Genomic DNA, 54,862 nt, shown 5'->3' on the forward strand with positions numbered 1-54,862 from the left:
CGTTGGCATGGGTGCAGGTCAGGCCCGAGAGATACCACAGCACCGGCACCGGACCGTCCTTGGCCTGCGGCGGCACATACACGGCAAAGGTCATGTCGCAGGCACACGTCTCCGATGCATGCGCATAGACACCCTGGACGCCGCCATGCGACTTCGACGTGGAAACGGTCTTCATCGGTTCTGCCTTCTCGACTTGCAAACGCGGTTCGGCATAGCGGTGCAGCCGCGCGCCCGCAACCTTGCGGCTCGGGAAAATGCCGCCGCGCCAGCTTGCAACCGGCGTGGCGTCGGGCATCATCGCGCCGAATCGTCGGATGGCCGCCTTCGCGGCGCGCCGGCACTGTCGTTCCACCCGAAGTGAGCCCGAAATGATCGCAGCCGAAAATCCCTTTGCCGGAGACGCCGACCGCGCCCAGATCTGGGAGATGCTGGTGCGCCGCGACATCGCGGCCTTCGTCGCCCAGGACTGGTCGATGGTCGCGGGCGATTTCGACGAGAGCCGCTTCCTCGGCATCCATGCCCACAACTCGGCCAACCCCGACGACTGGAATGCCGCCTTCCCGGCTCTTTCGGTCTATCGCGACGAATGGCTGCGCCAAGCCGCCGAGACGGCCGCGACCGAATTCGCCGAGCCGCTGGCCGACGGCATCCACCGCGCGACGCGCCTGACCGAGATCGACATCACTGGCGACGTCGCCATCGCCCGCAAGAAGTTCGACGGCACCATCCGCCGCGCCGACGGCAGCGACGACGTGCTCAACTGGCAGACGCTCTACTTCTGCCGCAAGGTGGGCGACCGCTGGAAGATCACCGGCTTCGTCGGCTACATGAAATACAGATAGCCGATCGACCTCACGCATCGGTCTTTCGAAGGCGCCCTTCCGGGGCGCCTTTTCCGTTTTTCACGATCCTTTCTGTGCAAGGCAGAAAGTTTGATCTTGCAACCTTTGCGCTTGACTGCAAGATATCTTGCATCTTAAGAGTCACATGCAAAGTGGATGCAAGATCATGACACTGCTGGATCGCATCAAGAGCAAATCGAGCCGCCTCACCGAGGCCGACCAGCGGCTGGTCTCGGCCCTGCTCGAAAACGCCGCCGAGGCCGCTTTCCTGTCGAGCGCCCGGCTCGCCGAGCGCGCCAGCGTGCACGAGGCGGCCACCACCCGCCTTGCCCAGAAGCTCGGCTACAAGGGTTATCCCGAGCTGCGCGGGCAGCTGCAGCGCGAGCTGGTGGCGAGCCAGGACGCGGCCGAGCGCATGCGCCGCTCCGTCGCCAAGGTCGAGCACGGCGACTTCCTGCTCGACCTGATCGGCAGCGAGATCGCCGCGCTCGAGAACCTCAGGCTCGCGGTCAACCAGGAGGCCATCGACCGCGCCGCCGACATGATCGTCGACGCCAGGCGCATCTTCCTGTTCGGCCAGGGTCACGCCCAGTCGATCACCCAGTTCCTGCGCCGCCGCCTCGATCGCTTCGGCATGACCACCATCGTGCTGGAAGGCCGCGGCCGCGACATCGCCGAGCGCATCGTCGGCATGCAGAAGGACGACCTCGTGCTGGCGCTGGCCTTCCGCAAGCAGCCGACGAGCTATGCCCCGCTGGTCGAGCACTGCCATGCCCAGGGCGCCAGGGCGATGCTGGTCACCGACCTTGCCGGGTCGATGATGCAGCCAGACGCCGACCTCGTGCTGGCCGCCCCGCGCGGCCGCTCGGGAAGCGAGTTCCAGACGCCGACGGTGCCCTTCGCCATCGTCAACGCGATCCTGCTCACCATTGCCGGCAGGCACCAGAGCCGCGTCATGGGCGCGCTCGAGCGCCTGTCCGGCCTGTTCGAAGAATTCGATTGAGAAAACCTGGGAGGGAAAGATGCTCAAGTCGATGAAATGGGCGCTCGTCGCCGCCGTGGCAGCGCTGCCGCTTGCCGCACACGCCGCAGAACTCGACAAGATGACGGCGGCCGAGCTGCTGCCGCTGGCGCAGAAGGAGGGCAAGGTCACCGTCTTCTCGCTGTCGAGCCGCATCGCCAAGGTCGAGAAGGCCTTCGAGGAAGCCTATCCCGGCATCGACTTCGTCGGCATCGACATGAGCTCGGTCAAGCAGATCGCCCGCGTCGTCGCCGAGCAGGACGCCGGCGTCAACGCCGTCGACGTGCTCTACATCGCCGACACGCCGGTCGTGTACGAGGACCTGGTCAAGACCAACCGCGTCAAGGCCTACATCCCGCCGCGCGTCGCCGGCGAACTGGCCGACGAGCACAAGGCGCCGCTCTTGACCCAGCGCCTGTCGACCAAGGTGCTGATGTACAACGAGGCCGCCAATCCGAACGGCTCCCCGATCAAGAACCTCTGGCAGCTGACCACGCCCGAATGGAAGGGCCGCGTGCTGATGGTCGACCCGATGCAGCGCGGCGAGCTGCTCGACCTCCTGGTCGAGTTCTCGCTCCGCCCCGACGAGATGGCCAAGGCCTACGAGGCCCAGTTCGGCAAGCCCATCGCGGTCGACAGCGACCTGCAAGGCGCCGGCGAACAGTACATCCGCGACCTGTTCGACAACGACCTGGTGCTGGTTCCCAATTCCGACGCCATCAACAAGGCGATCGGCGACAAGGCCGGCAAGAACCCGCCGGTCGGCTTCGCCACCTACTCCGACCGCCGCGACAACAAGAAGGAAGGCTGGGCCCTGCAGGTCGCCAACGATGTGGAACCGACCAACGGCATTCTCTTCCCGGCCGTCCTGGCTCTGGTCGAGAAGGCACCGAGCCCGGCTGCGGCGCGGCTGCTGATCGACTTCATGATGGGCGACGATTCCGCCACCGGCGGCCCGGCCTTCGAGCCGTTCAACGTCGCCGGCGACTATGCCGTGCGCCCCTCGATCAAGGACAATGCCGACTCCGTTCCGCTCAAGGACCTGAAGGCCTGGCGCATCGACCCGGTAAAGACCGCCGCCGCCCGCAAGCGTATCGCCGACCTGGTGCTGACGCTGCAGTGACCGCGGCCGGACCGGCGCCTCGGGGAAGGCGCCGGTCCGCTCTGCCGGTCCCTTTCCGCGCCGCATCGCCCCGCCAGATCCGCCAAGAAAGTTCGTCATGTCCGCCGTCGCAACATCCATGTTGTCCCGGAGAGGCCTTCTGCGCTCCGAAACACTCGTCCCGATCATCCTCATCCTGATCGTTTCCGTCCTGGTCGTGGCTCCGCTGGCCAAGATCATCCTGTCGACGCTCACCGCCGACGGCCGCGAGGCCTGGCAGGCGGTGCTTGCCTCCAAGATGTCCGGGAACCTGTGGTGGCGCCCGCTCTGGAACACCGTCCTGCTCGGCATCGGCGTCGCCGGCGGCTGCATCCTGATGGGCGGCTTCCTCGCCTGGCTGGTGGTGCTGACCGACGTGCCGGCGCCCAAGGCGCTCGGCCTGCTCGCCACCCTGCCCTTCATGATCCCAAGCTTCGCCGCCGCCCTCGCCTGGGGCGCGCTGTTCCGCAACAGCCGCCTTGGCGGCTCGGTCGGCTTCTTCGAGGCCAATGGCTGGCTGGTGCCCGACTGGCTGGCCTGGGGCCTGGTGCCGACGCTGATCGTGCTCATCGCCCACTATTATTCGCTCGCCTTCACCGTGATTTCCGCCGCCCTCAGCTCGGTCGGCGCCGATCTCGTCGAGGCTGCCCAGGTCGCCGGCGCAAAGCGCTCGCGCATCTTCTTCGGCATCATCCTGCCGGTCGTCACTCCGGCGCTCATTGCCGCCGCCTCGCTCACCTTCGCCGGCGCCGTCTCCAACTTCGCCGCCCCGGCCTTGCTCGGCCTGCCGGTGCGCATGCAGACGCTGTCGACCCGCCTGTTCGGCATGATCGAGACCGGCCAGACCGAACGCGGCTTCGTCATCGCGCTGCTCTTGATCGTCGTCTCCGCCTCCTTCCTCTGGCTCGGCGAGCGGCTGGTCGCCGGCCGTAAGAACTACGTCACCGTCACCGGCAAGGGCGGCCGCACCAAGCGCTTCCCGCTCGGCAAGTGGCGCTGGCCGCTATTTGCGGTTGCCGTCGCGCTCTGTGCGATGACCACCTTCGTGCCGGCAATCGTGCTGACAGCCTCGAGCTTTGCGCTCCAGAACGGCTCGCTCTTCTCCAACTGGACACTGCATTTCTGGATCGGCGAAGGCGGCACCGACATGGCCCAGGGCCAGGCCGGCATCTTCCGCAACCCGGTGCTGATCGAGGCGCTGTGGATGACGCTGAAGCTCGCCGTCACCGTGGCGATCACCACCATGGCGCTGGGGCTGGCGCTTGCCCACACCATCGCCCGCAACAAGGGCTCGGTTCTGGCAACGGTGCTCGGCCAGGTGTCGTTCACGCCGATCCTGATCCCCAGCATCGCCTTTGCCGCGGCCTACATCGCGCTGTTCGGCGCCCCCATCGGTCCGCTGCCGTCGCTCTACGGCACCTTCCTGCTGTTGGTGCTCGCGGCTTCGGCCCACCTGTTGCCCTATGCGGTGCAGGCGGGCCGGTCGGTGCTCGGCCAGATCTCGGCCGACATCGAGGAGAGCGCCCGGCTTACCGGTGCCGGCTTCTTCCGCCGCATGGGCGCCATCGTCATGCCGCTCGCCATCCGCGGCCTGCTCGCCGGCGGGCTGCTGGTCTTCGTCAAGATCATCCGCGACCTGTCGCTGGTGGTGCTGCTCTTCACCTCGACCTCGCCGGTGCTGAGCATGCTCGCCTACCGCTACGCGGCCGAAGGCTTCATGCAGTTCGCCAACGCCATCACCATGGTCATCCTCGTCCTCTGCGTCGTCGCCACGCTCCTGGCGCACCGCCTGCAGAACCGCGTCCAGAAGTGGAAATCCGCATGAGTCCCGCCAACGGCAATCCCGCGGCAATCGCGATCCGCAAGGTCAGCAAGCGTTTCGGCAGCTTCACCGCCGTCGATCACGTCGACATCTCGGTGCCGCAGGGCGCCTTCCTCGTGCTGGTCGGTCCCTCCGGCTGCGGCAAGTCCACGCTGCTCAGAATGCTTGCGGGGCTCGAAACGCCGAGCGAAGGCGAACTCGCCTTCATGGGCCGCACCGTTTCCGACGGCACGCGCGGCCTCGTCGCCGATGCCGGCGCCCGCGATGCCGGCCTCGTCTTCCAGAGCTATGCACTGTGGCCGCACATGACGGTCGCCGGCAACATCGAATGGCCGCTCAAGGTGGCCAAGTGGAGCAAGGCCGACCGCGCCGCGCGCGTCGACGAGGTGCTCGGCCTGCTCGGCATCTCCGCCCTCAAGGAGCGCTACCCGGCCGAGATCTCCGGCGGCCAGCAGCAGCGCGTGGCGATCGCCCGCACCATCGGCCCCAAGCCCAGCATCCTCCTGTTCGACGAGCCCCTGTCCAACCTCGACGCCAAACTGCGCATCGAGATGCGTAGCGAGCTGATGCGCATCCACCGCGCGACGGGCGCGACATCGGTCTACGTCACCCACGACCAGGTCGAGGCGATGACCATGGCAAGCCATGTCGCGGTGCTCAACAACGGCCGCGTCGAACAGTTCGGCGCCCCGCTGGACCTTTTGCAGGATCCGCGCACGACCTTCGTTGCGACGTTCCTCGGCACCCCGCCGGCCAACCTCATCGAGGTCAGGAGCGAGGGCGACGGGCTGGTCTATGAGGGGCTGAAGCTTGCAGGCGCCGCACGCGCCCAGGCCCGCAGGGACGTGCAGCTGCTCTACCGCGCCCACGACATCGGCGTCGGCGACGTGCCCGGCCGGCCGGCCATCACCGCGCGCTTCGAAGAGGCGGCGCCCATCGCCGGGCGCACCATGGTGACCGCCTTTGCCGGCGGCCGCCGCCTGACGGCGATGGCCGAAGGCTATTTCAGCGCCGAAAGCGGCGACCCCATCCGCCTCAGCTTCCTCGGCGAGCCGAGCGCGGTCTTTGCGATGACTGGTGAAAGGATCGACTGATGAGACTGATCATGGTGCGCCACGGCGAGACCACATGGAACGCCGAGCACCGGCTTCAGGGCCACGACAACGCGCCCCTTTCCGAGCGCGGCATCAGGCAGGTCCAGCGCTTTGCCGCCTTCGCCAGGACGATGGCGCCCGACAATGTCGTGGTGTCCGATCTCGGCCGCACCCGCCAGACGGCGCACCTGCTCGGCTATGGCGACGCGCCGCTCGACCCGCGCCTGCGCGAGATCGACATGGGCGCCTGGACCGGCCGCGTCAAGCACGAACTCGAGGCGGAAAGGCCGCAGGAATACCTCGCCTGGCGCGCCGGCACATTCACCCCCGACAGGGGCGAGCCGTGGTCTGATTTCTGCACCCGCATCGTCGAGGGCCTGCGTGACTGCCTGAGGAAATGCAGCGGCGACACGCTCGCCATCGTCCATGGCGGCGTCATCCGCGCCGCCTGCCACTCGTTCCTGGGCCTGCCGCCGTCGCGGGTCGTGCCGGTGACACCGGGCACCGCGACGATCCTGAGCTTCGACGCGGCCGACGCGCCGGCTGCCAAGCTGGAAGCCTACAACATCGCGGCCGTCACGCCAGACTTCGACGCGCCGGATTGAACGGGCAACAGCAAAGGAAATAATGCGGCTTCCAAGGGTCCCCCATGTCGGCCGCAGTTTCCCCTCAATGAGGCAAAAATAGTTAGCTGAATTAAAACTGTCGTCGGTATTTGAAACTGCGATCAGTATTCTCGGTGTTGCCTCTGGCAATATTTCCATCCGGCTTCGCAAAGCTGAACCGGGATGCGAGGCAACACCACAATACCAACCACACCATTTTCAATCGCCGCGCATCCCCCGTTTGAGGTAGAAGCAGCTATAACCGCGACAAAAAAGAATACTCTTGCCGCCGCACCTGGCGGCAGCAGCAAGAACGCCTGGCCGACGAAGTCTCTCTTCGTCGCTACTTCGACGATTCCTCGATATAGGCGATCACATTCTGGATATCGGCGTCTTCCTTCAGGCCAGGGAAGGCCATCTTGTTGCCCGGAACCTTTTCCTTGGGTGCCTTGAGATAGGCCGTGATGTTGGCTTCATCCCAGACCAGGCCACCCGCGCCCGCCTGCTTCATGGCGTCCGAATACTTGGCCTCGAAGCTTGGCAGGCTGCCCGCCTTGCGCCCGATGACGCCGTTCAGCGAAGGCCCCACCCTGTTCTTGTCGACGGCCAGGTCATGACAGGCCTGGCACTTGGCGAAGACTTTCTTGCCCGCCGCCGCGTCGCCGGCGGCATGGACAGGACTTGTGGCTAGAACCGAAGCTGCAACGAGGGCCGATGCGCCCCATGCGGTCAGTCTCATGGCTGTCTCCCAGATCAGGTCGACGCCTCGCGCCGACGCGCCGGATACTACCCCCGCTCCGCGAAACGCACCATGCGCCAACACGTTGCACCCTGGCGGCCACCGCTGCGCGGGGGCGACAACGGCAAAGAGCATTGCTATGATCCGCCGTGGTGCAGGTCGCGGTTTCGCGTGACCAGTCACGCTGGACGGCAGCACCGCGAGCCGCGACCTAACCGGACCCGATCTCGGAGGAATGGTGATGGCAAATTTCCATGTCTATGCAGCAGGAACCGGCAGCGACGTCGCGCATCCCGTCATACGCCGGATACGGATAGCGGATGTGTTCGACGCGCTTCGCCTTGGATTCGAGGATTTCTGGGAGAAGCCCTCGCACTACGTCTTTCTGAGCTTGATCTATCCGATCGTTGGCGTGTTCCTGATCACGTGGACCTCTGGCGGCAACGCGTTGCAGCTCGTCTATCCGCTGCTGACCGGTTTCGCCCTGCTCGGGCCGTTCGCGGCACTTGGCCTCTACGAGATCAGCCGCAGGCGCGAGCTCAAGCTCGACACGTCCTGGAAGCACGCCTTGGAGGTGCGGAATTCGCCCGCCATGCCGGCAATCGCCGTCCTCGGCGTGATGCTGGTGGCGCTGTTCGTCGCCTGGCTGCTCACCGCGCACGCGCTCTATGGCTGGCTCTATGGCGACGACGTGCCGGCATCCTTCTCCGGCTTCGTCAACGACGTGCTCACCACCCAGCGCGGCTGGACCCTGATCGTGCTCGGCAACCTCATCGGCTTCGTATTCGCCCTGGTGACCTTGAGCACGACCGTCATCGCCTTCCCCCTGCTGCTCGATCGCGATGTCGGCGCCTACGCGGCCGTCGAGACCTCGGCACGCGCGATCATCGCCAATCCGGTGCCGATGCTGCTCTGGGGACTGGTCGTGGCCCTGACCCTGCTGGCCGGTTCGCTGCCGCTGCTGGTCGGCTTGGCGCTCGTCCTGCCCGTGCTCGGCCACTCGACCTGGCATCTCTATCGCAAGGTCGTGGAACCGGCTCCCGTCCCGGCCGCGCCCAAGGCACGCAGGCAGCGCAGCATGTAGCCAGCGCTCCGGCGGCGCCGGGCCGGCGCCGCCTCCCTTTTCGAATCACCTCACGTTCGCCCGTCTCGGGACGTGCAGGTTTGGCCGGTTCATGCTGGATGGCTGAACCGAGCGACGCGCGCGCCCTGCATCAGGTCGCGGAAGTCGCCGCCGGTGACATGCACCAGCGTCTTGTGGTCGCCGCCTTCGAAATAGACATCCCCCTCCCCGCCGAGGCTTTCGTCGAGGATGACGGGCACGTCATAGGCAGCGCCGATCGGCGGCACGGCGCCGATGTCGCAATCGTTGAACAGCTGGCCGACCTCGTCTTCCGAGGCGAGGCCGAGCCGCTTGTCGATCACGTCCTGCAGCGTGTTCAGCTCGACCCGGTGGCTGCTCGGCACGACCGCCAGCGCATAACCCATCTCGTGGTGAAGGAGCACCGATTTGGCGAGCCTTCGACCCGGGATATGCGCCGCCTGCGCCGACTGGCTGCTGGTCGAGGTGCGGTGATGGGCAACGGTATCGTAGTGGATGCCCTTGCCGTCGATGTAGTCTTGAAGTTTCCTTGCGATCGTCATCGTAGGCGTCCTTCTGTTGGAGGGTGCTGACGCGTAGGAGAACGAGAGAAACCATTCTCCTCCCATCGTTTTCCCTGTCAACGAGGAAGCAGCCGCGATGCCTGGAGCATTTTTGCAGCCAGACGGAATCGTCTGGCGGCACGAATGCGGCCAGGAAAACAGCCAGGGCGGCGGAACTACATTGATCGGGATGCCCGCCGTTCTAGCGACCCACGCCGAAGGACAAGACCCGGGTGACCTCGGTGTAGTCGGACTCGATCACCATGATCGCCACGAACACCAGGATCACCAGCGGCGGCACGATGATGGCGTAGACGAGCGCCAGCCTCTCCCAGGCCATGTGCATGAAGACGGCCACGATCAGCCCCGCCTTGAGCATCATGAAGGTGAGGATCAGCCCCCACCGCAAGAGGCCCTGCACGCCGAAATAGTCGACCGCGTAGGAGCAGGCGCTGAGGATGAACAGCCAGCCCCACACCACCAGATAGAGCTTGATCGGATGCTGCTGGCCCACCTCGTGGGCGACGGCGCGGGCGTGGCCGCCATGGCCGTGCAGGCCCTGATCCCCGACTTCTGTCTGTGCCATGGCTTGACCTCACCAGAGATAGAAGAATGCGAAGATGAACACCCAGACCAGGTCGACGAAGTGCCAGTAGAGCCCCATGATCTCGACGCTCTCGTACTGGCCGCGGCGGCTGGTGAAGAAGCCGGGGGCGCCGGTGTCGTAGTCGCCCCGCCACACCTTGCGGGCGACGATCAGCAGGAAGATCACGCCGATCGTCACGTGCGTGCCGTGGAAGCCTGTGATCATGAAGAACGAGGAGCCGAACTGCGCAGCACCCCAGGGGTTCTCCCACGGGCGGACGCCTTCGGTGATGAGCTTGGTCCATTCGAAGGCCTGCATGCCGACGAAGGTCGCGCCGAGGGCCGCGGTCAGGAGCATCAGCGCCGCGGTCTTCTTGCGGTCGCGCCGGTAGCCCCAGTTGACGGCCATCGCCATGGTGCCGCTCGACGAGATCAGCACGAAGGTCATGATCGCGATCAGGATGAGCGGAACCTCGGAGCCGCCGATGTTCAGCGCGAACACCTCGCTCGGGTTCGGCCACGGTATCGTGGTCGACATGCGCGCGGTCATGTAGGCGAGCAGGAAGCAGCCGAACACGAAGGTGTCGCTGAGCAGGAAGATCCACATCATGGCCTTCCCCCAGGATACGTTCTTGAATGCCCGCTGGTCCGAGGCCCAGTCGGCGGCGACGCCGCTGAGGCCGGCAGGACGTTGCGCTTCGTGGTCGGCGTGTCCCAGCGTGGTGTCGGCCATCCCGCTTCCTCCCTAGCTCAGCAGCCTGCGGCAGATGTCGATGAATTCGGCAGCCCAGCCCATCAGCACCGAAAACAGCACGAACCAGACGACGAGCAGCACGTGCCAGTACATGGCGCAGAGTTCGGTCGATAGCGTGAGCCCCTCGGTGCGGACCGTCCGCCACGCCCGCAGGTTGGTACGCCCGAGCGCCACCAGCCCGCCAACGATGTGCAGGCCGTGCATAGCGGTCAAAAGGTAGAAGAAGCTCACCGCCGGATTGTCCGTGGCGTAGTAGCCCTGCGCGGCAAGATCCCGCCAGGCCAGGAGCTGCCCGCCCAGGAAAGCGAGCGATGCGAGCCCGCCGGCGAGCAGGGCGAGGCGAAGGTTGGTCAGCTGCCCTTTATGGGCGGCATGAACCCCGCATTGCAGCGCGGCACTCGCCAGAACCAGCATGCCGGTATTGAGCCAAAGCAGCCGTGGCACCGGCGCCGGCTGCCAGTCGGCATAGGCCATGCGCATGAAATAGGCGCTGATGAACAGCGCGAACAGCGCGCCGACGACCACCAGGAACACGCCGAGTCCGATCTTGGCCGGATGCGTGAGCGGTGCCTCCGTCTCGGGATGCGCCGTGACCGGTCCGACCTCGAGCCACGGCCTGGACATGAGCCGCTGCCGCGCCAGCCACCAGCCGGCAACCGCCATGACCGCAAGCACGAAGACGAGGACGACGGTCATGCCCTGTCGCCTTGCGTGACCGGGCCCGGGTCGTTCTGGGGGATGAAGTCCTCCGGCGCGCCCGGCACGCTGTAGTCATAGGCCCAGCGATAAACGACCGGAAGCTCCTTGGCGAAATTGCCGTGCGGCGGCGGCGTGCCCGCCGTCTGCCATTCGAGCGTCGTCGCCCGCCACGGATTGTCGCCCGCCTGCCTGCCGTTGCGCAGGCTCCAGAACAGGTTGAACAGGAACACCAGCTGTGCGAAGCCGACCGTCAGCGCCGCGATCGTGATGAACTCGTTCAGCGTCTGCACCGAGGCCGGCACGAAGGCGGTGTCGCCGAGTTCGGGATAGCGCCGCGGCACGCCCACCAGCCCGATATAGTGCATCGGGAAGAAGATCAGGTAGGCGCCGACGAAGGTGACCCAGAAATGGAAGCGACCCATCGCCTCGTTGAGCATGCGGCCGGTGATCTTGGGGTACCAGTGGTAGATCGCCCCGAACACCACCAGGATCGGCGCGACGCCCATGACCATGTGGAAATGCGCGACCACGAACATGGTGTCGGACAAGGGCACGTCGACGACCACGTTGCCGAGAAACAGTCCGGTCAGCCCGCCATTGACGAAGGTGACGATGAAGGCCAGCGCGAACAGCATCGGGATGGTCAGGTGGATGTCGCCGCGCCACAGCGTCAGGATCCAGTTGTAGACCTTGAGCGCGGTCGGCACCGCGATGATCAGCGTCGTGGTGGCGAAGAAGAAGCCGAAATACGGGTGCATGCCCGAAACGTACATGTGGTGCGCCCAGACGACGAAGGAAAGCGCGCCGATGCCGACGATCGCCCACACCATCATGCGGTAGCCGAAGATGTTCTTGCGCGCATGCGTGCTGATGAGGTCGGAGACGATGCCGAAGGCCGGCAGCGCCACGATGTAGACCTCCGGGTGTCCGAAGAACCAGAACAGGTGCTGGAACAGGATCGGGCTGCCGCCGCTTGTGGTGGACAATTGCCCCATCTCGACGATCGCCGGCATGAAGAAGCTCGTGCCGACGATGCGGTCGAAGAGCATCATGACGCAGGCGACGAAGAGCGCGGGGAAGGCAAGCAGCGCCATCACGGTTGCCGTGAAGATGCCCCAGACCGTCAGCGGCAGGCGCATCAGCGTCATGCCGCGGGTGCGCCCCTGCAGCACGGTCACCACATAGTTGAGGCCACCCATCGTGAAGCCGATGATGAACAGGATGAGCGACACGAGCATCAGTATGATGCCCCAGTCCTGGCCGCCCGGGGTGCCCGAGGTGATCGCCTGCGGCGGATAGAGCGTCCAGCCGGCGCCCGTCGGCCCGCCCGGCGCGAAGAAGCTGGCCACCAGCACCAGCACGGCGAACAGGTAAATCCAGTAGCTCAGCATGTTGACATAGGGGAACACCATGTCGCGCGCGCCGACCATCAGCGGGATCAGGTAGTTGCCGAAGCCGCCGAGGAACACCGCGGTGAGCAGGTAGATGACCATGATCATGCCGTGGATGGTCATGAACTGGTAGTAGGCTTCCGGCGTGATGAAGGCGAAGGCCTCCGGGAAGGCGAGCTTGAGCCGCATCAGCCAGGAAAGCACCAGGGCGACGAAGCCGATGGCCAGCGCCGTGCCGGCATACTGGATGGCGATGACCTTGGCGTCCTGCGAGAAGACGTATTTCGTCCACCAGCTGTGGGGATGATAGAGCTCGACCTCCGCCACTTCCGCAGGCGGGATCAGGTCTGCTCCATGAGGCGTGACATCGACCATCCAAACACCTCTTGCTGCCTGTCGTGCTCTTCGCGGCGGCACCGGCCCCGTGCCGGCGGCGCCGAATGCGTCTCCTATTCAGCCTTCGCCGCGGTCCCGGCCGGTTCGGCGAGCGCGCCCACCTTGGCGGGCGCGGACAATTGGGCGAAGGTCGACTGCTGCTGCAGCCACGTCGTGTAGTCCTGCTCCGTGTCGACGAGGACCGCGCCGCGCATGAAGGCATGGCCCACGCCGCAAAGCTCCGCGCACAGCACCTCAAAGGTCCCGGTCCGCGTCGGCGTGAACCAGAAATATGTGACCGTGCCCGGCACCATGTCCATCTTGGCGCGGAACTCCGGCACGTAGAAATCGTGCAGCACGTCGAGCGAGCGCAGCAGCACCTTGACCGGCTTGTCCACCGGCAGGTGCAGGTCGGCCGCCTCCACGACCACGTCGTCCTGGCCGTTCGGATCTTCGGGGTTCACGCCCAGCGGGTTATCCGGGCTGACCAGGCGCGCATTCGACGTGCCCAGCTTGCCGTCGGCTCCCGGCAGGCGGTAGCTCCACTGCCATTGCTGGGCGACGACCTCGACCTCGGTCGCGTCCTTGGGAACGCTGATGAACTGGCTCCAGACGAAAAGCCCCGGCGCCAGCATGGCGGCGACGCCGACTGCGGTGATCGCGGTGAGCCAGGATTCGAGCTTGCGGCTTTCGGGCTCGTAATGCGCCCTCGCCCCTTCCTTGTGGCGGAAGCGATAGACGCAATAGGCCATGAACAGCACCACGGCGGTGAAGACCGCGCCGGTGATCCAGAATGTGATGACGAGGGTGCTGTCGATGTAGCCCCAGTTGGAGGCTATCGGCGTCCACCACCAGGGGCTCAGCACGTGGAACAGCACCGAGCCGACGACTATGAGAACGAGCACGAGCGCAATGGCCATCCTCAGTTCCTCCGGGCATCTCCCAGGGACTCTTTCCCTTCAGGAAGGCCGCGCGCCATCATAGCTTGATTTGCAAACGAAATACTAGGGGAACGCGAGCCGCCGCCCCGCGTCACATAAGCGGGGCCCCCGGGCCGCCGGAAACTCTTCCCCGTGCGAGTAAATCTTCTTGGAAAGACCAGCAAACACAAAGGGCGGCGCGCCGTCTGCCGGTCTGCGCCGCCCTTGGTCGTGTAGCGATGGCGCTCAGGCCGACCGCGCGGGATAGCCGGCGACGTCGAGTGCCTGGGCGATCCTGGCAGCTTCGGCCGAGGTGGCGATGGAAACGATCTGCGACTTGAGATCGACGTCCACGCGCGCGCCGGCATCGACGCTCTGCACCGCCTTGGTGACCACGCTCACGCAATGGCCGCAGGTCATGTCCGGAACATTCAACTTCAGCATGTCTCTATCCTTGTTTCTGGCCGGCACTGGCGCCGTGTCCCGCAAGTGGTGATTCCAGCAACTGGAAGGTCAAAGGCAGCGTCAGTAACGATTTCGTGATCGCCTGTCGGACGTGAATTTTTTCTCCATCTGGATCAGAATGCCCGATAAACATTCATTTTTTCAAATATTTATCCAATTTTCAGGTGGCCAGAAAAACCCTGTTGACCTTCCTGACACTGGAACCATTAGACCTCGATGCGAAAGTGACGAAATGAGGTCTCGCACCATGAATGCACCCCTGAATCCACCAAATCTGTCCGCAGGCGCCGCACGTCAGAGCTTCCCCATCGAAGGCATGACCTGCGCTTCATGCGTGCGCCGCGTCGAGCTGGCCATCGCCAAGGTCCCGGGCGTGAACTCGGCTTCGGTCAACCTGGCGACCGAAAGCGCCGACGTCACCTTCGACCGCAACGTTGATTCGGGCGCCGTCATCACCGCGATCCAGAGCGCCGGCTACGCCGTGCCGGTCGAAAAGTCGGAGGTCGAGATCGAGGGCATGACCTGCGCGTCCTGCGTCCGCCGCGTCGAGCTGGCGATCGCAGCCGTGCCGGGCGTGCTCAAGGCGTCGGTCAACCTCGCCACCGAACGCGCCACCATCGAATCCTTCGTCGGCAGCGCGCCGCGCGCGGCGATCGACGCGGCCATCCGCAAGGCGGGCTACGAACCGCGCCGCGGCGAGGCCGTGAGCGCCGGGTCTGCCGCCGACAGCCGCGAGGAGGCCCGCAACCGCGAGCTTTCCCATCTCAAGCGCGACTTCGCGATCGCCGCCATCCTGACGCTGCCGATCTTCGTGCTCGAAATGGGCTCGCACCTGTTTCCGTCAATGCACCACTGGCTGCTGACGAACATCGGCCAGCAGCAGCTCTACCTCAGCTATTTCCTGCTCGCCACCATCGTGCAGTTCGGACCCGGCATGCGCTTCTACAAGAAGGGCGTGCCGTCGCTGCTGCGCATGGCGCCCGACATGAACTCGCTGGTCATGCTCGGCTCGACCGCGGCCTGGGCCTATTCGGTGGTCACCACCTTCACCCCAAGCCTGCTGCCGGAAGGCACGGTCAACGTCTACTATGAGGCCTCCTCGGTGATCATCACCCTGATCATCCTCGGCCGCTTCCTCGAGGCAAAGGCCAAGGGCCGCACCAGCGAGGCGATCAAGCGGCTGATGGGCCTGCAGGCCAAGTCGGCGCGCGTCGAGCGCAACGGCGAGTTCGTCGACGTGCCGCTCGAGGAGGTCGTCGCCGGCGACGTCGTCCAGGTACGTCCGGGCGACAAGGTTCCGGTCGACGGCATCGTCGTGTCCGGTTCGTCCTTCGTCGACGAATCCATGATCTCCGGCGAGCCGATCCCGGTGAGCAAGGGCGAAGGCGCCGAAGTCGTGGGCGGCACGATCAACAAGACCGGCAGCTTCACCTACCGCGCCACCAAGGTCGGCGCCGATACGCTGCTGGCCCAGATCATCCGCATGGTCGAGACCGCGCAGGGCTCGAAGCTGCCGATCCAGGCCCTGGTCGACAAGGTCACGTCCTGGTTCGTGCCGGCGGTGATGGTCGCTGCCGCGCTCACCTTCGCCGTCTGGCTGTTCTTCGGCCCCGAGCCTGCCGTCACCTTCGCACTCGTCAACGCGGTCGCCGTGCTCATCATCGCCTGCCCGTGCGCCATGGGCCTGGCCACGCCGACCTCGATCATGGTCGGCACCGGCCGCGCCGCCGAACTCGGTGTCCTGTTCCGCAACGGCGAGGCGCTCCAGTCGCTGAAGACGACGCAGGTCGTGGCACTCGACAAGACCGGCACGCTGACCGCCGGCAAGCCGGTCATGACCGACCTCGAGGTGGCGAAGGGCTTCGACCGCGCCAAGGTCCTGTCGCTGGTGGCGAGCGTCGAGGCGCAGTCCGAGCACCCCGTGGCTGCCGCCATCGTCGCCGCCGCCAAGGAAGAAGGCCTTGCCGCGGCCAACGTGGGCGAGTTCGAGGCTGTGCCCGGCTTCGGCGTCAGCGCCACCGTCGGCAAGCACCGCATCGCCGTCGGCGCCGACCGCTACATGACCAAGCTCGGCATCGGCGTGCAGGAGTTCGCCGAGACCGCCATCAGCATGGGCCACAAGGCCAAGACCCCGCTCTACGCGGCCATCGACGGCAAGCTCGCTGCGGTGATCGCCGTGTCCGACCCGATCAAGGCAACGACGCCGCAGGCGATCCGCGCCCTGCACGACATGGGTCTGAAGGTCGCGATGATCACCGGCGACAACCGTCGCACGGCCGAAGCCATCGCCGCCCAGCTCGGCATCGACGAGGTGGTGGCCGAGGTCCTGCCCGACGGCAAGGTCGACGCCGTCAAGCGGCTGCGCGCCGGTGGCCGCGAGGTGACCTTCGTCGGCGACGGCATCAACGACGCGCCGGCGCTCGCCGAGGCCGATGTCGGCGTGGCGATCGGCACCGGCACCGACGTGGCGATCGAAAGCGCCGACGTGGTGCTGATGTCGGGCGACCTGCTCGGCGTGACCAACGCGATCGCCCTGTCCAAGGCCACGATCGCCAACATCAGGCAGAACCTGTTCTGGGCCTTCGCCTACAACGTCAGCCTGATCCCGGTCGCCGCCGGCGTGCTCTACCCGGTCAGCGGCACGCTGCTGTCGCCGATGCTGGCGGCCGGTGCCATGGCGCTGTCGAGCGTGTTCGTGCTGGGCAACGCCATGCGGCTGAAGCGCTTCCAGGCGCCGGTCCGTTCCACGGCTGGCTCCCCCATCGGCGTCAGCCCAGCCCTGGCGAGCAGCCACTGACGCCTCTCCGGCCCGCCACCGCGGCGGGCCGGCCCCCTCCCAGGATTTCCGAGGCCACGCACATGTCCAGCCAAACCGCTCCCCGGATCGAGATCTATACGACGCCGACCTGCCCCGACTGCCTCGCGCTCAAGCGCTGGCTGGCCACGCAGAACCTCGCCTATGTCGAACACGACCTGCGCGAGCCGGCCATCGCCGAGGAGGCCAAGCGCCGCACCGGCGTCCGCGTCGCCCCGATCACCATCATCGACGACATCCATGTCTTTTACGGCACCTTCGCCGACCAGCTCCGCGGGATCGAAGCGGCGCTCGGCGAGAGCCGCGCAGCCTGAGCATTTTTCATGACCTATCTTACCCTTCCGCAGGTCGGCCGCCGCGTCCCGGTCGCCGAGGCCCAGAGCATCCTCCTTGCCGCCCTCGAGGCCGGCGTGAACTATCCGCATGGCTGCCGCTCGGGCCGCTGCGGTTCGTGCAAGTCGCGCCTGGTGAGCGGCGATGTCGAACTCGGCAAGCACTCGCCCTTCGCACTCACCGAGGAGGAGCGTGCCGAAGGGCTGATCCTCGCCTGCCGCTCGGTGCCAACCGGCGACGTGACGGTCGAATGGCTGGACGATGCCTATATCGCGAAGCCGTCCGTCGCCCAGGACGCCGAGGTCGTGGCCGTCGAAGCCATGACCCACGACATCCTCGCCCTGCGCCTGCGGCTCGCCAACCGTCCCGCCTTCCGCTTCGCCGCGGGCCAATACCTGACGCTGACCGTTCCCGGCGCGCCGCCTCGGCATTATTCGATGGCCAATCGCCCCGAGGAGGAACTGATCGAGCTGCATGTCCGCGCCGTGCCAGGCGGGCAGACGAGCAGCCGTATCCATGCCGGGCTGAAGGCGGGCGACGTCGTCCGCATCGAGGGCCCGACCGGTGCCGCCTATCTGCGCGAGGCGCATGCCGGTCCGATCATAGCTGTTGCCGGGGGCAGCGGTCTCGCCCCGGTGAAGTCGATCGTCGAGACGGCGCTTTACGGCGGCACCGAAGTGCCGATCCATCTCTATTTCGGCGTGCGCGCCATGCGCGACCTCTATCTCGTCGACCATTTCCGCAAACTGGTCGAGGCGTTCCCGAACCTGACCTTCGTGCCGGTTCCGGCGCAGGACGGGGCCCCAGGCATGCGCCAAGGCCTGGTGACGGATGCGCTCGCCGCCGACCACGCCTGGCTCGCCGGGGCCAAGGCCTATGTCGCCGGTCCGCCAGCCATGGTCGACGGGGCCTGGGCCGTACTGGCCGAGCGCGGGGTCCTTTCGGCCGACATTCACGCCGATGTGTTCTTTACGCCGCAGGCGGAAAGCGACAAAGAGGCTTGACCTTGGACCCGATCAAAGCGTCATAATGCGACATGCACATGAAGCATCGGCATCACACCCAACGACGCACCGGCGCCGCGCAGCCGACTGGCGCGTCGTCGGTCGTGGCGGAGATGCTTGGGTGACGGCAGCCTCTTTCCACATGCTGGCACGGTCCGCGTTGCGCCTGTTCGTTCCGGCGCTGCTGCTCTTGCTGCTCGCCTTCGGGCAGGCGGCTTTCGCGCACCCGACCGGCAACCAGCACCAGGCGCATGCCGCCCAGACGACAGCCCACCACGCCGTTCCCAACACGCTCTGCTGCGATGGTGCCGCCGGCGAACTCGGCAAGCAGACCGACGTCAAGGGCTGCGTGACCCAGTGCGCGATCAGTTGCAGCTATTGCGCGCCCGTGCCGATGCCCGCGGCCTTCCCGCAGACCGCAGAGAAGAACTTCCTGCCACGCACAGCCGAGCCGATGCACGGCGCGACGTCGGCGCCGCATCCACGGCCACCCTCCTATTCCTGAGCTGACAGACGCCGTCGGGCGTCCGATCCGGCCGGTCAAGGCCGGAACACTTTCAGTTTTGGAGACTATTGGAAATGAAAACGCTTTCACGCCGTCGCTTCCTGACGGCATCGGCCGCCACGCTGTCGGTCGCCGCAGTTCCCTCGCTGCTCCTTCCGGCACGTCCGGCCCGGGCCGAAGGCCACAGGGTCATCACCGCCGGCAAGCGGGTCATCGAGGTCAAGGGGCGTGCGGCCAACGTATTCGGCCTGACGCAGAATGACGGCACGCAAGGGCTCGTCATGAATGCCGGCGAACGCTTCCGCGTGCGCCTGGAAAACCGCATCGGCGAACCGACCGTGATCCACTGGCACGGGCTCACCCCGCCCTGGAAGCAGGACGGTGTTTCGGGCATCTCGCAGGAGCCGATCGCCGACGGCGCCGGCTTCGACTACGACTTCCCCGTCGCCACGCCAGGCACCTTCTGGATGCACTCGCATTTCGGCCTGCAGGAGCAGCACATGCTCGCCGCGCCGCTGATCGTCCGCGATCCGGCCGAGGCTGGTGCCGACATGCAGGAGGTCGTCGTGCTGTTCCACGACTTCACCTTCCGCGACCCGAACGAGATCCTCGCCGAGCTCAAGGCTGGCGCTCATGACATGTCCGGCATGGAGATGCCCGCGTCCGATTCGGGCGGCAACTCCATGGCCGGCATGGACATGGGTGGCGGCTCCATGGGCGGCATGAGCGGGATGAGTGGCATGGGCGGCATGGGCAACATGGGCGGCATGCAGATGGGTGGCATGCAGATGGGCGGCGCCGCCCACCTGCAGGACGTCCAGTACGATGCCCTGCTCGCCAACGACCGCACCCTCGACGACCCCGAGGTCTTCGCGGTGGAACCGGGCGGACGGGTGAGGCTGCGGCTGATCAACGGTGCCGCCAGCACCAACATGTGGATCGACCTCGGCAAGCTGTCCGGCCGCCTGATCGCAGTCGACGGCATGCCGGTCGAGCCGATCGAGGCTTCGCGCTTCGAGTTCGCCGTCGCCCAGCGTCTCGATGTCGTCGTCGAGCTTCCGAAGGAAGCCTCGGCCTGGCCGGTCTTCGCCGTCCAGGAAGGCGGCCGCATGCGCACTGGCGTCGTGCTTGCCGCCAAGGGCGCGACCGTGGCCAAGCTGGCCGAAATGGCCGAAGCCGACTTCCCGGCCGTGGCGGGCGACCTCGAATCGCGCCTGCGGGCGGTGAAGCCGCTCGCCGAACGGGCCGCCACCCGCCAGCAGACCATGATGATGACCGAGGCGCCGGGCTATGTCTGGATGCTCGACGGGGCCGTCCACGGCAAGGACAAGCCCATCCCGCTCAAGAGTGGCGACCGGTTCGAACTGACCTTCATGAACCACACCACCATGTCGCATCCGATGCATCTGCACGGACACAGCTTCCAGGTGGTCGCCGTCAACGGCAAGCGCATCGCCGGCGCGATGCGCGACACCGTGCTGGTGCCGTCCAACATGGGAATGGTGACCATCGCCTTCGACGCCGACAATGCCGGCAACTGGGCGCTGCACTGCCACCATCTCTACCACATGGCGGCAGGCATGATGACTTCGCTGGCTTACGAAGCCTGATGAGCATCGGCGGGCCGGCGGCCAGGCCGGCTGGCCCGCCATATTCACAATTTCGAATGTGCCCTTGCACTTCCAGTAACTGGAAGCCTTATATCAACGGAAAAGTTCGCTCGAGGAGTGACCTATGAACATTGGTGCCGCATCAGAAAAATCCGGCCTGCCGGCCAAGACCATCCGCTATTACGAAGACATTGGGCTCTTGCGCCCGGACCGGGCCGGCAACGGTTACCGCGACTATTCCATGTCGGACGTGCATCGCCTGCGCTTCCTGCAGCGCTCGCGCAGCCTCGGCTTTTCGGTCGAGGAATGTCGCCAGCTCCTGTCGCTCTATGGCGACAAGCAGCGCGAAAGCGCCGACGTAAAGGCCATCGCGGAAATCAAGCTGGTCGAGATCGACCGCAAGCTCTCCGAACTGACCGAGCTGCGCGACACACTGCGCCATCTCGTGCACAACTGCCATGGCGACAACCGCCCGGACTGCCCGATCATCGACGGCCTTTCGGGCCGGGCCCAGGCCGCCCAGTAGTCCGCCCGGCGCATGACCAGTCTCGCCGCCTATGGCGGCCTCTTCGTCGCGGCCTTCCTGGCCGCGACGCTGCTTCCCGCGCAGTCCGAAGCGCTGCTGGCGGGGCTCATCATCAAGGACCAGTTCTCGCTCGGCCTTTTGATCGCCGTCGCCACCTTCGGCAACGTGCTCGGCTCCTGGATCAACTGGCTGCTCGGCCGGCAGGTCGAGCACTTCAAGGATAGGCGTTGGTTCCCCGCCGGCCCGGCGGCGCTGGAGCGCGCCGAGCGCTGGTACGGGCGCTATGGCCGTTGGTCGCTGCTGCTCGCCTGGGTTCCGATCATCGGCGACCCCCTCACGCTGGTCGCCGGCATGCTGAAGGAGCCGTTGTGGAGTTTCCTGGCGCTCGTCGGCACGTCCAAGCTGACGCGATACCTCGCCGTCGCAGCGGCCGCCCAGAGCTTTATCTGACCCTTTCGTTTGGACCGGCTTGCCACTGGCAGAAACGGCTTGGTCACGGCATGGATCCTCGGGTCAAGCCCGAGGATGACGAAGCACGAATGTTTGCCGCTGGTCGCAAACGTCGAAGATGGGCGACGACGTCAGACGGAATTCGTCATCCAGGTGGAGCAGGAGCGAAGCGATCTGCGCAGACCCGAGGATCCATGCCGTGACCAAACCGCCGCCGCGAGGGTCCAGAAAAGACCGACGTGTGTGGAAAGTCCTAACCCCTGATCAGCACCGGCCCGCGCGCGGCAAAGCCGACGCCGACCTCCTGCCCTGGGCGGAACGGCGCGTCGACGTCGGGAGAAACCGCAAAGACCTCGCCGAAATCGGTGCCGACCATGAATTCCAGGTCGGAGCCGACATAGGTCACCTTGTCGAGCCGCCCCGGCAATGTGCGCGGGCTCCCCGCGGGATGGATCTCGACGCGGTTCGGCCGCACAGCGAGCTTGGCCGGCCCCGGTGCCATGCCGCGCGCGTCGAGCCTGGTTTCCAGTCCGCCCAACCGCACCTGCGCCACACCGTCCGCCACCGACGCGATCTCGCAGTCGAAGATGTTGGCCTCGCCGATGAAGTCGGCGACGAAGGCGTCCGCCGGCGCGTCATAGAGCTCGCGCGGTGTGCCATCCTGGGCAATCACCGCATTGTTCATGACGATGATGCGGTCGGAGACGGCGAGCGCCTCCTCCTGGTCGTGGGTGACATAGACGACGGTCAGCCCGAGCTTGGTCTGGATGTCGCGGATCTCCTCGCGCACCCGCCGCCTGAGCTTGGCGTCGAGATTGGACAGCGGCTCGTCGAACAGCAGCACCTGCGGTTCGAGCACCAGCGCGCGCGCCACCGCCACGCGCTGCTGCTGGCCACCGGAGAGTTCGCTCGGCAGCCGGTTGCCGTAGCCGCCGAGGCCGACCAGCTCGAGCCCGGCACGCGCCCGCTCGCCAATTTCCTTCTTGGCGAAGCCGGAGAATGTCAGCCCGTACTCGACGTTCTCGTTGACCGTCATGTGCGGGAACAGCGCGTAGGACTGGAACACCATCGAGACGTCGCGATCCGTCGCCGGCAGATGCGTGACGTCGGCCCCGCCGATCAGGATTTTTCCACGCGTCGCCATCTCCAGCCCGGCGATCATCCTGAGCGTCGTCGTCTTGCCGCAGCCCGACGGACCGAGCAGCGTCACCAGCTTGCCCGCCTCGACCGACAACGAGACGTCGTTGACCGCCGGCACCGGGCTCCTGCCGTAGACCTTGGTGACCCCCCGGAACTCCACCGAAGCGGCGTTGCTCTTGATCTCGGCCATCAGCGCCTCCTCGATGTCTGTCTGCCTCCGGCAGTACCTCCACCCCTAACCCCTCCGCACAAGGGGGAGGGGAACTTGGCCGCGACAATCGATATCTGCCGCCGCCAGTGGCAGTGCCGGACAGCAACGCTTGCCGGCCTCCCCTCCCCCTTGTGGGGAGGGGTCAGGGGTGGGGGTAAAGTCCCTGACGCTGCCAGCAACCAGCTCATCAGCCGCCTCCAGATAGGGCCGGCTGGCTCACATTGGTGCGCGACTGCGACAGCTCCTGCCCGCGCCGGCCGATGTTGCGCCGCCCGACGATCAGCTGCATCAGCCCGACGACGGCCAGCATGACCCCGATCAGCACCGCCGAGTAGGCGATGGCGACGCCGTATTCGTTGTTCTCGACGCGGCCGACGATATAGCTCGTGGACATGTCATAGCGGGCGCTGACCAGGAAGATGATGGCGCTGATCGCCGTCATGGCGCGCACGAAGGAATAGACCAGCGCCGCGACGATCGCCGGCCTGAGCAAGGGCAGCACCACCTTGCGGAAGGTCTGCCAGGAATTGGCGCCCAAGGTCAGCGACGACTCGTCGAGGCTCTTGTCGATCTGCGACATCGATGCCACGCCGGCGCGCACGCCCACCGGCATGTTGCGGAAGATGAAGGACAGCACCAGGATGATGCCGGTGCCCGTCAGCTCGATCGGCGGCACGTTGAAGGCAATCACGTAGCTCACGCCGATGACCGTGCCGGGGATGGCGAAGGACAGCATGGTACCGAACTCGAAGGCATTCTTGCCAGCAAAGTTCTGCCGCACCAGAAGATAGGCGGTCAAAAGCCCGATTGCCGCCGTCAACGGCGACGAGACCAGGGCGATCTGCAGCGTCGTCCAGAACGAGCTCCAGGCCGACCCCTTCCAGTGGATGCCGAACTCGTTCCAGCCGATGGCGAAGGCTTTGCCGTAATGGTCGAGGGTCAGGCTGTAGTCGACGCCCCAGAGCTTGACGAAGCTGCCATAGAAGATGGTGGCGTAGACGACGATGGTGAACGCGACCCAGAAGCCGGCAACGCCGAAGACGGCGCGCTTGAGGCCGAGCGGCAGCTGCGGGTGCACGCCCGCGTCGCCCTTGCCCGACATGGTCGTGTAGGACTTCCTGCCGAGCCAGAAGCGCTGGAGATAGAAGGCAAAGAGCGTGAAGGCGAGCAGCACCAGCGCCAGGATCGCCGCCTGCGCCTCGTCGTTCTGGGCGCCGACGATAGCGAAGAAGATTTCCGTCGACAGCACGTCGAAATTGCCGCCCAGCACCAGCGGGTTGCCGAAGTCGGCCATGCTCTCGATGAAGCCGAGCAGGAAGGCGTTGGCGAGGCCCGGCCGCATCAGCGGCAAGGACACGGTCCAGAAGGTCTGCCAGCGGTTGGCGCGCAGCGTCTGCGCCGCCTCCTCCATCGACGGGCTCACCCCCTCGACCACGCCGATCAGCACCAGGAAGGCGATAGGCGTGAAGGCGAGCAACTGGGCGATGAGCAGGCCGGGCAGGCCATAGACCCAGCGTGTCGGCTGCACGCCGAACAGCTCCGAAAACGTCTGCGTCGCAGCGCCCGACAGGCCGAAGAGCAGGATGATGGCGAGGCCGATGACGAAAGGCGGCGTGATGATCGGCAGCACCGTCAGCGCCCTGAGCAGCTTGCCATGGCGGAAGCCGGTGCGCGTCATCACCAGGGCGAAGACCAGCCCCAGCACGGTCGTCAGCACGCCAACCAGCACGGCGAGCAAGAGCGAGTTCCAGGCGACGCCGCAGCGGCTGCCGCCGGCGAGGCAGTCGAGCCCCCACAGCCGGGCGCTGAACAGCTTGCCGAGGAAGGTCGTGAACGAATAGGTGCCGTCGGCCGTCAGCAGCGCATTGGCCAGCATCTCAAGGATCGGCATGAAGATGAACAGCGCCACCGACGCCACCACGAAGGCGATGGTCGAGACCACGAAGACGTCGCCGCCGACCGCGCCGCGCGCCGCAAGCCCCAGCGAGAACAGGAAAAGGAAGGCGAGGCCGACCAAGAGCGCGCCGTAGCCCATGCCGAACTGGCGGTCGCCGAGTTCGCCGAACAGCGCTTCCAGCCAGCCGAACTGCCAGCCGCGCAGGCCGATGGCGAATCCCTGGAACAGAAGCCAGGCAAATCCTGCTGCGCCGATGCCGACGAGCAGCTTGCCGAACAGCGGGTCGGATTTTTGCCGCCCCCACAAGAGCAACGGTGCCGCGAGCAGGACACCGAGCGGCGCCAGCCAGAGCTTCTCGCCCTTCAGGTTGAGGATCAGCGCGGGCGCGAACGCGCTGTCGAGCGGATAGCCCTCGAACAGCCAGGAAAAGCCAAAGAACCCGTCTTCGACGCCATACCAGGGGAGCACGGCCAGGCCGAGCCATCCGACCGCCATCCACAGGATGACGGTCGGATGCAGGCCGCCGCTGAAGTCGCGGGAGCGCATCGATTACTGCGGCAGCGAGGAGACCTCCTGGTCCCATTTGGCAAGCAGCCGCTTGCGCTCCTCGCTCGAGCCGTACTTCTTGAAGTCGTAGTCGATCAGCTTGATCGTCGACAGGTCCGGCGTCAGTTCCGACACCGTCGCCGACTTGTTCGACGGCAGCTGGAACGACTTGGCCTCCTTGGCCTTGCTCTGCATCTCGGCCGACAGCGCCCAGTCGTAGAACTGCTTGGCCTCGTCGGGGTTGCGCGCCCCCTTGATCAGCGACATCGAGCCGATCTCGTAGCCGGTGCCCTCGCACGGCGCCACCGTCACGATCGGGAAGCCCGCCGCGGTCTGCGCCACCGCGTCATGCATGAACACGATGCCGATGGTCGTCTCGCCTAGGCCGGCCGCCTTGATCGGCGCCGAGCCCGACTTGGTGTACTGGTTGATGTTCTTGTGCAGGGCCTTCATGTAGTCGAAGCCCTTGTCCTCGCCCATCAGCTGCACCATCGTGGCGAGCGTCGTATAGGCGGTGCCCGACGAGTTCGGATTGGCGATCTGGATCTGGCCCTTGTATTCGGGCTTCACGAGATCGGCCCAGCACTTCGGCTCGGGCAGGCCGTTCTTGGCGAGCAGGTCCTTGTTATAGCCGAAGCCGAGCGCGCCCGAATAGACGCCGATGGTCTTGTTGCCGGCGGCTTCCGCCTGCTTGATCGCCCAGTCGTGCAGTTCGCCGCGCATCGGCGAGACATATTCCTCGGTCAGGCCTTCCTGGGCCGCCTGGAGATGCGGGTCGCCGGTGCCGCCCCACCACACGTCGCCCTTCGGGTTGCCCGCCTCGGCGCGCACCTGGGCGTAGGTCTCGCCCGAACTCTTGCGGGTCATGTCGACGGTGATTCCGGTCTTCTCCTCGAAGCCGGTCTTGATCTGCTGGCACCAGGCCTCGTCGGCGCTGCAATAGAGCGTCAGGCTCTTGGCCGCAGCCGGCCCGGCGCCGGCCGAAAGCACCGCGGCAAGCGCCGCCGAACACAAGAAGGCAGTCTTCATGTTTTGGTTCCCTCCATATTTTTCGCCGTCTAACGATCTTTCGCCGTTTTAGCCTGTTGCAGAGTGAGTGGTTTTTACGCATTTTGCAATCGTGTTCATCGCACTATCTTCGCTGTGATGAACCGGGGCCGACCGTAGTGCTACAGAATGCAGCAGCGGCCGGCCGCAAGGACGAAGAGAGGACAGTCGGGCGAAAATGCCTAAGGACAAGAAGACCCTCCGCAAGGCGACGAATGGCGAGCGCATCGTCCAGGTCGCTGCCATTCCGTTTCGGCTGAACGGGCACGGCGAGCTCGAGGTCATGCTTGTCACGTCGCGCGGCACGCGCCGCTTCATCGTGCCGAAGGGCTGGCCGATGAAAGGCAAGAGCGCTCGCCAGGCTGCCCTGATCGAGGCCCGCGAAGAGGCCGGCGTGCTGGGCAAGGCCTTGAAAAGGCCGGCCGGCAGCTATGGCTACTGGAAACGTCTCTCGACCAGCTTCGTCCATGTCGAGGTCACGGCCTACCTGATCGAGGTCGGCGAGGAACTCGACGCCTGGCAGGAGGCCGGCGCCCGCCAGCGCGCCTGGCTCACCCCGGCGGACGCGGCGATGCTGATCGACGAGCCGGAGCTGTCGACGCTGATCCGCAACCTCACGCCGGCCGACATCGTCCCACAGGTCGACGCCGCGGCCTAGCCGTCGATCGCCCTTGCATCGCCAGCCTGCAAGATCGTCATCGCGGCATTGCAGATGAGCCTGTCCGAATGTATCACGGTGCAGGCGTTGCACATTTGTGCAATGCCGGTGAACGGTTCGCCGACCGGTCCAAACTGGAGCCAACGATGTCCGAACTGAAGCCGGGCAGGTCCTTCGTCAGCGCACAGCAGGTCGCCGAGCTTGCCGGCGTGTCGCGCTCGGCCGTGTCCCGCACCTTCACCGACGGCGCCAGTGTTTCGGAATCGACCCGCAAGCGGGTTCTGGAGGCCGCCGACAAGCTCGGCTACCACGTCAACCATCTCGCCCGCAGCCTGATCCACGAGGACAGCGGCATCGTCTGCCTCATCGGCGCCGACATCAACACGCCCTATCATTCGCGCCTGCTCGACGCCATCACCCGGCGCCTGCAGGGGATCAACCGCGTCGCCATGGTCATCAACACCTCGGGCGACAGCGCCAGCGTCGAGGCGGCGCTGCGCCAGACGCTCAACTACCGCGCCAATGCCACGGTGGTGCTTTCCGGCACGCCGCCGGCATCGCTCATCAACACCTGCATCAACAGCGGCCAGCACGTCATCCTGATCAACCGCGACGACCATCTCGACGGCCCCGAGAACATCACCGTCGACAATGCCGCCGCCGCCCGCGAAGCCTTCCACATGCTGCATCGGGCCGGCTGCCGCCGCATCGCCGTAGTGTCGTCGCAGGCGGGAACGCCGAGCCTGGTTGCGCGTGAACGCGCCTTCGAGACGGCTGCGGGAGAGGCCGGCCTTTCGGTCAGCATCACGCGGGCCGGTCCTACCGGCTACGGCGCCGGCTTCGAGGCGGGACGGCTGCTGCTCAGCGGCTCCGACAGGCCGGAGGCGGCCTTCTGCGTCACGGACCTGCTCGCCTGCGGCTTCATGGACGCGGCACGGGTCGAGTTCGGCATGAACGTGCCGGCGGAACTCTGCGTCGTCGGCTTCGACGACATCGAGCAGGCCGGCTGGGCGTCATACCAGCTGACCACCTTCCGCCAGCCGATCGACCAGGTCGCCGATCACATCACCAGGCTGCTCGACGGCGACGATGCCGCCCGCGGCGGCGGCAGGGTCTGCTTTCACGCCGACCCGGTCTGGCGCCGCACCGTGCGCCCCAAGTGACCCTTCGCGGTCACCTCGCCGGTCGAAAGATCGACCGAGAAGTCGCGTGACGGCGCGCTCGCCAGCCAGTCGACCAGCATCCGCATGAACGAAGCCAGCCTGTCCTGCAGGCAGCCGGCCGGCCACGCGCCGGCGGCGAAACGCGCGGCGAGATGCCGATAGGCGGCGAGGCGTTCGGGCGCGATGAAGTCGAGCCCCACTTCGCGGCCCTTGCGCAGCCTGTACCAGTCGACCACCATTTCGAAGAACGGCAGGCCGCGCCAGCCGGCAGTGCCCTCCCCGACCGAGGCCAGCATTCGCCGGGCGTCGCCCACCGTCAGCGGCGCCGCCTCCCCCGCAAGCCGCTCGAGGTCGCCGAGGCTGAGCTGCGGCACGAGCGCGGCGAGGTCCCCAGGCCATTCCTTGGGCAGGTAGCGGTGCCGCACCATCTCGGCGAGGTGCCGGCTCAGGAAGTCGGCGTGGTTTGCCGCCGAAGTCACCGCGGCGGACGTTGCCTCGCGCGCCGCCTCGACGCGATAGAGAGGGAAGGCCGCGTCATGGCCCGGCACGTCGGCGACGACCACCGTCTCGACGTCCAGCCGCTCGTCGCCGATCTCGACGATCTTGTAGGCGGGCGGAAAGCCCACCATCGACGGCACCGCGATGTTGACCAGCCAGTCGTCGCCGTCGCGGAAGACGGCCGTGTCGTTGATGTGCAGATGGCCGCTGAAATGCACCCTGATGCCGGTTTCGGCCGCGGCCTTCGACACCTCCGGCCGCGGCGTGCGGCGCAGGAAGCTGGTGTCGTTGAGCAACCGCGCCTCGTCTGCCCATGTGCCGTTGAGTGGATCGATGATGGGGTAGTGCGAGAACGTGATCAGCTGCTTGCCCTGAGCCTCGGCGCGCGCGGCAACGTCCTTCATCCAGTCGAGCACGAAACCCTTGTTGCGCGGCATCGAGTTCCAGCCGGCATCGGTGCTGTCGTGGTAGCTCTTCTCTCCCGCCGGATCGAGATCACCGTTCTTCGGCTCGAACACATTGGCGTCGATGGAGAGCAGCCACAGACCCTCCACCGGTTCGACCAGGAAGGAGGCGTCGACCATCCGCCTCGCGGTCCGTCCGTCGGCCGAGGCGATCTCGAAGGTCCGCGCCTCGAGGGCGTCGTCATGCCCGAACGGGCACTCCCAGTGCAGGTCGCCCTCGCTGCGGAAGAAGCCGTACGTCCCCATCGCCGGGATCGCCGTGCCGTAGCCGCCGCAATACATCTCGTTCGAAACAATGCGCTCGGCAGAGCCGCCCTGCTCCATGTCCGGGTCGCTGGTCACCAGCGTGTGCGAGCCGTCGGCGTTGAGGAAGCGCTTGCTCTGGTGCCGGCCGTGGATGGCGTAGAGGTCGTGATTGCCGGGCGTCGCCACGAAGCGCAGGCCGAAGCGGCGCGAATAGTCGGCCAAGAGTGCCGTCGCCGCCGCCATGGTCGACGCCTGCCCGTCGTCGGTGAGGTCGCCCGCGACCACCACCAGCGAAATGCCGCGCCGGACGATGTCGTCGAGCAACGCGCGGGCGGCATGGAAGCTTTCGTTGAACACGCGTGTCGAGGCGTTGGTGTCGGCCAGCGTGCGCACCGCCACCCGGTCGCCTCGCCCGACGCCCTGGCGGTTGTCGATGTCATGGAAATGCGGGTCGGCGATGACGGCAATCTTCATGTCATTCTCGCTTGCGCGACGGCCGGGCCGTCAGTCGTTTGCGGCCATCGCTGGCACCGGCGCCGGCGGCAACCCCTTGTCGATCATCGCGATCCACCGGCGCGCCTTGCGGGCGGCCTCGATCAGCATCGGCTTTGGCGCCTCGAACCACTCGTCGCAACGCAGCTCCCGCTGGGTGCGCACATGGTCGAGCGCATCGTCGAGCGTCGGGAACTTCTCCGGCATCTCGACATGCAGGAACAGCGCCACCAGCGTCACCGAACGGCTGCGGCCACCGCGGCAATTGACCAGCACGTTGCCCTTCTCGCGCCGGCGATAGGTGCGCTTGTCCGGCAGTTCCTGGCTGAACGCCCCGCGCAAGAGGTAGAAGCCCGACAGCATCATGGTCTCGGGATTGCCGTGCCCGTCGATCAGGCCGAGCTTGTAGTAGCGCACCGCGCCGACGCCGTAGATGGCGTCAGCCCCCTCGCCCTCGTCGAACCGCTCGGTGGCATAGTTGAAGTCGAGATTAACCGCGCAATTCACCACCGTGGTGATGTTCCTTTGCGCGAGAGCCGCCAGGTCGCCCGCCCCTTCCATGCCGCCGACATAGATGTCGACGCCGTAGCCGGCGATGTCGCGCTCGATCAGGCTGAGCGCCGGCCGCTCGTGGCGAGGGCTGGTCATGTCCATGGTCGTCCCCGTTCAGGCGTCAGCGCGTTTCCAGCGCAATGCCGGTCGCTTCGCTCATGCCGGCCGCGACGCCGGGCGCCGCCGCCAGCACCGCGCCCCCGTTTGCAAGGCCATCGATCGCGAGATACGGCCCGACCACGCCGCCGGCCTCCTTCACCATCAGCAGGCCCGCGAGGCAATCCCAGGGGTTCATGTGCAGTTCGGCATAGGCGTCGGAGCGACCGTCGGCGACATAGGCGAGGCCCAGCGCGCCCGAAGCGCCGCGGCGCACATTCGCGCCCCGGCCGAGAATGTTCAACAGCACTTCGAGGTAGCGTGCGTTGGACATGCGGTTCGACCAGCCGAATTCGACGCAGGCAGCGTTGAAATCCGTCGTCCTGGCCACGGCGATCGGCTTGCCGTTGCGGGTCGCGCCCTGGCCCCGCCGGACGAAATAGAACTCGTCGAGGGCGGGATTGTAGATAGCGCCGAGTTCGGTCTCGCCATTGCTGACGAAGGCTATGGCGATACAGAAATGCGGGATGTCGCGGGCGAAATTGGCCGTGCCGTCGATCGGATCGACCACCCAGATGTCGGACTTGAGCGCCCCGCCCGTCTCCTCGCCGAGGAAACCGTCCTCGGGAAACGCCTCGGCGATGCGCGCCTTGAGGTGCCTTTCGACCGCGGCATCGGTTTCGGTGAGAAAATCCTGCGGCCCCTTCATGCCGAAGCCGGGAAGCCGGTTCCTGAAGCCGTCGAGGGCCACCGCCCCGGCCGAACGGGCGATCTCGCGGCAGAAGGCGGCGCGCCGGTCGAGTTCGGCTGCGATGGCTGGCTTCGGGGCGCTGGCGTGAACGGTCATGTCAATGCTCATCGGTAATTCCTGCGATCAGATTGCACACGCGTGCAAATTCGTCAACGCCAAGGATTGAATAATCTTTTCCGGCTTCGAAGTCTCCGCGAAAGGGCGAAGCCAACGCTGGGTGATGCACAGCCGTGCCGCACCCTCACGGCTTGCCTCCGGCGACCGACAGCTTCGGCCGCCCAGCCGCTGCGGCGTCCCGCCTGTCGGAGATATCGTACGCCACGCGCATCAGGGTCGGATAGTCCGCCCCCGCACCGAGAGCCACATAGCCCGGGCACATGAAGTCGCGCGCCTCCGTCCCCACCTTGCCGAGGGTCAGGGGCCGGTAGGCGCCCTGCGCCTGACGCAGGATGAGGATCGCGGCCGCCACGTCCCAGGCGTTGACGCCGAAGCCGGCGGCGGCGTCCACCCAGCCGGCAGCGACATGGCAGATGCTGAGCGCGGCACTGCCGGGTCGCCTGAGCGCCGAGAATGTCTCGACCAGCTTGCCGAAATGCGCCAGCGCCCGCTCGCGCCCGTCGAGCCTGAGGTCGCGCGCCACCGGATAGCCGGTGATCAGCGTCGCATGCCTTTCGTCGGCTACCGAGCGCGACCTGAGCGGCGCGCCGTTCAGCCAGGCGCCGGAAAGATCGGCCGAGAACATCAGCTCGGCGACCGGATCATAGACCGCGCCGGCGACGACCTCGCCGTCGATCACCGCTCCCACCGACACGCACCAGAAGGCAAGCCCGCGGGCGAAGTTGGCCGTGCCGTCGATGGGATCGACATACCAGTGCACGCGGCCCGCGCCGCTGGCCCCGTCCTCCTCGCCGAGCACTGCCGAGTCCGGCACCCGGTCTAAGATGAAGGCGCGGATCGCGACCTCCGACTCCTTGTCGTGCATGGTCACCACGTCGTGCAGGTCGACCTTGTAGCCGACGGCGATGTTCGAGCGGAACGCGTCCAGGAGCGGCACCCGCACCAGCTTCGCCGCCTGCTCGGCGACCTCGCGCAACTGCCTCGATTCGGCGACGCCGGTCATGCCGCGATCCCGCGCATCGCCTGGGCAAACAGGGCGAGCAGACCCACCGGGTCGGCCACGACGGCATCCGGCTCGAGCTTGAGCTCATAGGGCAAGTCGTAGGTTCCCTTGTCTTCCATCAGGACGTTGCCGCCGACGCCCGCACGGTGGCCGCACAGCACGTCGCGGTCGAAATTGTCGCCGACATACCAGGCTTCGGATGCCTCGATGCCGAGCGCTCGCGTCGCGAGCCAGATCATCTCGGGGTTCGGCTTGCGCACCTTCACCTCGTCGCTGTGGATGACGACAGCGAAACGCCCGGCCAGGCCGTGGGCGTCGAGGAAGTCGATATGCACCTTGCCGCACAGCGCGTTGCTGACGATGCCGACCGGAACGCCGGCCGCATCGGCCGCGTCGAGCAGCTCGAGCGTGCCGTTGCGAAGCACGCGCCTGCTCTTCCAGCTGCCCATCTTGTGGCAGAGGTCGTAGGCCTCGGCCACGACGCAGTCCCGCGCCGGCTTCGGCCAGTCGCCGGCGACGAAGTCGCCCCAGAACTCCTCGTGGCGCAGTTCGCGCGGAGAATATGGCCGCGACATCGCATCCTTCCAGTGCGAGTCGGCAATGCCGCCCGCCTTGATGTCGTCTGCGATCTGCTCGACCGCAAGCTCGGGCGCGGCCACGCCTGCCTGATCGAGCAATGCACGCACATGGGCCGCAAGCCGTACCTGCCAGCCAGGCACGGGCGTCGTCGCCACCACCACGCCGCCGAAATCGAGCAGCAGTGCCTTGGGCGCCGCGAGTTTGCGTGCCGGGGTTGCGGTCATGCGAAGGTCTCCATGTCAGTCCGGAGGAAAAAAGCGGGACGGAGCCGAAGGAGAGAAGGCCCCGTCCCTAGCCCACCGGGAAAGCTATTTCTTGTAGGAAACGCGCCAGAGGTCCTGCCAATCCTGGCGCGCGTCCCAATCTTCCAGTGCCGTCGCGGCGTCGTACTGCTGCAGCCTGTCCAGCACCTTGGCGATGCCCGACGGCTCATCCGCCGGCAGGCCGATGTCGGGGTTGGTCGGCAGCTTGCCGTCCTTGACCTGCGGCGCGATGCCCTCCTCGGTCAGGATGTAGCGGATGAACAGCTTCGCCGCGTTCGGGCTCTTGGTGCCGGTGGCGATCAGCCCGAGCTTGACGTAGGTCCAGCCCGGCCACGGCAGCATGTTCTCGCACAGGCCGAGCTTGTAGCCCTTGTCGGCGTTGTCGCGGAACTTGGCCGAGCTCATCAGCCCGAAGAACGGCTCCTTCTGGCCGGGCGCACCCACGGCTTCCGAGATCGCGTCGTCGGCGTCCGCAAGCAGCGGCGAATTGCCGGCAAAGGCCTTCACCCAGGCTGCCATCGCGCTGCCTTCGCCGACGTCGATGTCCTTGCCGAAATTCGCCTTGTAGGCTTCCTTCATCTTGGCGTCGTCATGCGTCGCGGTCTGGTTGAACCAGTCGGGATAGGTGCCCTTCGACAGCGGGTCGTAGAAGGCGACCTTGCCCTTCCATTTCGGCTCGGTCAGCTCCCACAGGTTCTTCACCGGGCAGGAATCGTAGACTTCCGTGTTGTAGGCCCAGATGGCCGCATTGGTGGTGACCGCCAGCGGGTCCTGGAACTTCGCCGGGATCTTGCCGGCCATGTCCGGCGGCAGCCAGCTCTCGACGAATTTCTGCGGCAGAAGCTGCGCCAGGCCCGCCGGCGCGTCGGTGATCAGCACCACGTCGCCCTTGACGTTCTTGGCCTGCCCCTCGCGCACGATCATCTCGAGCTGGGCGCTGGCCGAAACCTTGATGCCGGTCGCCTGCACGCCGTACTTCTTGGTGAAGTTCTCGGCCATCTCGACGATCTTGCCAGTGCTGTCGTAGACATTGATCGGCGCTTCCTTCTTCGCCGCCGCCACCAGCGCGTCGAGGTCGAAGGCCTGGGTCCGCGCAGGCGACGTCGACATCGCCAGCGCGGCCATGATGCCGGCCAGCGCGGTGGCCGCTAATGCACTGTTCCTGCTCGTTCCAAACGCCGGTTTCATCGTTCCCTCCCGTAAAAATCCGGCTGAAACGCGCCCGGCGGAACTGCCGGGCGCGGCAATGGCAAGCACTATTTCTTGTAGTTGACGCGCCAGAGGTCCTGCCAATCCTGGCGCGCGTCCCAGTCGTCCTGGGCCGTCGCCGAATCGTAGGCGAAGATCTGATCGAGCGCCTTGCCGATGCCCGACGGCTCGTCGTCCGGCAGCTTGGCATCGGTGTTGGTCGACATCTTGCCGTCCGCCGCCTGCGGGGCGATGCCTTCCTCGGTCATCAGATAGTGGATGAACAGCTTCGCCGCGTTCGGGCTGTCGGTGCCCTTGGCGATGAAGCCGAGGCTCGGATACATCCAGCCCGCAAAGGGCTTGAGCCCCGTGCAGAGCCCGAGCTTTGAGCCGACGTCCTTGTTGTTGCGGAACTTGGCCGAGCTGATCAGGCCGACGAACTGCTCCTTCTGGTCGGGCGCGCCGACCGCCTGCGCGGCCGCCTCGTCGGCGTCGGTGAGCAGCGGGCCGTTGGCCGCCAGCGCCTTGACCCAGGCGGCGGTGGCGCCTTCCTCGTCGGTCACGAGATCCTTGCCGTAGTGCTCCTTGTAGGCGGCGGCCACCTTGTCGTCGGCATTGGTCGCCATCTGGTTGAACCAGTCGACATAGGACGCCTTGTTGAGCGGGTCCTGCATGGCGACCTTGCCCTTCCACTTGGCCTCCGTCAGCTCCCAGATGTTCTTCACCGGGCAGCTCTCGTTGAGCTGGGTGTTGTAGGCGAAGACGTTGGCCTCGTTGGAGACGGTGAGCGGGTTCTGGTACTTGGCCGGGATCTTGTCGGCGAGATCCGGCGGCAGCCAGCTCTCGACGAAGCCCTGCGGCACCAGCTGCGCCACGCCCGCCGGCACGTCGCTGATCTGGATCACGTCGCCCTGCACGTTCTTGGCCTGGCCCTCGCGGATCACCATTTCGAGCTGGGCCGCGGCGTTCGCCTTGGTGCCGGTCGCCTGGATGCCGTACTTCTTGGTGAAGGCCTCGGCCTGCTTCACGATCTTGCCGGTGCTCGAATAGACGTTGATCGGCGGCTCCTTCTTTGCCGCCTCGATCAGCGCGTTGAGGTCGAACTTCTCCTGCGCGGCTGCCGCCGTCGCGAACAAGCCCGCGACGGCCAGCGCGGACGCCGCCATCAGCCTTCTCGTCTTCTTGTCCAACGATCCAGTCATGCTTTCCTCCCTGTGGCGGGCAGCATTCGCTGCCCTGGTTTCCCGTCTGCCTTTGTCTTGCGCGCAGCTGCCCGCGCGCGTCCTCCTCAATGAACCTTCGCCGGCCTGAGCAGCCGATCGGCGGCATCCGAGCGATTGCCCGCCGCGTCGAACACATGCAGCGCCTTCGGCTTCACCCAGAAGGTCGTCGCCTCGCCCACCTCGACCTCGGGCGACTGGTGCGTGGTCAAGAACAGCTTTTCGCCGGCGGCGGTCAGCTCGATGATCCAGCTGCCGCCGGTCGGCAGGATGCCGGTCACCTCGGCGGGGCCGGAGAAAGCGCCATCCGGCACCTCCCCCGCTTCGGCCGCGAGCCGGATCGCCTCGGGGCGGATGCCCACCGAACCGGCGTCGCGCAACTCGCCGTAGCGCTCGCCGAAGAACCTGCCGGCAAGGCGCGACACCTCGGACGTGCCGTTGCCGAGCTCGACGATGTTGATCGGCGGATTGCCGACGAACTGAGCGACGAAGCGGTTGGACGGCCGGTCGTAGATGTCGTTGGGCGTGCCGACCTGCTGCAGCTGACCCTCGCTCATCACCGCGATGGTGGTGGCGAGCGTCATCGCCTCCCACTGGTCGTGGGTGACGAACACGATCGTCGTCTTGAACTCGCGGTGCAGGCGCTTGAGTTCGGCGCGCATCTCGAGCCGGAGTGCGGCGTCGAGGTTGGACAGCGGCTCGTCGAGCAGAAGCACCTCCGGATTGACCGCCAGCATGCGGGCCAGCGCCACGCGCTGCTGCTGGCCGCCCGAGAGCTGCGAGGGATAGCGGTCGCGGTACTTCTCGATGCCGAGCGTCTTCATCACCTGGTCGACGCGCTGCTCGCGCTCGGCCTTCGGCATCTTGCGCAGGCGCAGGCCGAAATCGGTGTTGCGCTCGATGGTGAGGTGCGGCCACAGCGCGTAGCTCTGGAACACCAGCCCCATCTCGCGCTTCTCCGGCGGCACGAACACGCCCTCGGTCACCGAATCGACCACCCGCGCCCCGATCCTGATCTCGCCGGCCGTCAGGTGCTCCAGCCCCGCGATCATCCGCAGCGTCGTGGTCTTGCCGCAGCCCGACGGCCCGAGCAGGCACATGAACTCGCCGTCGCCGATCTCGAGGTCGAGGTCGGCCACCGCATTGGCGGCGTTCGCCCCGTAGTTCTTCTCGACGCCGTTCAGGTTGATCTTCGGCATGTCAGTTCCCCAGTCCTTGGGCGAGATTGGTCTTGGTCAGCTTCTGGCCGAGCAGCGCGCCGAAATAGGCGAGGCCGGCGATGATCAGCACGACGGCGTTGGCGGCCTGCGTGTAGTTGTAGTCGACCAGCCTGAGCGAATAGGTGGTCAGCACGTCGGTCGACGGCACCGCCAGCACCACGAACAGGCTGAGCCCCTTGATGCCGGAGATGAAGGGCAGCAGCACACCGGTGGTCAGCGATCCCTTCTGGATCGGGATGACGATCGAGGTCATGCGGCGGAACCAGCCGGCGCCGGCGATCTGGGCTGCCTCCTCCGGCTCCTTGCCGAGCTGCATCATGGCGGCGATGCCGGCACGCGAGGCATAGGGCATCTGGTCGGCGATCAGCGCCAGCATCAGGATCAGGGTGGTGCCGTAGAGCGCCGGGATCGGCCCGCGCGGCACGGCAAACAGCGACAGGTAGGCTGCCGCAAACGCGATGCCGGGCACCAGATAGGGCAGGAACGTCACCTGCCGCAGGAAGGTGCCGAGCGGCCTCACCGGCGTGCGCGCCACCACATAGCCCACCAGCAGTCCGAGCAGGCCTGAGACGAGGGAGGCCATGCCGACGATGCGCAGGCTGTTCCAGGCAGCGTTCCACAAATCGGGGCTGAGCAGGATGCCGGTCTGCAGCGCCACGGTGTTGAGGTCGGTGCCGATCCAGTAGTCGAGCGTGAAATTGTCGAAGGTGAACTTGGCCGGTACCCGCATCACCGTCGACAGCATCAGCGTCATCAGCGGCAGCCCGACGCTCAACAGGAACATCAGGGCGGCAAAGCCCGTCGCGGGCAGGCGCATGATGCCGAGCGGGCTCAGCCGGTTCATCGATCCCTTCGAGCCGATGGTGACGAAGCGGCGCGCCTCCTTCATCAGCCGTGCGTCGATGGTGATGGTGATGATACCGATCAGCATGATCGAGCCGGCGAGCACGGCGCCCACGCCGACCTGGCGCGAGGCGATGTTCTGGTAGAGCGAGGTCGCCAGCACGTCGAAATTGACCGGCAGGCCGAGCACATAGGGAACGCCGAACTCGCCGAGGCTCTTGGCGAAGATCAGCACCATCGCCGACATCAGCGACGGACGCATCAGTGGCATGATGATCTTGGTCGCGACCGTCAGCCGGCCGGCACCCAGGATGCGGGCGGAATCCTCGAGCTGCGAGTCGAACCGGCGCAGCGCATTGCCGAAGAGCAGGATGACGAAGGGCGAATAGTGCAGCGCCAGGATGGTGGTCACCGGCACCTGGCCATAGGCCAGCCAGTCCGGCGGCGCGAAGCCGAGCGATTCCAGCCAGCCGGGCTGGCCGCCGACGGTGCGGTTCTTGAACAGCGTCGTCCAGGCCAGTGCGAAGGTCCAGGCCGGCAGCATGTAGGGCACGATCAGCGCGGTGGCGAACCAGCGGCGGCCGAACATGTCGGTGCGGCTGAGCAGCCAGGCGAGCGTGCCGCCGACCAGCATGGACAGCGCGATCGCCCCCGCCGAGACGCTGAGCGTGTTGACCAGCGGCCCCCAGAACAGGTCGTAGGAGACGCGCGAGGCGAACACGCGCTCGAGGTAGTACCAGGTCAGCTCGCCGACATCCTGCTTGATGCGGCGCTCGTCGCCGAACTGGACGCGGGCCGCGTCCGACAGCATCGAGATGATCGGGACGACGATCAGATAGGCGAACAGGGCCGCCGCCAGGAAGCCGATGGTCGTCGTCGGTTCGCGCAGAGCCACCTTGAGCCTGTAGCGGAGGCGCTGCGTCCGGCTTGGCGCGGCAATCGACCGGCGGCGGGCGCTTACAGTGGCCGGGGCCGATGTCTCGGAAGTGCTCGCCACCGGCCTAGCCTCGCGACGGGCGGACGGAGCCGCGTTTGGTCGCAATGCGGCCGGCAGCCCGACAGGCGGCAAGCCCTTCCCGTGATGGCACGTACATGGTCCCCTCCTCTCGTGCGCTCGGGCTTCAGATCGCCCCCGCGATCGTCGCCCCTCGGCGCTCCGCCCCTCCTCGGGCGGCCGGCGCCTAGCCGCGCCTGTTGGCATATTCATTCCATTGCCGGCATGTCCGTGTCAATCGGGATTCGGCAAAAATTTGCACAGGCGTGCAAAACAATGGGAAATGTTTGAAACTGCCGCATATTCAGTTTTCCGACTAATGAAATCGACCGCCCTGCAGGTAAACAGACGAAGATTGTGCACTGCCGTGCAAACACCACCGCGGCTGCTCGCCGAAGCTGCTCCAAGGCGTTTGCCGGCGCGGAAAAGAAAAGCGCCCGCCGCGAGCCGACGGCTCGGGCAGGCGCTTGCACGACACCTCGATGGGCGTCGCGGACTACCTTACGATGACGATGCTGGTGTTCTTCGGACCGAAGGTCTGGACCAGCTGGTAGAGATCGGCGGCGTTGTCGGGGTGCAGTCGCACGCATCCGTGCGAAGCCGGCCGGCCAAGGCGGCCGATCTGGTTTGTCGCATGCACCGCGTAGCCGCCCTTGAAGAAGATGGAATGCGGCATGGGGGCATTGTCGTATTTGCGCGAATACCACATCTCGTGCATGCGCGTCGGCTTGAACGAGCCGGTCGGCGTCACATAGCCCCGGCCCGCCGTCGAGACCTTCCACACATAGGCGAGGCGTCCGTCGACCATCACATGCATCGTCTGCTGGCCGATCGACACGCGCGCAACGACCTGGCTTGCGGCCTGGGCCGCGCCCTGCCCCGCACCGACGAGCAGCGCCGCTCCGGTGATGGCGATCGCGACAAGGTTGATAAGCTTCCCTTTCAGTTGGATGTTCATGGCAGCCCCCCAAGGCCGATCTCGCCGGCCGGAATGTGTTTCGCAACGGGGCCTTTTTTGGCAGCTTCTTGTTTCGCTCTAATTTCGTTTAGCAATCATTCTTGTTTCATTATTGTTTCTAAATGAGGGTGGGACGAATTCACATCACCGCGCCAAACACAGCTTCGCCGTCATGCCGGCGGGCTCTCCTGCAATAGGGCAAGCATTCTGCCGCCAATGCCGCAGCCTCATGGAGGCGATCGAAACAGCATTGAAACATTCACAGCCGCCGAACGGCTTTCGGCGGCATCTTCCCGATACAGCGGCAACCCAGATTGAATTTGCGAAACGAACATAGTGAAGGTTGGATGGGCGGCGCGAAACGGTTGGCTGCGATCTGGTTCCTGCGGGTGGGCGTCGCTACGGCGATTCTGACAGGGATCGGCATCCTGGCCGACCACGGCAACGCCATTGCGGCGGAATTGTCGGCGGGGCTTGCCTCGTCGACCGGCGCCGTTCTCGCCGGAACGATGTGAATTTCGTCTGACTGCGTTGCCGCGGGGTCCATGGGCGTGGGCGGTCCGGTTTCGTACCGGCGGCGGTACGCAGAGTCTCGCGCGCTCTGCGCAGCGAGGATCGGGTACCCGCGCCGTCGAGGGCAGGTCAGCGGCGCGGGACCCGATCAGTCGGATCGCTGGAGCATTTCGCAGCCGGACGGATCGGCTGGCGTTGCAAAATGCAGCCAACAACAACCGCCGGAGCGGCGGAACTGCATTCGTCGGAATGCTCTCTGCTCCAGAATGAAGCACAAGTCAGGAGCGGGACGGACATGAACAGAAATCGCGCGGCATCGGTACTTTCGGCCCTGCTCTATGCCCAGGGCCTGCTTGGGTTCGCCGGCGCAGCCAGCGTCGTCCTGAAGGACGGAGCCGACACCGGCCCGGTCGTCCAGAGGGCCGCGCCCGCGCCATCGCCCTTCGGGCGTTGACACCTTGGACGACAGCGCGCCGTCACTCCTGGCTTTCGGATGGCTCCGGCCGGCGCGGCGGCGCGCTGACGGGCGGATCGAATCTGTAGCCGGCTCCGCGGATGGTGATGATGCTCTCCGTGTCGAGCTTGCGGCGCAGGCGCACGATGCGCGAATCGATCGAGCGGTCGAAGGCGTCGGCATTTTCGGCCGGCGCCGCCGCCATGATGTCGTCGCGGGTAAGCACCTTGCGCGGTCGCGACAGGAACAGCTTGAGCAGGGCGATCTGACCCGGCGACAGCTGCTCCTCCTCGCCCGAGGCGTGCATGACCAGCGCCGAGCGCAGGTCGACGGTCGAGTTCTCCAGCACCACCAGTTCCTGCGTGCCGCGTCCCCGGCGCGCGAGAAGGCCGCCGATTCGCGCGGCGAGCTCCCTCACATTGATGGGGCTCTCCACGACATCGGCGGCCCCCAGTTCCAGCCCCAGCACCTTGTCGACCAGTTCGGTCGGGCGGCAGATCAGCACGAAGGCCGGCCCGCCCTGGCCGCCGAAGGTGCGCAACAGGTCCCGCCCCTCGGCCGGGGTCAGGCCGTCGCCCACCACCACGACGTCCAGCCCCTTGGCCGAAAGCAGCGATTCCGCCTCCCACAGCCGCCGCGCCGTGCGCACGTCATGGCCGCGCCGGTCGAGATGATCGGCGAGGTCGGAGGCGACGACCTCCGCGATGGCAACGAGCGCTACGACCGATCTTCCAGCCATGAGGTCATCCGGGACTTCAACATCAGTGCAATCATTGCTTGCCGCAGCGGCCTGGTCGGCGCTTGCAGGGGCAAGAAGATGCCGCGCGACGCGCTCGGTCGGGGATGGATCCCCGAACGCACCGCCCGAAGCTTTCGCTCGTCCCTAACGAGCCGCCCTTCCCTTAGCAACTGCCCACGCCAAATCATCACTGGACATCATGTTTATACCCAATCTACTTTCCGCCGGTAGCGGAGGCGAGACGAAACTGCGCGCTCGGATAGTCATTGTCGAGGACGAGCCCGACCTGAGGGATGCCGTCGCCGAATATCTCGGCGCGAACGGTTTCGACGTGACCGCCGTCGAGGACGCCGCCGCCCTGCGCGCCCTCATCGACACCGAATCCTTCCACCTTGCGATCCTCGATATCGCCATGCCCGGCGAGGACGGACTGTCGCTCGGCCGCTGGCTGCGCGCCAGGATGCCCATCGGCATCATCTACGCCACCGCCGCAGGCACCGCGCTCGACCGCATCGTCGGCCTGGAGCTCGGCGCCGACGACTACATGGTCAAGCCCTACGAGCTGCGCGAACTGCTTGCCCGCGTGCGCAGCGTGCTGCGCCGCGTGCCGCAGCCCGAAAGCTTCCGGCAGGCATTGCAGGCCGCGCAACAGCCGCGCCGCACCATCGCCTTCGGCCCGTTCCATGCCGATCTCGACGGTCGCCTGGTGACCGGCAACGGCGGCGCCGTGGTCGACATGGCCAAGAGCGAGTTCGACATGCTCGAGGTCTTCCTGACCCGGCCCAACCGGTTGCTCAGCCGCACCACGATCTCGGAGGCCATCGGTTTCGCCGAGGACCCGGAATCCTCGCGCGCCGTCGACATCCGCATCATGCGGCTCAGGAAGAAGATCGAGGACGACCCGTCGAACCCGAAGTTTTTGCGCACCGTGCGCGGCGAAGGCTATATCTTTTCGCTGCCCGGCAGCGAAGCTAACTGACGCAGGCCGAGGTTCCGTCAGGATTCCGCGATGACCTTGTTGACCGTCTCACGCACCGACAATCCGTCGGGGACGCCGAGCCCGACCCTGGTGGCGGCCCAGATCGTGCGCCGGCTCCGCCAGGCGCCGGACTGGCAGCTCGAGATCGACCGTATCCTCGAATGCCTCGCCGCCGCCTTCGCCGGCCACAGGGCCATCCTGTTCAGGCTGCGCGACCTGCCCGGTCAGGGATTTGCCCAATCCATCGCCGCCTACTGGGTCGACCCCAACATCGACGAGATCGCGGCGCCGCCGACGACCATCAACCAGGCCATCGTCGATTCCGACCCGCTGCTCGAGCGGCTCGCCGAGGAAGGCCGGCAGGGCAAGATGTTCGCCGGCCTCACGCGCGACCTCACCGGATTCCTGCGCACGGATTTCGAGAACCAGCACATCAAGTCCTTCCTCTCGGTGGCCTTGTCCGCGCACGGCCATCTCTGGGGTACGCTCGCCGTCAACGACTGCGTCATGGAGCGCGAATGGACCGACGACGAGGTCGCCGCGCTCGAGATCATCGCCGCCGCCCTTGGCGACGCCGTCGAGCGTTCGCAGTCCGAATATCATGTCAGCGAGATCATCCGGCGTACGATGCTGCAGTCGTCGCTCGACGCCATCATGGTGATCGACGAGACCGGCTCGATCATCGAGTTCAACCCCGCCGCCGAGAAGATGTACGGCTGGAGCCGCGACGAGATCCTCGGCAAGGACCTGCTCGACACCGTCATCCCCTCCTACTACCGCAAGGGCTATTGCAACGGCGCCGACTACATGGCCGGGCGCGGCGCGCCGATGGTCGGCCAGCGCCTCGAAACCGTTACCCAGAACGCCGCCGGCGAGATCATCCCCATCGAGCTGACCGCCAACGAGATGCGGCTGGCCGACCGGCGGCTGTTCTTCGGCTCGATCCGCGACCTCCGGGAGAAGCATCGTGCCGAGGAGGAGATCAACCGCCAGCGCGAAAGGCTGCACCAGAACGAGAAGATGGCGGCGATGGGATCCCTGCTCGCCGGCGTCTCGCACGAGCTCAACAACCCGCTCGCCGTAGTCGTCGCCCAGTCGACGCTGCTGCACGAATTCGCGTCCGACACCCAGACCAAGTTGAGGGCCGAGAAGGTGCGCGCCGCCGCCGAGCGCTGTGGCCGCATCGTCAAGAGTTTCCTCGGTATGGTTCGCCTGCATCCCACCACCCAGGCCGAGACCGATCTCAACCAGGTGGTGCGCGCAGCCCTCGAAGTCACCGCCTACGGAGCCCGTTCGAGCGGCATCGGCATCGACACCGAATTCGCGGCGGGTCCGCTGATGGTGATGGCCGACGCCGACCACATGACCCAGGTGGCGGCCAATTTCCTGGTCAACAGCCAGCACGCGCTCGCCGGCATCAGCGGCGACAGGATCATCCAGGTCCGCACCTTCCGTACCGCCGGCGGCGGCGCCGGTTTCTCGGTCGAGGACAGCGGCCCGGGCATCGCCGAGGAAATCCGCGGCCGCGTCTTCGAATCCTATTTCACCACCAAGCCGATCGGCGTCGGCACCGGCATCGGCCTGTCCATCTCGAAGTCGATCGTCGACCGCCACAACGGCCGCATCTGGTTCGAGCCCGCCGAGCCCACCGGCGCACGCTTCCTCGTCGAATTGCCGGCCATGGGCGCCGACCGGTACGCAATCGCCGAGAGCGCGCCGAAGTCGAGCGGCCTGCGCCATGCCGTCATCATCGACGACGAGCCCGACGTCGCCGGATCGCTGTCCGACATCCTCGAGCTCATGGGCGTCAAGGCGCGCATCGTGTCGACCTGGACCTCGATGGCGGACGCGCTGGGCGAAGGCGCCGTCGACATCGTCTTCTCCGACCTGCGCATGCCCGACCGCAGCGGCATCACCATCCTGCGCGAGATCGTCGCCAAGCGGCCGGAGATGGCGCAGCGTTTCGTGCTGGTGACCGGCGACCTTATCGGCGCCAAGGCCGAGATCGAGCAGTTGCCCGCGAGCCTCAGGCCGCACATCCTCGAAAAGCCGTTCAGCACCTTCGACGTGCGCAGTGCGCTGAGTGCCGTGAGCGAGCAGGTTTCCGGCGCCGGGTGAGGCGCTACTGGGCGGTGTAGCCGCCGTCGATCACCAGCTCGGTTCCGGTGACGAAACCCGCTTCGTCCGAGGCGAGATAGATCACGCCATAGGCGACGTCGTCCGGCTCGCCGACGCGGCCGAGCGGCGTGAGTTCGATCGCCTTGTTGGCCTCGCCGCTTGCCGCCAGCTTGTCGAGCGCGCCCGACGACATCGGTGTGCGGATCCATCCGGGGCACACCGAATTGACGCGGATGCCGTAGCGCTCCTTGGCGCAGTGCAGCGCCGCCGACTTGGTGAACAGCTTGACCCCGCCCTTGCTCGCCACATAGGCGGCCGTCGAGGGGCTGCCGACGATGCCCATGGTCGAGGAGAAGTTGACGATCGAGCCGCCCTGGCCGGTCTTGCGCATGGCCTCGATGCCGTATTTGGTGCCGAGGAACACGCCTTCCATGTTGACCGACATGACCTTGCGCCAATCGTCGAGGCCGAGGTCTTCGACCGAACCGAACGGCGCGCCGACGCCGGCATTGTTGACCAGGATATGGAGCCCACCGAAGGTGTCGAGCGTTGTCGCGATCATCGCCTGCCAGCCCTTCTCCGAGGTCACGTCATGGGCGACATAGAGGCTGCGCCCGCCGGCGGCCTCGATGGCCTCGGCCACCAGCCGCCCCTTCTCCGCCTGCAGGTCGCTGATCACGACGGCGGCGCCCTCGCGCGCCAGCAGCCGCGCCGTCGCCTCGCCCATGCCCGAGGCCGCGCCCGTGACGATGGCGATTTTTCCTGCGACGCGGCCCATGGCGAACTCCTCCCTGCCAGGGCCGCAGCATCGCTTGCCGCGCGCCGGCCGGGCATCGTCCCAAGGGACTAAACCCGCCCGTGCCGAACCGCAAAAAAAGCCCCCCGCGGGGTCATGGCCGCGGGGGGAGGTACGCGCTGGAGGATAGGGATGCGCGGCAGGGAAAGATGCGGCGGGTCGGCCGCCGTCTAGAATATGTTCGGGGCCGTGTGCACCGGCTCGGCGCTGGCGATCAGCCGCACCTTGCGCGGCTCGCGCATCCCGGCGTCCTCGGCGATGGCGACGAGGCAAGCCTCGCTCTCGCTGCCCCAGGCCTGCCCCTGGCAGGCGATGTCGGTTTCAGACAGCGGCAGGCGGTCGGTCTTGGCGGTCGTGCGCGCGCCCTCGACGAGGCGCGGCGCCGGGCCCATGGAGGCGAAGGCCGGGCCGTTGGCCGGCGCCAGGGCCATCGACGTCAGCGAGGCGAATACGAACACGCTGAACATCATCATCGGATGTTCGTTCGCCCGCTGGCGGATGGCCAGGCTTGGCCGGCGGTTGACGCGCGAGCGCGGCTGGAACTGGCGGTCGAATTCGGAAACTTGCTTGGAGCCGGTCATCGGTCTCGCCTTTTCGTTGAATTTCGTTCTCCTGTTGAAATGAAAATAATCGAACTTTGTAACGGCCCGATGCTGATGAGCCCGCACTAATGAAACAAAGGATAAAACGTCAAAAACGGTCAACACTACTGCCAGTTCGGTCATTTTTACCGAAAGATCAGTCATCTGAGCGGCTTGCGCATCCCTGCGGCGGCAAGGGGTAGAGTTTCCGTTTGGTAACAAGTTACCTGCTCGATCGCGGCGAACCGAACAAAACGAAAGGGCCGATGCGGTTGCCGCACCGGCCCTTTCCTCGTGTAGCCGCGCGAGCGCTTCAACTCTTCAGCACGTCGGCCCATTCCGGATGGCGGCGGAACTGCGCGGCGGCAAACGGGCAGAGCGGGATGATCTTCTTGCCGGCGGCACGCGCGTCCTCGACTGCCCGCGTCACCAGCCTGAGGCCGGCCCCCTGGCCCCGGAATGCATCGGGCACCTCGGTATGGTCGATGATGAACAGGTGCTCGCTGACGGTGGTGAAGGTCATCTCGGCCTCGGCCCCGCCGGCTCCGCGGATGACATAGCGCCCCTTGCTGCCACGATCCTCGAGTTCGATCGTCGGAAGTTCCTCGGTCATTGTCCCTGCTCCTTGCTGGCGAAGAAGCGCTTCGCCGCCTCGATTTCGTTGGGGCGCACTTCGTGCCCGCCTTCATGCCATTCCAGCCTGACGTCGGCACCCGCGTCTCGCAGGTAGGCGTCGAGGCGGCTGGTGAGGTCCGGCGGACAGATCGGGTCGCGCCGCCCGGCGGTGATCAGCACGCGCCTGCCCGCCAGGCTGCCGTCGATCTCGGGCGCAAACGGGATCAGCGGGTGCATCAGCGCAACAGCGTCGAACCTGTCCGGCGCCGCGAACAGCACCGAGGCCAGGATATTGGCGCCGTTGGAATAGCCGAGCGCGAAAACCTGCGAAGGCTTCGCCGCCTCGACATGCGCCGCGACGAAGCCGGCCATCTTGGCGGTGGCCCTTGTCAGGTCGTCCATGTCGTAGACGCCCTCGCCGGTGCGGCGGAAGAAGCGCGCCGCGCCCATTTCCGAGACGTCGCCGCGCGGCGACACCACCGTCGCCCCCGGCACCAGCTCGCGCCCGAAGCCGATGAGCTGGTTCTCGTCGCCGCCGGTGCCGTGCAATGCAAAGACCAGCGGGCTGCCCGGCTCGCCGGGCAGCAGCCTGTGGATATATGCGTCCTTGCTCATCTTTCCTCCTCAGTCGCCCAGCGGCTGCAGGGTCTTTTCGAGATAGTCGCGCAGATGCGCATGCTGTGTCGGCAGCTTCAGGGCCTCGCCGAGATGGGCGGTGTCCTCGTCGCGGTCGAAGCCGGGCTCGTTGGTCGCCACCTCGAACAGCACGCCGCCGGGGGTGCGGAAATAGATCGCCCAGAAGTAGTCGCGGTCGATCACCGGCGTCACCTGGTAGCCCGTGTCCATCAGCGCCTTGCGCACCTCGAGCTGTCTGGCCCGGTTCTCCACCGCGAATGCGATGTGATGCACCGAACCCGCGCCGAGGCCGGCGAAGGACGCCCCCGGCAGCGTCTCGATGTCGATGAAGTCGGCGCCGTTGCCGTCCTTCACCGCAAGCCGCTTGATGTTGCCGGACGTGTCGACCTCCTCGTAGCCCATGAACTTCAGCAGTTCCTCGGTCGCGCCGCCGTCACGCAGCCTGAGCGTCGCAGAATGGAAGCCGCGGATCGCCTCGTCGTTGGCGACGCCGCCCTTGACCCAGGGCGCACGCTCGTCACCCTTGGCTTCGACCAGGGCAAAACCGTCGCCGTCGGGACCGGCGAAGTTGAGACGCTTCTCGCCGAAACTCTCGTCGCGCGACAGGCCGGTCACGCCCTGTTCGGCGAAGCGCTGCTCCCAGAACGGCAGCGTGCCTTCGGGAACGGAGAACACCGTGGTGCCCACCTCGCCGACGCCCGGCCGGCCCTTGCCGATGTTGGGGAACGGAAAATAGGTCATCACCGAACCGGGCGTGCCGACCTCGTCGGCATAATAGAGGTGGTAGACGTCCGGCGCGTCGAAATTGACCGTCTTCTTGACCCGGCGCAGGCCGAGCTTGTGGGTGAAGAACTGGTTGTTCTCGGCGGCGTCCTTGGCCATCGAAGTGACGTGGTGCAGGCCCTTGATCTGGTTGAGCATCGTCTTGCTCCTTTCGCTTGCCGCGGCCCCTGCCGCTCTGTTGGGCCGAATATGGGCCCGTCATCCGTCGCGGCATAGTGGCCGGTCACGCAATGATCTGTGCTCGATCAGTGAACAATAGGAGCCTATTCGTTCACATTATTTGGCATGGCTTCTGGCTGCACGAAGGCGCTTGCGCCTGCCCCTGAAACCGGCTTCCTTGGCCGCCATTTCGAACTCCGGGGGCGAGCTTGGTACACAAGGGCGGACGGCCGAACATTCTTCTCATCACCTGCGACCAGTGGCGTGGCGACAGCCTGTCGGCGGTCGGCCATCCGGTGGTGAGGACGCCGAATGCAGACGCGCTTGCCGCCGAGGGCGTGCTGTTCCGCCGCCACTATGCCGGCGCCGCCCCGTGCTCGCCGGCGCGCGCCTGCCTCTACACCGGCCTCCACCAGGCGAACAATCGCGTCTGCCGCAACGGCACGCCGATGGACAACCGCCACGACAACATCGCCCGCGCCGCCCGCCACGTCGGCTACGACCCGACGCTGTTCGGCTACACCGATGTCTCGCCCGACCCGCGCGGCCGCGCGCCTGGCGACCCGTTCCTGCGAACCTATGAAGGCGTCCTGCCGGGCTTCACCACGCGCCAGTTGCTGCCCGAGCACCAGAAGGCCTGGTTGTCCTGGCTCGCCGCGCGCGGCGTCGATTCCTCCGCCGGCTTCCCCGACATCCACCGACCGGCCGATCGCGACGCCCCCGAGGTCAGCAACGCGGTGCCGGTCTATTCGAAGGACGAGACCCCCGCCGCCTTCCTCGCCGGCGAGTTCCTGCGCTGGCTGGGCGAGCAGGACGCGGGCGAGCCCTGGTTCGCCCATGTCTCGTTCCTCAGCCCGCACCCGCCCTTCATCGTGCCCGCGCCGTTCAACACCCTGTATGATCCGGCCGAAGGCCCGGCCTACCAGCGCGCCGCGAGCCTGCAGGACGAGGCGGCGAGCCACCCGTTCCTCGCCTATCATCTCGCCCATCACCAGAAGAAGTCGAGCTTCGTCCCCGGCGCTTCGGGCAAGGTCGGCGACTGGAGCGAGGAAGAGTTCCGCACCATCCGCGCGCTCTACTATGGCATGATCTCCGAGGTCGATTCCCAGCTCGGCCGCATCTGGCAGGGCATCAAGGCCGCCGGCGCCTGGGACGACACCGTCGTCATCCTCACCTCCGACCATGCCGAGATGATGGGCGACCACTTCATGCTCGGCAAGGGCGGCTGGTTCGACGGCAGCTACCACATCCCGCTGATCATCCGCGACCCGCGCCGCAACCGCTCCGCCGGAACCGCCGTGGACCGCTTCAGCGAAGCCGTCGACATCATGCCGACGCTGCTCGACCTCATCGGCGCCCCGGCGCAGCCGCATCTCGACGGCCGCTCGCTCGGGCCGTTCCTCGACGGCGAGACGCCCGCGTCCTGGCGCGACGCGGCGCACTGGGCCTATGACTTCCGCTCCGTCGCCGAAGGCGCGACCGAAGCCCATTTCGGGCTCGGTTCGCGCGCCCTGAACCTCGCCGTGATCCGCACCGAAAAGGTCAAATACGTACATTTCGCCGGCGGCCTTCCGCCCTTGCTCTACGATCTCGCCAACGACCCCGGCGAGACGCGCAACCTGGCCGAGGACCCGGCCTGGCTGCCGGTGCGGCTGGAATTCGCCGAACGGCTGCTTGCCTTGAGGGCGGAGCAGCTCGACCAGTCGCTCGCCTTGTCCGAGCTGACCGAACGCGGCGCGGTCGGACATTTCGCGCGGCTGCCGTGAACGAAAGACCCACCAACGGAAAGGCCCACCCGCAGGTGGGCCTTTCCGGCTCCGATGCCGCCGCATCTACTGGGTGATGATCAGCCGCTGCTCGTCGCGCTTCTCGGCCCAGCTGGCTTCGTCATAGGCCGGCTGCTTGTCGAGCTGCTCCTTGGTGAAGGTCGTGTACAGGTACTTCTTGCCGTCCTGGTCGACCATGAAGGCAAGGTTGTCGCTGCCCACGGCCACCTTCTTCTCGCCCATGCCGAGGAAGCCCCCGACATCGATGATATATGCGTCGACCTTGCCGTCGGCGGTCATCACGATGTCGCCGATCTCGCCGATATTGGCGTCATCGGCGCCATAGACCGTCGTGCCGACCATCTCCTCTGAGCGGACATCCGTGGCCGGCAGCTGCTTCAGGGCCGACTTGTCGATGGACGTCGTCTTGGTCTGGTCGGTCGCGGTCGCGTCAGGCGTGGCCGGCGCCTGGGCCGTCTGATCGGTCGAAGGCATCGGCTCGGTTGCCGCGACCGGTGCCGGGGCCGGATCATAGCCACGGCGGTCGAAGTCGGGCAGCGCCTCGAGCTGTTCCTTGGTCATCGGCACGACCAGCCAGCGGTCGCCGTCCTTCTCAGCCCAGTCGAACTCGTTGAACGCGATCGCCACGTTCTTCTCGCCGATGCCGAGGAAGCCGCCGACGCCGATGACAAGCTGATCGGCCTTGCCGTCGGGCGTCAGCACCAGATCGTTGACGTCGCCGATGTTTTCGGCGTCCTCCGCAGTGCCGTTGTACACGGTCTCGCCGATGATGTTGGAGGCGAGCAAGCCGTCAGCACGTGGGATCACCTCCGAGGCCCCCGGGGTCATTTCGGTCGGTGCCGGCGCAGGCGCCGGTGCGGGAGCAGTCGTATCCTGGGCGAAGGCACCGCCGCCCAGCAGCGCAACGACCGCCGTCGTAGCCAAGAGTTTGCGGATCATGTTAACGTCTCCTCGTGCGTGTGTTCATGCATGCCGCGCCTCGACCGGTCTTTTGCGGGAAGGGTCCGGCGCGGCCCCTTAACGTGGTCACAACGCCGTGAGCGCGCCATGGTTCCCGCCCCGAAGCTGCGCCCGATCTGGTCCGGCACGCCTGCCGGATCGTCAAAACCCTTTTGAATTTGCCGAGTTAGCCGGGCGCTGGTCATCTGCCCGGCGTTCTGGTCGATGACCTGGCCATGGAATTCGGCCCACCCACGCGGCGGCATCGCGGCCTGGTTCCCGCGTCGATCCCGGCGAGACTTTCCAAGCACGCACTGCCCAGCTAGTTTGGCGGCGAGGCTGAGAGGGATGGCGACAGACGACGACGCAACGACCGGCGGGGGATCGGCCGACGACGAAGCAGACCGCCCGCCGGAAGCGGCGGACCGCGTTCCCGACCCCGACCTGGACAGGCTGACCGGCCTGGCCGCCGCCGTGGCGGACACGCCGGCGGCGTTGTTGCTGTTGGCCGACGACAGTGGCGGCTGGACGGTCGTGTCGAGCTTTGGCCTGACGCCGGCCGAGGCGGCAACCCTGGCGGCGGAAGGCGCCTCCGCCCTCCCCGCGCCATTCCCGTTCCGCATCGAGACGCCGGTTCCGGGGCGCCCGGCGGGAAACCTGCTCGTCCTGGATCGTATCGCAGGTCCGGAGCCGGAGGCTGCGACACGCGACCAGCTGGAGGCGATCGCCGCCCTGGTGTCCAGCCTGCTTGCTCTGCGCGACCGCTCCCTCGCCGGCGCGCGAGCGGAGGCCGCGCTGATGCACGCCGAGACGCGCCGGGCGCTCGCGCTCGAGGCGGCGCAGCTGGCAAGCTGGGTGTGGGATCCGCAAACCGGCATTGTCGAATGCGACATGCTGCTGCCCAGGCTGTTCAACCGGCCTCCGGCGACGCGAATGCGGGCCCGCGACATCGTCTTGGCCATCGACCGGCGCGACGTCGAGCGGACTCGCAGGACCTTCCGGGATGCGCTGGCGGGCAACGACGACTACTCGGGCGAATACCGGGTCAGGGGCATCGATCCGCCCCGCTGGCTCGCTGCCCGCGGCCGGGTGGTCGAGCGCGACGCTGCGGGCAGGCCCACGCTGGTCTTCGGCGTCAACTACGACATCACCGAGCGCCACACCGCCGAGGAACGGCAGCGCCTGCTGCTGCGCGAGCTCAATCACCGCGTCAAGAACACTCTGGCCACCGTCCAGGCGCTGGCCTCGCAGACCGTGCGCCACGCGCGCGAACCGCGCCAGTTCCTCGACGCATTCAGCGAGCGCCTGCGCGCGCTCGGCCTCGCCCACGGCCTGCTGTCGGATCACGAATGGCGCGGCATCGGCATCCGCGAGCTGGCGCGGCTCGAACTTTCCCCCTTCGACGAGGCGGATGCGCCGCGCATCTCGATCGCCGGCCAGGACGTGCTGCTCGACCCCGACCAGACCCTGGGTCTCGCGCTGGTCCTGCATGAGCTGGCGAGCAATGCGCTGAAATACGGCGCGCTCTCGGTCCCTGCGGGGCGTGTGACGGTCTCGTGGGTGATCCAGGGCGGCAAGGGCGAGCGGCGCCTTGTGCTCGACTGGACGGAAAGCGGCGGGCCGGAAGTCACGCCGCCGACGCATCACGGTTTTGGTTCCATCCTCATCCGCCGCGGCCTGGCCAAGGTCATCTCCAGCGAGGTCCGTCACGAGTACCTGCCGGAAGGCGTCAGGGCAGAGGTGTCGATGCCGCTGGCGTCGGAAATGGGCAGGCAGGAAGCTCAGTCGCCCGAGACGCCGTCATCGTCGGCGGCGGCGGGTCCGCGGTTCTCGCGGTAGATCTGGTAGGCGACGAGCGCCACGAGCGGGCCGAGCAGCGCGCCGATGCCACCCTTGCTGCGCAGCAGCGACGGCACCACCGCGGCCGCGGCCGCGATCCCGAGCGTCGCCAGCTCGGAGCGGCGCCTGCGCCTGTCGTTGCGCGACCGCATGTCGGCGAGCAGTCGGTGCAGCAGCAGGATCAGTCCGGCCAGCACCAGCAGGCCGACGCCGAACCCGATGGCAGCCTCGATGTCGCCAAAAGTCCGCGCCGCCCAGATGAAGGCGGCGGCGACGAGGAACCCCAGGCCGCACAGCGCCGCGAACCCTGCGGCGAGATACGCCAGGGCCGAACGTCGCGCCCGCCGCAGTGAAAGTGCCGTCTCGGACGCGGCGAGATCCGCGATAAAGGATGCCAGCATGAAGCCCCCGGGTCTAAGAAAAACAGCCAGAACAGCTGACCTGCATTCGTCGGAGTACCCGCCGCTCTAGCGACGCGCCAGAAGCGCGACGAGGAAACCGATACCGGCGGCGATCGCCAGCGACGTCACCGGCTTTTCGCGCACGCTGGTCAGCACCTGGTCCTCGATATCCCTGGCGTTGGCGCGCAATGCTTCTATCGCCGCGTCGCCCTGGGTCTTCAGTTCGTCGGCGCCCTTCAGCGCAGCCCGCTTCGCCGTGCCGTAGCCGTGCTCGCCGGTCTTCGCCAGTTGCTTGGCCAGCGCCTCGATGTCGGCCCTCAGTTGCTTGATGTCAGCCTCGAGATCAGGCGTCGACTTCATTCCGTTTCCGGTTTTTCCAGCGGCTGTCGCCATGACCTCGTGCTCCTGTTCGTTGGCTGGTTGCGAAACGCCCGATGCAACGCTCGGTTCCCTGCCGACAGGAACCATCGCCGACCAAAACACGTTTTTCCAGCCTCATTCGGATGAAAAGCCGAGATGTCGAACCGTACCGTCAAGAAGGCGCCCATTCTCCGCCTGCCGCCAAAGTCGAACTTCGAGCTGCTGCTTGTGCGCGGCTCGCAGGTCTCGGCGATCTTCATCGGTTTCCTCGCGGCGATCTTTGCGCTGCACGCCGGAGAGTTCATCCTTGCTCCGATCGGGCTCGGCATCGTCATCGGGCTGATGCTCGGTCCGCTCGCCGTCCGCCTCGAGCGCAAGCGTGTCCCACCGGCACTCTCGGCGATCATCGTCGTGCTGGTCTTTGTCGTCTGCGTCGGCGCGTTCGCGCTTGCCGTGGCCTCGCCGCTTCGCTTCTGGCTGCAGCGCCTGCCTCACATCTGGGCGCAGATCTCGATTCAGTTGGCCGACCTCAAGGGATCGCTCGATTCGCTGCGCGAGATGCGCGACCAGTTGCGCAAGCTGGCTGGCGAAGATGGCGTCGCCGTCTCGGTCAACGACGGGATGAGCGTCGAAACGGTGGCGGCGCTCGCTCCGGCCTACATCGCCCAGGTGCTGCTGTTCCTTGCGAGCCTCTATTTCTTCGTCGCCACCCGCTATCAGACCAGGACGGCCATCCTGAGGCTCTGCTTCAACCGCCGCCTGCGCTGGCGCGTCGCCCACATCTTTCGCGACGTCGAACAGCTGGTGTCGCAATACCTGGTGTCGATCACCGTCATCAACATCCTCGAGGGTGTCGCAGTCGGCATCGGCCTGGCGCTGCTGGGGGTGCCCTCGGCGCCGCTGTGGGCAGCGCTTGCCATCGTCACCAATTTCGTCCCCTTCGTCGGCCCCCTGATCATGGTCGCGATGCTGTTTGCCGTCGGCATGGCCGAGTTCGACAGCCTCGGCGCCGGCCTCCTGCCGGTGGTGCTCTATCTCGCGCTCAACACCATCGAGGGACAGTTCGTCACGCCGCTGGTCATCGGCAGGACCATGACCCTCAACCCGTTCATCGTGCTGCTCGCGCTCGCCTTCTGGATCTGGCTGTGGGGTGCGCTCGGCGGCTTCATCGCCATTCCGGCGCTGCTGGTCGTCTACGCCGTGATCCGCAACGTCGTGCCCGGCGTGAACTGGGGCGTCGACGAACTCGACCGCAAATACGTACGCTGAGGCTCAGAGCAGCGGGCGCACGCCTTCGTCGAGGCCGCTCCAGCCGGCCAGCCGCATCAGGCCAGCAGCCGTCACCTCCCACAGCACCAGCCTGTGGTCGATCAGGGCGCTGCGCCGAAGGTTCCGGCACCGGGGTCGCGCACGCTTCGGCCGGGATGTCTTTTTTAAATGACAACATCGGCGACTGCCGCCATGGTTTGATTCGCTTCCACGGAGTATCCGCGACGTGCCTTCCCAGCTTTCTGGACTGCGTATCCTTGTGCTCGAGGACGAGGCCATCATCGCCATGGACGTCGAGCAGCTTTGCCGCGAAAGCGGCGCCGTGGACGTCTTCGTTGCCGGCAATCTGCGGGAAGCCGAAACCACTCCCCTTCGCTATGACGCGGCCATCATCGACGTCATGCTCGG

General features: G+C 66.5%; 55 protein-coding genes (1 of these 55 cut by a window edge). 24 read left to right on the forward strand and 31 right to left on the reverse strand.

Annotated elements, in window-relative coordinates; all coding sequences use genetic code 11:
- A partial coding sequence (locus AmiPiv_RS12225) for an alpha/beta hydrolase-fold protein (protein WP_445206951.1) occupies positions 1-298 on the reverse strand: 298 nt, incomplete at its 3' end.
- 70 nt (positions 299-368) lie between these two features.
- Between AmiPiv_RS12225 and AmiPiv_RS12230 the strand changes: the two genes are divergently transcribed.
- The 6 genes from AmiPiv_RS12230 (at position 369) to AmiPiv_RS12255 (ending at position 6,525) form a co-directional block, all read left to right on the forward strand.
- Positions 369-842: a hypothetical protein gene (locus AmiPiv_RS12230; RefSeq protein WP_340037746.1), complete on the forward strand. Its 474-nt coding sequence runs from the start codon at positions 369-371 to the stop codon at positions 840-842.
- Positions 843-1,008: 166 nt separating this feature from the next.
- Positions 1,009-1,845, forward strand: a complete 837-nt coding sequence (locus tag AmiPiv_RS12235; RefSeq protein WP_340037747.1) for a MurR/RpiR family transcriptional regulator — start codon at positions 1,009-1,011, stop codon at positions 1,843-1,845.
- A gap of 19 nt (positions 1,846-1,864) precedes the next feature.
- Positions 1,865-2,986: an ABC transporter substrate-binding protein gene (locus tag AmiPiv_RS12240; RefSeq protein ID WP_340037748.1), complete on the forward strand. Its 1,122-nt coding sequence runs from the start codon at positions 1,865-1,867 to the stop codon at positions 2,984-2,986.
- Positions 2,987-3,083: 97 nt separating this feature from the next.
- On the forward strand, positions 3,084-4,829 hold the full coding sequence (locus AmiPiv_RS12245) for an ABC transporter permease (protein ID WP_445206952.1): 1,746 nt from the start codon (positions 3,084-3,086) through the stop codon (positions 4,827-4,829).
- Positions 4,826-5,920, forward strand: coding sequence for an ABC transporter ATP-binding protein (locus tag AmiPiv_RS12250; RefSeq protein ID WP_340037749.1), 1,095 nt, complete (start codon positions 4,826-4,828; stop codon positions 5,918-5,920). Before AmiPiv_RS12245 ends, AmiPiv_RS12250 begins: the two co-directional genes overlap by 4 nt.
- Positions 5,920-6,525, forward strand: coding sequence for a histidine phosphatase family protein (locus AmiPiv_RS12255; RefSeq protein WP_340037750.1), 606 nt, complete (start codon positions 5,920-5,922; stop codon positions 6,523-6,525). The genes AmiPiv_RS12250 and AmiPiv_RS12255 overlap by 1 nt, the downstream gene beginning before the upstream one ends.
- Before the next feature lie 343 nt (positions 6,526-6,868).
- Here the strand turns inward: AmiPiv_RS12255 and AmiPiv_RS12260 are convergent, their stop codons facing one another.
- Positions 6,869-7,264, reverse strand: a complete 396-nt coding sequence (locus AmiPiv_RS12260; protein WP_340037751.1) for a c-type cytochrome — start codon at positions 7,262-7,264, stop codon at positions 6,869-6,871.
- A gap of 241 nt (positions 7,265-7,505) precedes the next feature.
- On the opposite strand from AmiPiv_RS12260, the gene AmiPiv_RS12265 reads away from it, so the two are divergent.
- Positions 7,506-8,348 carry a DUF2189 domain-containing protein gene (locus tag AmiPiv_RS12265; protein ID WP_340037752.1) on the forward strand — a complete coding sequence of 281 codons (843 nt, stop codon included), beginning with the start codon at positions 7,506-7,508 and terminating at the stop codon, positions 8,346-8,348.
- Positions 8,349-8,437: 89 nt separating this feature from the next.
- Here the strand turns inward: AmiPiv_RS12265 and AmiPiv_RS12270 are convergent, their stop codons facing one another.
- From AmiPiv_RS12270 to AmiPiv_RS12300, 7 genes are all read right to left on the reverse strand, one after another.
- A complete protein-coding gene (locus AmiPiv_RS12270) occupies positions 8,438-8,908 on the reverse strand; it encodes an aminoacyl-tRNA deacylase (RefSeq protein ID WP_340037753.1) in 471 nt (156 codons plus the stop codon).
- Between the two features lie 202 nt (positions 8,909-9,110).
- Positions 9,111-9,494 (reverse strand): cytochrome C oxidase subunit IV family protein, encoded by a 384-nt coding sequence (locus AmiPiv_RS12275; RefSeq protein ID WP_340037754.1) that lies wholly within the window; start codon positions 9,492-9,494, stop codon positions 9,111-9,113.
- A 9-nt stretch (positions 9,495-9,503) separates the two neighbouring features.
- Positions 9,504-10,226 carry a heme-copper oxidase subunit III family protein gene (locus AmiPiv_RS12280; protein ID WP_340037755.1) on the reverse strand — a complete coding sequence of 241 codons (723 nt, stop codon included), beginning with the start codon at positions 10,224-10,226 and terminating at the stop codon, positions 9,504-9,506.
- Between the two features lie 12 nt (positions 10,227-10,238).
- Entirely contained in the window at positions 10,239-10,943 is a 705-nt protein-coding gene (locus AmiPiv_RS12285; protein WP_340037756.1) for a cytochrome c oxidase subunit 3, read from the reverse strand.
- Positions 10,940-12,712 (reverse strand): cbb3-type cytochrome c oxidase subunit I, encoded by a 1,773-nt coding sequence (locus tag AmiPiv_RS12290; protein WP_340037757.1) that lies wholly within the window; start codon positions 12,710-12,712, stop codon positions 10,940-10,942. The genes AmiPiv_RS12285 and AmiPiv_RS12290 overlap by 4 nt, the downstream gene beginning before the upstream one ends.
- 74 nt (positions 12,713-12,786) lie before the next feature.
- The gene (locus tag AmiPiv_RS12295) at positions 12,787-13,632 is read right to left on the reverse strand and encodes a cytochrome c oxidase subunit II (RefSeq protein WP_340037758.1); all 846 of its coding nucleotides are present in this window, start codon (positions 13,630-13,632) and stop codon (positions 12,787-12,789) included.
- Positions 13,633-13,878: 246 nt separating this feature from the next.
- Positions 13,879-14,076, reverse strand: coding sequence for a heavy-metal-associated domain-containing protein (locus tag AmiPiv_RS12300; protein WP_340037759.1), 198 nt, complete (start codon positions 14,074-14,076; stop codon positions 13,879-13,881).
- 268 nt (positions 14,077-14,344) lie between these two features.
- Here AmiPiv_RS12300 and AmiPiv_RS12305 point away from each other — a divergent pair, with 268 nt between their 5' ends.
- The 7 genes from AmiPiv_RS12305 to AmiPiv_RS12335 all read left to right on the forward strand — a co-directional run bounded on the left by AmiPiv_RS12305 (position 14,345) and on the right by AmiPiv_RS12335 (position 21,340).
- The gene (locus AmiPiv_RS12305) at positions 14,345-16,894 is read left to right on the forward strand and encodes a heavy metal translocating P-type ATPase (RefSeq protein ID WP_340037760.1); all 2,550 of its coding nucleotides are present in this window, start codon (positions 14,345-14,347) and stop codon (positions 16,892-16,894) included.
- Positions 16,895-16,956: 62 nt separating this feature from the next.
- On the forward strand, positions 16,957-17,226 hold the full coding sequence (locus tag AmiPiv_RS12310) for a glutaredoxin family protein (protein WP_340037761.1): 270 nt from the start codon (positions 16,957-16,959) through the stop codon (positions 17,224-17,226).
- 9 nt (positions 17,227-17,235) lie between these two features.
- Positions 17,236-18,249: a 2Fe-2S iron-sulfur cluster-binding protein gene (locus AmiPiv_RS12315; protein WP_340037762.1), complete on the forward strand. Its 1,014-nt coding sequence runs from the start codon at positions 17,236-17,238 to the stop codon at positions 18,247-18,249.
- A gap of 121 nt (positions 18,250-18,370) precedes the next feature.
- Positions 18,371-18,754: a hypothetical protein gene (locus AmiPiv_RS12320; RefSeq protein WP_340037763.1), complete on the forward strand. Its 384-nt coding sequence runs from the start codon at positions 18,371-18,373 to the stop codon at positions 18,752-18,754.
- A gap of 74 nt (positions 18,755-18,828) precedes the next feature.
- Complete coding sequence (locus AmiPiv_RS12325) at positions 18,829-20,364, forward strand: multicopper oxidase family protein (protein ID WP_340037764.1); 1,536 nt, start codon at positions 18,829-18,831, stop codon at positions 20,362-20,364.
- A 124-nt stretch (positions 20,365-20,488) separates the two neighbouring features.
- Positions 20,489-20,890 carry a Cu(I)-responsive transcriptional regulator gene (gene cueR / locus AmiPiv_RS12330; protein WP_340037765.1) on the forward strand — a complete coding sequence of 134 codons (402 nt, stop codon included), beginning with the start codon at positions 20,489-20,491 and terminating at the stop codon, positions 20,888-20,890.
- Between the two features lie 12 nt (positions 20,891-20,902).
- On the forward strand, positions 20,903-21,340 hold the full coding sequence (locus tag AmiPiv_RS12335; RefSeq protein ID WP_340037766.1) for a YqaA family protein: 438 nt from the start codon (positions 20,903-20,905) through the stop codon (positions 21,338-21,340).
- Between the two features lie 253 nt (positions 21,341-21,593).
- On the opposite strand, the gene AmiPiv_RS12340 is transcribed toward AmiPiv_RS12335, so the two are convergent.
- The 3 genes from AmiPiv_RS12340 to AmiPiv_RS12350 all read right to left on the reverse strand — a co-directional run bounded on the left by AmiPiv_RS12340 (position 21,594) and on the right by AmiPiv_RS12350 (position 26,163).
- Positions 21,594-22,670, reverse strand: coding sequence for an ABC transporter ATP-binding protein (locus AmiPiv_RS12340; protein ID WP_340037767.1), 1,077 nt, complete (start codon positions 22,668-22,670; stop codon positions 21,594-21,596).
- Between the two features lie 208 nt (positions 22,671-22,878).
- On the reverse strand, positions 22,879-25,134 hold the full coding sequence (locus AmiPiv_RS12345) for an ABC transporter permease (protein ID WP_340037768.1): 2,256 nt from the start codon (positions 25,132-25,134) through the stop codon (positions 22,879-22,881).
- A 3-nt stretch (positions 25,135-25,137) separates the two neighbouring features.
- Complete coding sequence (locus tag AmiPiv_RS12350; RefSeq protein ID WP_340037769.1) at positions 25,138-26,163, reverse strand: ABC transporter substrate-binding protein; 1,026 nt, start codon at positions 26,161-26,163, stop codon at positions 25,138-25,140.
- A gap of 196 nt (positions 26,164-26,359) precedes the next feature.
- Between AmiPiv_RS12350 and AmiPiv_RS12355 the strand changes: the two genes are divergently transcribed.
- Together AmiPiv_RS12355 and AmiPiv_RS12360 are read left to right on the forward strand one after the other, a co-directional pair.
- A complete protein-coding gene (locus AmiPiv_RS12355) occupies positions 26,360-26,839 on the forward strand; it encodes an NUDIX hydrolase (protein WP_340037770.1) in 480 nt (159 codons plus the stop codon).
- A gap of 146 nt (positions 26,840-26,985) precedes the next feature.
- Positions 26,986-28,002: a LacI family DNA-binding transcriptional regulator gene (locus tag AmiPiv_RS12360; RefSeq protein WP_340037771.1), complete on the forward strand. Its 1,017-nt coding sequence runs from the start codon at positions 26,986-26,988 to the stop codon at positions 28,000-28,002.
- Here AmiPiv_RS12360 and AmiPiv_RS12365 read toward each other — a convergent pair.
- From AmiPiv_RS12365 to AmiPiv_RS12410, 10 genes are all read right to left on the reverse strand, one after another.
- Positions 27,960-29,684 carry a metallophosphoesterase family protein gene (locus tag AmiPiv_RS12365; protein WP_340037772.1) on the reverse strand — a complete coding sequence of 575 codons (1,725 nt, stop codon included), beginning with the start codon at positions 29,682-29,684 and terminating at the stop codon, positions 27,960-27,962. The two genes, AmiPiv_RS12360 and AmiPiv_RS12365, sit on opposite strands and share 43 nt — an antisense overlap.
- A 30-nt stretch (positions 29,685-29,714) precedes the next feature.
- Positions 29,715-30,350 carry a dual specificity protein phosphatase family protein gene (locus AmiPiv_RS12370; RefSeq protein ID WP_340038098.1) on the reverse strand — a complete coding sequence of 212 codons (636 nt, stop codon included), beginning with the start codon at positions 30,348-30,350 and terminating at the stop codon, positions 29,715-29,717.
- Positions 30,351-30,375: 25 nt separating this feature from the next.
- Positions 30,376-31,209, reverse strand: coding sequence for an inositol monophosphatase family protein (locus AmiPiv_RS12375; protein ID WP_445206953.1), 834 nt, complete (start codon positions 31,207-31,209; stop codon positions 30,376-30,378).
- Between the two features lie 133 nt (positions 31,210-31,342).
- Positions 31,343-32,221, reverse strand: coding sequence for an inositol monophosphatase family protein (locus AmiPiv_RS12380; protein ID WP_340037773.1), 879 nt, complete (start codon positions 32,219-32,221; stop codon positions 31,343-31,345).
- Positions 32,218-33,024, reverse strand: a complete 807-nt coding sequence (locus AmiPiv_RS12385) for an HAD family hydrolase (RefSeq protein WP_340037774.1) — start codon at positions 33,022-33,024, stop codon at positions 32,218-32,220. Before AmiPiv_RS12385 ends, AmiPiv_RS12380 begins: the two co-directional genes overlap by 4 nt.
- An 84-nt stretch (positions 33,025-33,108) precedes the next feature.
- A complete protein-coding gene (locus tag AmiPiv_RS12390) occupies positions 33,109-34,251 on the reverse strand; it encodes an ABC transporter substrate-binding protein (protein WP_340037775.1) in 1,143 nt (380 codons plus the stop codon).
- Between the two features lie 68 nt (positions 34,252-34,319).
- On the reverse strand, positions 34,320-35,453 hold the full coding sequence (locus tag AmiPiv_RS12395) for an ABC transporter substrate-binding protein (RefSeq protein WP_445206954.1): 1,134 nt from the start codon (positions 35,451-35,453) through the stop codon (positions 34,320-34,322).
- Positions 35,454-35,539: 86 nt separating this feature from the next.
- Positions 35,540-36,670: an ABC transporter ATP-binding protein gene (locus AmiPiv_RS12400; protein ID WP_340037776.1), complete on the reverse strand. Its 1,131-nt coding sequence runs from the start codon at positions 36,668-36,670 to the stop codon at positions 35,540-35,542.
- Position 36,671: 1 nt separating this feature from the next.
- The gene (locus AmiPiv_RS12405; RefSeq protein ID WP_340037777.1) at positions 36,672-38,531 is read right to left on the reverse strand and encodes an ABC transporter permease; all 1,860 of its coding nucleotides are present in this window, start codon (positions 38,529-38,531) and stop codon (positions 36,672-36,674) included.
- Positions 38,532-39,024: 493 nt separating this feature from the next.
- Positions 39,025-39,486, reverse strand: coding sequence for a L,D-transpeptidase (locus AmiPiv_RS12410; RefSeq protein ID WP_340037778.1), 462 nt, complete (start codon positions 39,484-39,486; stop codon positions 39,025-39,027).
- Positions 39,487-39,833: 347 nt separating this feature from the next.
- Here AmiPiv_RS12410 and AmiPiv_RS12415 point away from each other — a divergent pair, with 347 nt between their 5' ends.
- Positions 39,834-40,001: a hypothetical protein gene (locus tag AmiPiv_RS12415; RefSeq protein ID WP_340037779.1), complete on the forward strand. Its 168-nt coding sequence runs from the start codon at positions 39,834-39,836 to the stop codon at positions 39,999-40,001.
- A gap of 293 nt (positions 40,002-40,294) precedes the next feature.
- Positions 40,295-40,453 carry a hypothetical protein gene (locus tag AmiPiv_RS12420; RefSeq protein ID WP_340037780.1) on the forward strand — a complete coding sequence of 53 codons (159 nt, stop codon included), beginning with the start codon at positions 40,295-40,297 and terminating at the stop codon, positions 40,451-40,453.
- A gap of 22 nt (positions 40,454-40,475) precedes the next feature.
- Here the strand turns inward: AmiPiv_RS12420 and AmiPiv_RS12425 are convergent, their stop codons facing one another.
- Positions 40,476-41,192: a response regulator transcription factor gene (locus tag AmiPiv_RS12425; RefSeq protein WP_340037781.1), complete on the reverse strand. Its 717-nt coding sequence runs from the start codon at positions 41,190-41,192 to the stop codon at positions 40,476-40,478.
- A gap of 199 nt (positions 41,193-41,391) precedes the next feature.
- Here AmiPiv_RS12425 and AmiPiv_RS12430 point away from each other — a divergent pair, with 199 nt between their 5' ends.
- Together AmiPiv_RS12430 and AmiPiv_RS12435 are read left to right on the forward strand one after the other, a co-directional pair.
- Positions 41,392-42,171: a response regulator transcription factor gene (locus tag AmiPiv_RS12430; RefSeq protein ID WP_340037782.1), complete on the forward strand. Its 780-nt coding sequence runs from the start codon at positions 41,392-41,394 to the stop codon at positions 42,169-42,171.
- Positions 42,172-42,201: 30 nt separating this feature from the next.
- Complete coding sequence (locus AmiPiv_RS12435; protein ID WP_340037783.1) at positions 42,202-44,289, forward strand: PAS domain S-box protein; 2,088 nt, start codon at positions 42,202-42,204, stop codon at positions 44,287-44,289.
- 4 nt (positions 44,290-44,293) lie between these two features.
- On the opposite strand, the gene AmiPiv_RS12440 is transcribed toward AmiPiv_RS12435, so the two are convergent.
- The 5 genes from AmiPiv_RS12440 to AmiPiv_RS12460 all read right to left on the reverse strand — a co-directional run bounded on the left by AmiPiv_RS12440 (position 44,294) and on the right by AmiPiv_RS12460 (position 47,838).
- Positions 44,294-45,067 (reverse strand): glucose 1-dehydrogenase, encoded by a 774-nt coding sequence (locus tag AmiPiv_RS12440; RefSeq protein WP_340037784.1) that lies wholly within the window; start codon positions 45,065-45,067, stop codon positions 44,294-44,296.
- Between the two features lie 188 nt (positions 45,068-45,255).
- Positions 45,256-45,831, reverse strand: a complete 576-nt coding sequence (locus AmiPiv_RS12445; protein WP_340037785.1) for a hypothetical protein — start codon at positions 45,829-45,831, stop codon at positions 45,256-45,258.
- A 148-nt stretch (positions 45,832-45,979) separates the two neighbouring features.
- Positions 45,980-46,279, reverse strand: coding sequence for a GNAT family N-acetyltransferase (locus tag AmiPiv_RS12450; protein ID WP_340037786.1), 300 nt, complete (start codon positions 46,277-46,279; stop codon positions 45,980-45,982).
- Positions 46,276-46,896 carry an alpha/beta hydrolase gene (locus AmiPiv_RS12455; RefSeq protein ID WP_340037787.1) on the reverse strand — a complete coding sequence of 207 codons (621 nt, stop codon included), beginning with the start codon at positions 46,894-46,896 and terminating at the stop codon, positions 46,276-46,278. The genes AmiPiv_RS12450 and AmiPiv_RS12455 overlap by 4 nt, the downstream gene beginning before the upstream one ends.
- A gap of 9 nt (positions 46,897-46,905) precedes the next feature.
- Positions 46,906-47,838 carry a VOC family protein gene (locus AmiPiv_RS12460; protein WP_340037788.1) on the reverse strand — a complete coding sequence of 311 codons (933 nt, stop codon included), beginning with the start codon at positions 47,836-47,838 and terminating at the stop codon, positions 46,906-46,908.
- 230 nt (positions 47,839-48,068) lie between these two features.
- On the opposite strand from AmiPiv_RS12460, the gene AmiPiv_RS12465 reads away from it, so the two are divergent.
- A complete protein-coding gene (locus AmiPiv_RS12465) occupies positions 48,069-49,625 on the forward strand; it encodes an alkaline phosphatase family protein (RefSeq protein WP_340037789.1) in 1,557 nt (518 codons plus the stop codon).
- A gap of 66 nt (positions 49,626-49,691) precedes the next feature.
- Here AmiPiv_RS12465 and AmiPiv_RS12470 read toward each other — a convergent pair whose 3' ends face one another.
- A complete protein-coding gene (locus AmiPiv_RS12470; protein WP_340037790.1) occupies positions 49,692-50,585 on the reverse strand; it encodes a PRC-barrel domain-containing protein in 894 nt (297 codons plus the stop codon).
- A 348-nt stretch (positions 50,586-50,933) separates the two neighbouring features.
- Here AmiPiv_RS12470 and AmiPiv_RS12475 point away from each other — a divergent pair, with 348 nt between their 5' ends.
- Complete coding sequence (locus tag AmiPiv_RS12475; RefSeq protein WP_340037791.1) at positions 50,934-52,424, forward strand: sensor histidine kinase; 1,491 nt, start codon at positions 50,934-50,936, stop codon at positions 52,422-52,424.
- On the opposite strand, the gene AmiPiv_RS12480 is transcribed toward AmiPiv_RS12475, so the two are convergent.
- Positions 52,367-52,825, reverse strand: a complete 459-nt coding sequence (locus tag AmiPiv_RS12480) for a hypothetical protein (RefSeq protein ID WP_340037792.1) — start codon at positions 52,823-52,825, stop codon at positions 52,367-52,369. The genes AmiPiv_RS12475 and AmiPiv_RS12480 overlap by 58 nt on opposite strands.
- A gap of 66 nt (positions 52,826-52,891) precedes the next feature.
- Positions 52,892-53,218: a DUF883 family protein gene (locus AmiPiv_RS12485; RefSeq protein ID WP_340037793.1), complete on the reverse strand. Its 327-nt coding sequence runs from the start codon at positions 53,216-53,218 to the stop codon at positions 52,892-52,894.
- A gap of 123 nt (positions 53,219-53,341) precedes the next feature.
- On the opposite strand from AmiPiv_RS12485, the gene AmiPiv_RS12490 reads away from it, so the two are divergent.
- Together AmiPiv_RS12490 and AmiPiv_RS12495 are read left to right on the forward strand one after the other, a co-directional pair.
- Positions 53,342-54,454: an AI-2E family transporter gene (locus tag AmiPiv_RS12490; protein ID WP_340037794.1), complete on the forward strand. Its 1,113-nt coding sequence runs from the start codon at positions 53,342-53,344 to the stop codon at positions 54,452-54,454.
- A gap of 226 nt (positions 54,455-54,680) precedes the next feature.
- Positions 54,681-54,862: the 5' end (the start) of a response regulator gene (locus tag AmiPiv_RS12495; RefSeq protein WP_340037795.1), read on the forward strand. The gene runs 205 nt beyond the window's last position; only the first 182 of its 387 coding nucleotides appear in the window; the start codon lies at positions 54,681-54,683; the stop codon falls past the right edge of the window.

The sequence above is a fragment of the Aminobacter sp. Piv2-1 genome (assembly GCF_037625995.1).
GTDB lineage: Bacteria > Pseudomonadota > Alphaproteobacteria > Rhizobiales > Rhizobiaceae > Aminobacter.

Excerpts from the sequence above, each read along its gene's own strand:
- AmiPiv_RS12430 (WP_340037782.1), top strand. The coding sequence starts at position 41,392 with ATGTTTATACCCAATCTACTTTCCGCCGGTAGCGGAGGCGAGACGAAA.
- AmiPiv_RS12290 (WP_340037757.1), bottom strand. The coding sequence starts at position 12,712 with ATGGTCGATGTCACGCCTCATGGAGCAGACCTGATCCCGCCTGCGGAA.
- AmiPiv_RS12400 (WP_340037776.1), bottom strand. The coding sequence starts at position 36,670 with ATGCCGAAGATCAACCTGAACGGCGTCGAGAAGAACTACGGGGCGAAC.
- AmiPiv_RS12340 (WP_340037767.1), bottom strand. The coding sequence starts at position 22,670 with ATGGCCGAGATCAAGAGCAACGCCGCTTCGGTGGAGTTCCGGGGGGTC.
- AmiPiv_RS12345 (WP_340037768.1), bottom strand. The coding sequence starts at position 25,134 with ATGCGCTCCCGCGACTTCAGCGGCGGCCTGCATCCGACCGTCATCCTG.
- AmiPiv_RS12325 (WP_340037764.1), top strand. The coding sequence starts at position 18,829 with ATGAAAACGCTTTCACGCCGTCGCTTCCTGACGGCATCGGCCGCCACG.
- AmiPiv_RS12460 (WP_340037788.1), bottom strand. The coding sequence starts at position 47,838 with ATGCTCAACCAGATCAAGGGCCTGCACCACGTCACTTCGATGGCCAAG.
- AmiPiv_RS12475 (WP_340037791.1), top strand. The coding sequence starts at position 50,934 with ATGGCGACAGACGACGACGCAACGACCGGCGGGGGATCGGCCGACGAC.
- AmiPiv_RS12295 (WP_340037758.1), bottom strand. The coding sequence starts at position 13,632 with ATGGCCATTGCGCTCGTGCTCGTTCTCATAGTCGTCGGCTCGGTGCTG.
- AmiPiv_RS12365 (WP_340037772.1), bottom strand. The coding sequence starts at position 29,684 with ATGAAGATTGCCGTCATCGCCGACCCGCATTTCCATGACATCGACAAC.
- AmiPiv_RS12350 (WP_340037769.1), bottom strand. The coding sequence starts at position 26,163 with ATGAAGACTGCCTTCTTGTGTTCGGCGGCGCTTGCCGCGGTGCTTTCG.
- AmiPiv_RS12480 (WP_340037792.1), bottom strand. The coding sequence starts at position 52,825 with ATGCTGGCATCCTTTATCGCGGATCTCGCCGCGTCCGAGACGGCACTT.
- AmiPiv_RS12390 (WP_340037775.1), bottom strand. The coding sequence starts at position 34,251 with ATGAAACCGGCGTTTGGAACGAGCAGGAACAGTGCATTAGCGGCCACC.
- AmiPiv_RS12355 (WP_340037770.1), top strand. The coding sequence starts at position 26,360 with ATGCCTAAGGACAAGAAGACCCTCCGCAAGGCGACGAATGGCGAGCGC.
- AmiPiv_RS12435 (WP_340037783.1), top strand. The coding sequence starts at position 42,202 with ATGACCTTGTTGACCGTCTCACGCACCGACAATCCGTCGGGGACGCCG.
- AmiPiv_RS12470 (WP_340037790.1), bottom strand. The coding sequence starts at position 50,585 with ATGATCCGCAAACTCTTGGCTACGACGGCGGTCGTTGCGCTGCTGGGC.
- AmiPiv_RS12425 (WP_340037781.1), bottom strand. The coding sequence starts at position 41,192 with ATGGCTGGAAGATCGGTCGTAGCGCTCGTTGCCATCGCGGAGGTCGTC.
- AmiPiv_RS12315 (WP_340037762.1), top strand. The coding sequence starts at position 17,236 with ATGACCTATCTTACCCTTCCGCAGGTCGGCCGCCGCGTCCCGGTCGCC.
- AmiPiv_RS12275 (WP_340037754.1), bottom strand. The coding sequence starts at position 9,494 with ATGGCACAGACAGAAGTCGGGGATCAGGGCCTGCACGGCCATGGCGGC.
- AmiPiv_RS12485 (WP_340037793.1), bottom strand. The coding sequence starts at position 53,218 with ATGGCGACAGCCGCTGGAAAAACCGGAAACGGAATGAAGTCGACGCCT.
- AmiPiv_RS12245 (WP_445206952.1), top strand. The coding sequence starts at position 3,084 with ATGTCCGCCGTCGCAACATCCATGTTGTCCCGGAGAGGCCTTCTGCGC.
- AmiPiv_RS12375 (WP_445206953.1), bottom strand. The coding sequence starts at position 31,209 with ATGAGCATTGACATGACCGTTCACGCCAGCGCCCCGAAGCCAGCCATC.
- AmiPiv_RS12300 (WP_340037759.1), bottom strand. The coding sequence starts at position 14,076 with ATGCTGAAGTTGAATGTTCCGGACATGACCTGCGGCCATTGCGTGAGC.
- AmiPiv_RS12260 (WP_340037751.1), bottom strand. The coding sequence starts at position 7,264 with ATGAGACTGACCGCATGGGGCGCATCGGCCCTCGTTGCAGCTTCGGTT.
- AmiPiv_RS12230 (WP_340037746.1), top strand. The coding sequence starts at position 369 with ATGATCGCAGCCGAAAATCCCTTTGCCGGAGACGCCGACCGCGCCCAG.
- AmiPiv_RS12310 (WP_340037761.1), top strand. The coding sequence starts at position 16,957 with ATGTCCAGCCAAACCGCTCCCCGGATCGAGATCTATACGACGCCGACC.
- AmiPiv_RS12270 (WP_340037753.1), bottom strand. The coding sequence starts at position 8,908 with ATGACGATCGCAAGGAAACTTCAAGACTACATCGACGGCAAGGGCATC.
- AmiPiv_RS12445 (WP_340037785.1), bottom strand. The coding sequence starts at position 45,831 with ATGACTGATCTTTCGGTAAAAATGACCGAACTGGCAGTAGTGTTGACC.
- AmiPiv_RS12395 (WP_445206954.1), bottom strand. The coding sequence starts at position 35,453 with ATGACTGGATCGTTGGACAAGAAGACGAGAAGGCTGATGGCGGCGTCC.
- AmiPiv_RS12455 (WP_340037787.1), bottom strand. The coding sequence starts at position 46,896 with ATGAGCAAGGACGCATATATCCACAGGCTGCTGCCCGGCGAGCCGGGC.
- AmiPiv_RS12490 (WP_340037794.1), top strand. The coding sequence starts at position 53,342 with ATGTCGAACCGTACCGTCAAGAAGGCGCCCATTCTCCGCCTGCCGCCA.
- AmiPiv_RS12380 (WP_340037773.1), bottom strand. The coding sequence starts at position 32,221 with ATGACCGGCGTCGCCGAATCGAGGCAGTTGCGCGAGGTCGCCGAGCAG.
- AmiPiv_RS12250 (WP_340037749.1), top strand. The coding sequence starts at position 4,826 with ATGAGTCCCGCCAACGGCAATCCCGCGGCAATCGCGATCCGCAAGGTC.
- AmiPiv_RS12280 (WP_340037755.1), bottom strand. The coding sequence starts at position 10,226 with ATGGCCGACACCACGCTGGGACACGCCGACCACGAAGCGCAACGTCCT.
- AmiPiv_RS12420 (WP_340037780.1), top strand. The coding sequence starts at position 40,295 with ATGAACAGAAATCGCGCGGCATCGGTACTTTCGGCCCTGCTCTATGCC.
- AmiPiv_RS12440 (WP_340037784.1), bottom strand. The coding sequence starts at position 45,067 with ATGGGCCGCGTCGCAGGAAAAATCGCCATCGTCACGGGCGCGGCCTCG.
- AmiPiv_RS12335 (WP_340037766.1), top strand. The coding sequence starts at position 20,903 with ATGACCAGTCTCGCCGCCTATGGCGGCCTCTTCGTCGCGGCCTTCCTG.
- AmiPiv_RS12235 (WP_340037747.1), top strand. The coding sequence starts at position 1,009 with ATGACACTGCTGGATCGCATCAAGAGCAAATCGAGCCGCCTCACCGAG.
- AmiPiv_RS12255 (WP_340037750.1), top strand. The coding sequence starts at position 5,920 with ATGAGACTGATCATGGTGCGCCACGGCGAGACCACATGGAACGCCGAG.
- AmiPiv_RS12410 (WP_340037778.1), bottom strand. The coding sequence starts at position 39,486 with ATGAACATCCAACTGAAAGGGAAGCTTATCAACCTTGTCGCGATCGCC.
- cueR (WP_340037765.1), top strand. The coding sequence starts at position 20,489 with ATGAACATTGGTGCCGCATCAGAAAAATCCGGCCTGCCGGCCAAGACC.
- AmiPiv_RS12385 (WP_340037774.1), bottom strand. The coding sequence starts at position 33,024 with ATGACCGCAACCCCGGCACGCAAACTCGCGGCGCCCAAGGCACTGCTG.
- AmiPiv_RS12305 (WP_340037760.1), top strand. The coding sequence starts at position 14,345 with ATGAATGCACCCCTGAATCCACCAAATCTGTCCGCAGGCGCCGCACGT.
- AmiPiv_RS12240 (WP_340037748.1), top strand. The coding sequence starts at position 1,865 with ATGCTCAAGTCGATGAAATGGGCGCTCGTCGCCGCCGTGGCAGCGCTG.
- AmiPiv_RS12265 (WP_340037752.1), top strand. The coding sequence starts at position 7,506 with ATGGCAAATTTCCATGTCTATGCAGCAGGAACCGGCAGCGACGTCGCG.
- AmiPiv_RS12370 (WP_340038098.1), bottom strand. The coding sequence starts at position 30,350 with ATGACCAGCCCTCGCCACGAGCGGCCGGCGCTCAGCCTGATCGAGCGC.
- AmiPiv_RS12450 (WP_340037786.1), bottom strand. The coding sequence starts at position 46,279 with ATGACCGAGGAACTTCCGACGATCGAACTCGAGGATCGTGGCAGCAAG.
- AmiPiv_RS12285 (WP_340037756.1), bottom strand. The coding sequence starts at position 10,943 with ATGACCGTCGTCCTCGTCTTCGTGCTTGCGGTCATGGCGGTTGCCGGC.
- AmiPiv_RS12415 (WP_340037779.1), top strand. The coding sequence starts at position 39,834 with ATGGGCGGCGCGAAACGGTTGGCTGCGATCTGGTTCCTGCGGGTGGGC.
- AmiPiv_RS12360 (WP_340037771.1), top strand. The coding sequence starts at position 26,986 with ATGTCCGAACTGAAGCCGGGCAGGTCCTTCGTCAGCGCACAGCAGGTC.